At 70.1% G+C, this 56489-nt stretch carries 50 protein-coding genes and 1 pseudogene (1 of these 51 running past the window's edge); 21 read left to right on the forward strand and 30 right to left on the reverse strand.

The features are described 5' to 3' along the window. The 9 genes and pseudogenes from VQ03_RS19005 to VQ03_RS19045 all read right to left on the reverse strand — a co-directional run. Nucleotides 1–313 (reverse strand): annotated as a pseudogene (locus VQ03_RS19005) (nitrate reductase); the annotation flags it as partial. Nucleotides 314–602: 289 nt separating this feature from the next. Next, nucleotides 603–2216, reverse strand: coding sequence for a sulfite reductase subunit alpha (locus VQ03_RS19010; protein WP_048452468.1), 1614 nt, complete (start codon nt 2214–2216; stop codon nt 603–605). Nucleotides 2217–2362: 146 nt separating this feature from the next. Next, nucleotides 2363–4147: a NirA family protein gene (locus tag VQ03_RS19015; RefSeq protein WP_048452469.1), complete on the reverse strand. Its 1785-nt coding sequence runs from the start codon at nt 4145–4147 to the stop codon at nt 2363–2365. Between the two features lie 11 nt (nt 4148–4158). Further along, nucleotides 4159–5376: an NAD(P)/FAD-dependent oxidoreductase gene (locus VQ03_RS19020; RefSeq protein WP_053078659.1), complete on the reverse strand. Its 1218-nt coding sequence runs from the start codon at nt 5374–5376 to the stop codon at nt 4159–4161. Nucleotides 5377–5380: 4 nt separating this feature from the next. Continuing rightward, complete coding sequence (locus tag VQ03_RS19025; RefSeq protein WP_048452470.1) at nt 5381–6190, reverse strand: ABC transporter ATP-binding protein; 810 nt, start codon at nt 6188–6190, stop codon at nt 5381–5383. Nucleotides 6191–6203: 13 nt separating this feature from the next. Continuing rightward, a complete protein-coding gene (gene ntrB, locus VQ03_RS19030; RefSeq protein ID WP_048452471.1) occupies nt 6204–7064 on the reverse strand; it encodes a nitrate ABC transporter permease in 861 nt (286 codons plus the stop codon). Between the two features lies 1 nt (nt 7065). Then, nucleotides 7066–8352, reverse strand: a complete 1287-nt coding sequence (locus tag VQ03_RS19035) for a CmpA/NrtA family ABC transporter substrate-binding protein (protein ID WP_048452472.1) — start codon at nt 8350–8352, stop codon at nt 7066–7068. A gap of 470 nt (nt 8353–8822) precedes the next feature. Further along, a complete protein-coding gene (locus VQ03_RS19040) occupies nt 8823–9818 on the reverse strand; it encodes a CmpA/NrtA family ABC transporter substrate-binding protein (protein ID WP_048452473.1) in 996 nt (331 codons plus the stop codon). Beyond that, complete coding sequence (locus tag VQ03_RS19045) at nt 9815–10444, reverse strand: ANTAR domain-containing response regulator (RefSeq protein WP_048452474.1); 630 nt, start codon at nt 10442–10444, stop codon at nt 9815–9817. Before VQ03_RS19045 ends, VQ03_RS19040 begins: the two co-directional genes overlap by 4 nt. 256 nt (nt 10445–10700) lie before the next feature. On the opposite strand from VQ03_RS19045, the gene VQ03_RS19050 reads away from it, so the two are divergent. The 3 genes from VQ03_RS19050 (at nt 10701) to tkt (ending at nt 15472) form a co-directional block, all read left to right on the forward strand. Next, the gene (locus tag VQ03_RS19050) at nt 10701–11381 is read left to right on the forward strand and encodes a hypothetical protein (protein ID WP_048452475.1); all 681 of its coding nucleotides are present in this window, start codon (nt 10701–10703) and stop codon (nt 11379–11381) included. 80 nt (nt 11382–11461) lie between these two features. Further along, nucleotides 11462–13345 carry a glycoside hydrolase family 15 protein gene (locus VQ03_RS19055; RefSeq protein WP_048452476.1) on the forward strand — a complete coding sequence of 628 codons (1884 nt, stop codon included), beginning with the start codon at nt 11462–11464 and terminating at the stop codon, nt 13343–13345. Nucleotides 13346–13393: 48 nt separating this feature from the next. After that, nucleotides 13394–15472 carry a transketolase gene (gene tkt, locus VQ03_RS19060; RefSeq protein WP_048452477.1) on the forward strand — a complete coding sequence of 693 codons (2079 nt, stop codon included), beginning with the start codon at nt 13394–13396 and terminating at the stop codon, nt 15470–15472. A 432-nt stretch (nt 15473–15904) separates the two neighbouring features. On the opposite strand, the gene VQ03_RS19065 is transcribed toward tkt, so the two are convergent. Both VQ03_RS19065 and VQ03_RS19070 read right to left on the reverse strand, forming a co-directional pair. Next, on the reverse strand, nt 15905–16558 hold the full coding sequence (locus tag VQ03_RS19065; RefSeq protein WP_048452478.1) for a metallophosphoesterase family protein: 654 nt from the start codon (nt 16556–16558) through the stop codon (nt 15905–15907). 53 nt (nt 16559–16611) lie between these two features. After that, complete coding sequence (locus tag VQ03_RS19070; protein ID WP_053078660.1) at nt 16612–18561, reverse strand: putative bifunctional diguanylate cyclase/phosphodiesterase; 1950 nt, start codon at nt 18559–18561, stop codon at nt 16612–16614. Nucleotides 18562–19007: 446 nt separating this feature from the next. On the opposite strand from VQ03_RS19070, the gene otsB reads away from it, so the two are divergent. Beyond that, a complete protein-coding gene (gene otsB / locus VQ03_RS19075) occupies nt 19008–19760 on the forward strand; it encodes a trehalose-phosphatase (RefSeq protein WP_048452480.1) in 753 nt (250 codons plus the stop codon). A 97-nt stretch (nt 19761–19857) separates the two neighbouring features. Further along, entirely contained in the window at nt 19858–20280 is a 423-nt protein-coding gene (locus VQ03_RS19080) for an FKBP-type peptidyl-prolyl cis-trans isomerase (RefSeq protein ID WP_048452481.1), read from the forward strand. Nucleotides 20281–20368: 88 nt separating this feature from the next. On the opposite strand, the gene VQ03_RS19085 is transcribed toward VQ03_RS19080, so the two are convergent. The 5 genes from VQ03_RS19085 to VQ03_RS19105 form a co-directional block, all read right to left on the reverse strand. Then, nucleotides 20369–21097 (reverse strand): ABC transporter ATP-binding protein, encoded by a 729-nt coding sequence (locus VQ03_RS19085; RefSeq protein ID WP_048452520.1) that lies wholly within the window; start codon nt 21095–21097, stop codon nt 20369–20371. A gap of 14 nt (nt 21098–21111) precedes the next feature. Then, on the reverse strand, nt 21112–21876 hold the full coding sequence (locus tag VQ03_RS19090) for an ABC transporter ATP-binding protein (protein WP_048452482.1): 765 nt from the start codon (nt 21874–21876) through the stop codon (nt 21112–21114). Beyond that, a complete protein-coding gene (locus tag VQ03_RS19095; RefSeq protein ID WP_048452483.1) occupies nt 21873–23201 on the reverse strand; it encodes a branched-chain amino acid ABC transporter permease in 1329 nt (442 codons plus the stop codon). The genes VQ03_RS19090 and VQ03_RS19095 overlap by 4 nt, the downstream gene beginning before the upstream one ends. Further along, complete coding sequence (locus VQ03_RS19100) at nt 23198–24151, reverse strand: branched-chain amino acid ABC transporter permease (RefSeq protein WP_048452484.1); 954 nt, start codon at nt 24149–24151, stop codon at nt 23198–23200. The genes VQ03_RS19095 and VQ03_RS19100 overlap by 4 nt, the downstream gene beginning before the upstream one ends. Before the next feature lie 380 nt (nt 24152–24531). After that, complete coding sequence (locus VQ03_RS19105; protein WP_048452485.1) at nt 24532–25770, reverse strand: branched-chain amino acid ABC transporter substrate-binding protein; 1239 nt, start codon at nt 25768–25770, stop codon at nt 24532–24534. A 227-nt stretch (nt 25771–25997) separates the two neighbouring features. On the opposite strand from VQ03_RS19105, the gene VQ03_RS19110 reads away from it, so the two are divergent. Continuing rightward, nucleotides 25998–26822, forward strand: coding sequence for an IclR family transcriptional regulator (locus VQ03_RS19110; protein ID WP_048452486.1), 825 nt, complete (start codon nt 25998–26000; stop codon nt 26820–26822). 4 nt (nt 26823–26826) lie between these two features. Here the strand turns inward: VQ03_RS19110 and VQ03_RS19115 are convergent, their stop codons facing one another. After that, nucleotides 26827–27153, reverse strand: a complete 327-nt coding sequence (locus VQ03_RS19115; RefSeq protein ID WP_048452487.1) for a hypothetical protein — start codon at nt 27151–27153, stop codon at nt 26827–26829. 105 nt (nt 27154–27258) lie between these two features. On the opposite strand from VQ03_RS19115, the gene VQ03_RS19120 reads away from it, so the two are divergent. Together VQ03_RS19120 and VQ03_RS19125 are read left to right on the forward strand one after the other, a co-directional pair. Beyond that, on the forward strand, nt 27259–28161 hold the full coding sequence (locus tag VQ03_RS19120; protein WP_048452488.1) for a GGDEF domain-containing response regulator: 903 nt from the start codon (nt 27259–27261) through the stop codon (nt 28159–28161). 304 nt (nt 28162–28465) lie between these two features. After that, nucleotides 28466–29125, forward strand: coding sequence for a helix-turn-helix transcriptional regulator (locus VQ03_RS19125; RefSeq protein WP_048452489.1), 660 nt, complete (start codon nt 28466–28468; stop codon nt 29123–29125). Between the two features lie 56 nt (nt 29126–29181). Here the strand turns inward: VQ03_RS19125 and VQ03_RS19130 are convergent, their stop codons facing one another. Then, on the reverse strand, nt 29182–30432 hold the full coding sequence (locus tag VQ03_RS19130) for a DNA topoisomerase IB (RefSeq protein ID WP_048452490.1): 1251 nt from the start codon (nt 30430–30432) through the stop codon (nt 29182–29184). A gap of 142 nt (nt 30433–30574) precedes the next feature. Here VQ03_RS19130 and VQ03_RS19135 point away from each other — a divergent pair, with 142 nt between their 5' ends. Continuing rightward, complete coding sequence (locus tag VQ03_RS19135) at nt 30575–31726, forward strand: glycosyltransferase family 4 protein (protein WP_048452491.1); 1152 nt, start codon at nt 30575–30577, stop codon at nt 31724–31726. After that, nucleotides 31726–32373 carry a class I SAM-dependent methyltransferase gene (locus tag VQ03_RS19140; RefSeq protein ID WP_048452492.1) on the forward strand — a complete coding sequence of 216 codons (648 nt, stop codon included), beginning with the start codon at nt 31726–31728 and terminating at the stop codon, nt 32371–32373. The genes VQ03_RS19135 and VQ03_RS19140 overlap by 1 nt, the downstream gene beginning before the upstream one ends. Before the next feature lie 230 nt (nt 32374–32603). Here VQ03_RS19140 and VQ03_RS19145 read toward each other — a convergent pair whose 3' ends face one another. Then, complete coding sequence (locus VQ03_RS19145) at nt 32604–33494, reverse strand: outer membrane protein (protein WP_048452493.1); 891 nt, start codon at nt 33492–33494, stop codon at nt 32604–32606. Nucleotides 33495–34209: 715 nt separating this feature from the next. Here VQ03_RS19145 and VQ03_RS19150 point away from each other — a divergent pair. After that, entirely contained in the window at nt 34210–35709 is a 1500-nt protein-coding gene (locus VQ03_RS19150) for a DEAD/DEAH box helicase (RefSeq protein ID WP_048452494.1), read from the forward strand. Nucleotides 35710–35832: 123 nt separating this feature from the next. Further along, nucleotides 35833–36897 carry a GGDEF domain-containing protein gene (locus VQ03_RS19155; RefSeq protein ID WP_048452495.1) on the forward strand — a complete coding sequence of 355 codons (1065 nt, stop codon included), beginning with the start codon at nt 35833–35835 and terminating at the stop codon, nt 36895–36897. A gap of 54 nt (nt 36898–36951) precedes the next feature. On the opposite strand, the gene sufA is transcribed toward VQ03_RS19155, so the two are convergent. Beyond that, nucleotides 36952–37332: a Fe-S cluster assembly scaffold SufA gene (gene sufA / locus VQ03_RS19160; protein ID WP_048452496.1), complete on the reverse strand. Its 381-nt coding sequence runs from the start codon at nt 37330–37332 to the stop codon at nt 36952–36954. A gap of 125 nt (nt 37333–37457) precedes the next feature. Between sufA and VQ03_RS34685 the strand changes: the two genes are divergently transcribed. Next, complete coding sequence (locus tag VQ03_RS34685) at nt 37458–37649, forward strand: hypothetical protein (RefSeq protein ID WP_245292137.1); 192 nt, start codon at nt 37458–37460, stop codon at nt 37647–37649. Nucleotides 37650–37863: 214 nt separating this feature from the next. Beyond that, on the forward strand, nt 37864–38034 hold the full coding sequence (locus VQ03_RS34690; protein WP_245292138.1) for a hypothetical protein: 171 nt from the start codon (nt 37864–37866) through the stop codon (nt 38032–38034). Between the two features lie 6 nt (nt 38035–38040). On the opposite strand, the gene VQ03_RS19170 is transcribed toward VQ03_RS34690, so the two are convergent. The 6 genes from VQ03_RS19170 to VQ03_RS19195 form a co-directional block, all read right to left on the reverse strand. After that, entirely contained in the window at nt 38041–38421 is a 381-nt protein-coding gene (locus VQ03_RS19170; RefSeq protein ID WP_048452497.1) for an SUF system Fe-S cluster assembly protein, read from the reverse strand. Nucleotides 38422–38431: 10 nt separating this feature from the next. After that, entirely contained in the window at nt 38432–39676 is a 1245-nt protein-coding gene (locus tag VQ03_RS19175) for a cysteine desulfurase (protein ID WP_048452498.1), read from the reverse strand. A gap of 85 nt (nt 39677–39761) precedes the next feature. Continuing rightward, nucleotides 39762–41081, reverse strand: a complete 1320-nt coding sequence (gene sufD / locus VQ03_RS19180) for a Fe-S cluster assembly protein SufD (RefSeq protein ID WP_048452499.1) — start codon at nt 41079–41081, stop codon at nt 39762–39764. 2 nt (nt 41082–41083) lie between these two features. Further along, complete coding sequence (gene sufC / locus VQ03_RS19185) at nt 41084–41836, reverse strand: Fe-S cluster assembly ATPase SufC (RefSeq protein ID WP_048452500.1); 753 nt, start codon at nt 41834–41836, stop codon at nt 41084–41086. A gap of 106 nt (nt 41837–41942) precedes the next feature. Beyond that, entirely contained in the window at nt 41943–43412 is a 1470-nt protein-coding gene (gene sufB / locus VQ03_RS19190) for a Fe-S cluster assembly protein SufB (protein ID WP_048452501.1), read from the reverse strand. A 69-nt stretch (nt 43413–43481) separates the two neighbouring features. Then, on the reverse strand, nt 43482–44657 hold the full coding sequence (locus VQ03_RS19195; RefSeq protein WP_048452502.1) for a cysteine desulfurase family protein: 1176 nt from the start codon (nt 44655–44657) through the stop codon (nt 43482–43484). 255 nt (nt 44658–44912) lie between these two features. Here VQ03_RS19195 and VQ03_RS19200 point away from each other — a divergent pair, with 255 nt between their 5' ends. Then, a complete protein-coding gene (locus VQ03_RS19200) occupies nt 44913–45569 on the forward strand; it encodes an alpha/beta hydrolase (RefSeq protein ID WP_048436017.1) in 657 nt (218 codons plus the stop codon). A gap of 114 nt (nt 45570–45683) precedes the next feature. Here VQ03_RS19200 and msrB read toward each other — a convergent pair whose 3' ends face one another. The 3 genes from msrB to VQ03_RS19215 form a co-directional block, all read right to left on the reverse strand. After that, nucleotides 45684–46094: a peptide-methionine (R)-S-oxide reductase MsrB gene (msrB, locus tag VQ03_RS19205; protein WP_048452503.1), complete on the reverse strand. Its 411-nt coding sequence runs from the start codon at nt 46092–46094 to the stop codon at nt 45684–45686. 88 nt (nt 46095–46182) lie between these two features. Next, nucleotides 46183–47343 (reverse strand): YihY/virulence factor BrkB family protein, encoded by a 1161-nt coding sequence (locus VQ03_RS19210; RefSeq protein ID WP_048452504.1) that lies wholly within the window; start codon nt 47341–47343, stop codon nt 46183–46185. A 128-nt stretch (nt 47344–47471) separates the two neighbouring features. Beyond that, entirely contained in the window at nt 47472–48128 is a 657-nt protein-coding gene (locus VQ03_RS19215; protein WP_048452505.1) for a GntR family transcriptional regulator, read from the reverse strand. A gap of 188 nt (nt 48129–48316) precedes the next feature. Here VQ03_RS19215 and dctP point away from each other — a divergent pair, with 188 nt between their 5' ends. From dctP to VQ03_RS19245, 6 genes are all read left to right on the forward strand, one after another. Continuing rightward, on the forward strand, nt 48317–49336 hold the full coding sequence (dctP, locus tag VQ03_RS19220) for a TRAP transporter substrate-binding protein DctP (protein WP_048452506.1): 1020 nt from the start codon (nt 48317–48319) through the stop codon (nt 49334–49336). Next, the gene (locus VQ03_RS19225) at nt 49333–49983 is read left to right on the forward strand and encodes a TRAP transporter small permease (RefSeq protein ID WP_048452507.1); all 651 of its coding nucleotides are present in this window, start codon (nt 49333–49335) and stop codon (nt 49981–49983) included. Before dctP ends, VQ03_RS19225 begins: the two co-directional genes overlap by 4 nt. Beyond that, nucleotides 49980–51332: a TRAP transporter large permease gene (locus tag VQ03_RS19230; protein ID WP_048452508.1), complete on the forward strand. Its 1353-nt coding sequence runs from the start codon at nt 49980–49982 to the stop codon at nt 51330–51332. Before VQ03_RS19225 ends, VQ03_RS19230 begins: the two co-directional genes overlap by 4 nt. A gap of 145 nt (nt 51333–51477) precedes the next feature. Further along, nucleotides 51478–52884: a malonyl-CoA decarboxylase gene (locus tag VQ03_RS19235; protein WP_048452509.1), complete on the forward strand. Its 1407-nt coding sequence runs from the start codon at nt 51478–51480 to the stop codon at nt 52882–52884. Nucleotides 52885–53222: 338 nt separating this feature from the next. Beyond that, a complete protein-coding gene (locus VQ03_RS19240; protein ID WP_048452510.1) occupies nt 53223–54746 on the forward strand; it encodes a malonate--CoA ligase in 1524 nt (507 codons plus the stop codon). Between the two features lie 269 nt (nt 54747–55015). Beyond that, nucleotides 55016–55879, forward strand: a complete 864-nt coding sequence (locus tag VQ03_RS19245; protein WP_048452511.1) for a PhzF family phenazine biosynthesis protein — start codon at nt 55016–55018, stop codon at nt 55877–55879. Here VQ03_RS19245 and VQ03_RS19250 read toward each other — a convergent pair. Further along, a protein-coding gene (locus VQ03_RS19250) for a branched-chain amino acid ABC transporter substrate-binding protein (protein WP_048452512.1) crosses the window boundary here: on the reverse strand, nt 55867–56489 show its 3' portion. It continues 487 nt past the right edge of the window; only the last 623 of its 1110 coding nucleotides appear in the window; the start codon falls outside the window, past its right edge — the gene reads right to left on this strand; it ends in the stop codon at nt 55867–55869. The genes VQ03_RS19245 and VQ03_RS19250 overlap by 13 nt on opposite strands.

Below are 56489 nucleotides of genomic sequence, written 5' to 3' on the forward strand. Positions count from 1 at the left end.
CCGAGTCCGGCCCATGGGCCGCGATGGTGCGCCGGAAGCCCTCGGCCACGGCGTCGAGCGCCTCGCCCCAGCTGGCCCGCCGCCCGGCGATCTCGGGATGCAGCACCCGGTCGTCGAGGGAGAGGGTTTCACCCAGAGCCGAGCCCTTGGAGCACAGCCGGCCGAAATTCGCCGGGTGCTGCGGATCGCCCGCGACGCTGGCGCCGCCCTGCCCGTCCGGCCGGGCGAGCACGCCGCAGCCGACGCCGCAATACGGGCAGGTGGTCCGGACGGGAGCGGCCTCGGGAGTGAGGGCCGGCACGTGCAGGTTCATCGCAGGAGCCTTTCGCCGGGCGTGGGTGGGGGCCGGTAGGTTTGGGCAAGCAAGGGGTGGGCCGCCGAGGGCAGCCTGCTCGACGAACCTGACACCCTCCGCGTCATTCCGGGGCCGCGCAGCGGGGCCCGGAATCCAGACACTCAGGTCGTTTCGAACGAGGCGAATGGCGCCCCGCCTGATCCGGAACCCTCCGCGCTTCTGGATCCCGGGCTCCGCTGCGCGGCCCCGGGATGACGCGGAGGGTGTCAACGCCGTCGAGGGGAGATGAACAGGGTCGCGGACGCCCTCAGTACACGTCCGCCTGATAGCGGTTCGCCTTCTTGAGCGCCGCCAGATAGGCCACAGCCTCGTCCGGGTTCTTGCCGCCGTGGGTCGCCGCCACGTCGATGATCGCCCGCTCGACGTCCTTGGCCATGCGCTTGGCGTCGCCGCAGACGTAGAAATGCGCGCCCTCCTCGAACCAGCGCCACAGCTCGCGGCCGTTCTCGCGCATCCGGTCCTGGACGTAGGTCTTCTCGCCCCCGTCCCGCGACCAGGCCAGCGACAGGCGGGTGAGCACGCCCTGGTCCTTCAGGCCTTGCAGCTCGTCGCGGTAGAAGAAGTCCGAAGCCTGGCGCTGGTGGCCGAAGAAGAGCCAGTTCTTGCCCGGGGCCTTGATGGCGGCGCGCTCGCGCAGGAAGGCGCGGAACGGCGCGATGCCGGTGCCGGGCCCGACCATGACGACCGGGGTCTCGGGATTTTCCGGCAGGCCGAAGCCGTGGGCTTTCTGGAGGTAGACCTTCACCTTGGCGGTCTCGGAGAGGCGCTCGCCGAGATGGGTCGAGGCGACGCCGAGGCGCAGGCGCGAGCGGTGGCTGTAGCGCACAGCATCGACGGTGAGCGAGACCCGGCCCGGATCGGCCTTGGGCGAGGACGAGATCGAGTAGAGCCGCGGCTGCAGCTCGTCGAGGGCCTCCAGGAAGACCTCGGCGTCGGGCCGGGCGCCCGGGAACTTGTGGAGGGCGCCGAGCACGTCGAGCCAGGCCGAATCGCCGTCCGGGTCCTCGCCGGCGCTGAGCGCCTGGGCCTTCTTGCGCTGCGCGCCGGAGGTGAGGAGCGAGAGGAGCTGGAAGAGCCCGTCCGGCGCGGAGCCGAGGGAGTAGTTGGTGAGCAGGTGCTCGCGCAGGGTCTTCTCGCCGAGCTTGGTGGCGATGACCCGCTCCGGCCGGGCACCGAGCTCGGCAATGACCGCGTCCGCCAAGGCCGGGGCGTTGGCCGGGAAGAGACCGAGGGAATCGCCGACCACGTAGTCGATGCCGGTGCCGGCGAGGTCGATCTCGATGTGCCAGGTTTCCTTCTCGCCGCCGGGCGCGTTGAGGCGGCGCCGGGACAGGAAGACCGCCTCGGCCGGGTTCTCGCGGCACAGGCCGTAGGGGCCGACCGGGGCCTCCGCCTTCGGGGCGTCGTCGGACGCGGCGGAAGCGGCGCCCGCGGGCGCCGCCGTGCCGAACTCCGCCTCCAGCTTCTTCAGCATCCGGAGCGTCTCCTTGCCGCCCGGCTGGCAGAGGTTCAGGCGCTCCTCCTTCTTGAGGAAGAGGGCGTTGGCGTAGTCGGCGCAATTGTAGCCGCACTGGCCGCAATCCTGCTGGGCCATGGCGGCCATCAGCTTCTGCGGCTCGGACCGGTCCTTCGCCAGGGACATGCGGTCGTCGAGGGGCATCGACGGGTCGTGCCAGGGCGCGTCGCCATTGTCGGCGAGGGCCGGACCGCCGGGCGCCTCGCCGGCCCCGAGGGCCGTGGCGCCCTCGACCGCCGGCCCGAGCAGGGCCGCGAAGTATCCCGACAGCCAGGCGCGCTGGTCGGTGTTGAAGGGGGCGGATTCGGGGATCAGGACGAGCGGGGGAGCGACGTGCTGGGTCATCGGGGGTTACCGGAGAAGAGTGGCGTTCCGCCGGTGATGCACCGGCCTTATCCTCTCCCCACAGCTCCCGGGCTCGCCTGGGAGCTGCAGGTGAGGAGCGAAGTCGGGCTTGCCCGACTTCGTTGCGGGGAGAGGAGATTGGCGACCTACTCGGCCGCCTCCAGCAGCCGCTCGCCGGCGAGCCCCTTCAGGGCCTCCGGCCCGCGGCGGGCGGTGTAGGCCTGGAAGCTCTCCTCCGGGCCGGTGCGGTGGCTGAGATAGTCGTTGAGCAGGGCCTCGACCCGGCCGGGGCAATCCTCGGCCTTCACGGCCTTCCAGATCTCGGTGCCGATCTTGGCCGCCTCGCCGAAGCCGCCGCCGACCACGATGTCGTAGCCCTCGACGGTGTCGCCCTCCTCGCTCACCGTCACCTTGGCGCCGATGAGGCCGATATCGCCGATATAGTGCTGGGCGCAGGAATGGTGGCAGCCGGTGAGGTGGACGTTCACCGGCACGTCGAGCCCCGGCACCGCCGCCTCGACATGGTCGGCGATGAGGAGCGCGTGGCCCTTGGTGTCGGCGGCGGCGAACTTGCAGCCGCGGTTGCCCGTGCAGGCGACGAGGCCGGCGCGGATGCTCGACGCCTTGGTGGAGAGCCCGAGCGCCGCGACGCGGGACTCGACCTCCGCCACCCGGTCGTCGGGCACGCCCGAGAAGAGAAAATTCTGCCACACGGTCAGGCGTATCTGGCCGTCGCCGCATTCCTGCGCGATCTTGGCGAGTGCCCGCATCTGGTCGGTGGTCATCTTGCCGACCGGCAGCACCACGCCGATCCAGTTGAGGCCCGGCTGAACCTGCTTGTGGACGCCGACATGGGCGTAGCGGTCGAAACCGCCGCGAGGCTTCACATGGGCCGGGTCGACCCGCTCCAGCTTGCGGCCGAGCTTCTCTTCCACCGCGGCGAGATACTTGTCGTAGCCCCAGGCATCGAGGACGTACTTCATCCGCGCCTTGTTGCGGTTGGTGCGGTCGCCATTCTCGATGAAGACCCGCAGGATCGCGTCGGCGACCGCGTTGCACTCCTTCGGCCGAAGCACCACGCCGGTGTCGCGGGCGATGTCGCGGTGGCCGGTGATGCCGCCGAGCACGAGACGCATCCAGATCCCCGGCTCGACCGCAGCGCCCTCCGTCACCTCGACCGCCTGGAAGCCGATGTCGTTGGTCTCCTCCAGCACCGGCAGCACGCCGCCGCCGTCGAAGGCGACGTTGAACTTGCGCGGCAGGCCGTAGAGCGAGCGGTCGTTGAGGATGTAGTTGTGCCAGGACCGGGCGAGCGGCCGCGTGTCGAGGAGTTCCTGTGCGTCGATGCCGGCGGTCGGCGAGCCGGTGACGTTGCGGATGTTGTCGGCGCCGGTCCCGCGGGCGGTGAGGCCGAGATCGACGAGCCCATCGAGGAAGGGCTGTCCGTGCTCGGGAGCAATCTCCCGCACCTGGAGGTTGGCGCGGGTCGTGACGTGGCTGTAGCCGCCGCCATGGGCATCGGCGAGGTCGGCGATGCCGGCGAACTGCCAGTGGTGCAGGATGCCGTTCGGGATCCGCAGGCGGCACATGTAGGAGTTCTGCGCCGGGGCGACCCAGAACAGGCCGTGATAGCGCCAGCGGAAATTGTCCTCCGGCTTCGGGGCCCTGCCGGTCTCCGCCTCGGCGATCAGCCGGTTATGGCCGTCGAAGGGGTTCTCGGCCCGCTTCCACTTCTCCTGGTCGGCGAGCTTGCCGCCGTTCTTCACGGTGCGGTCCTGCGCCTTGATGTGGATCGCATCCGGCCCGGTCGGTTCGGCGGGCGCGGCGGCGGCTCCGCCGCCGGCGAGGCCGCCGGTCATGCGGATTGCGGCGATGCCGTGGGAGAAGCCTTCGAGGTAGCGCTTCTGCTCGGCGTTGAAGTCGTCGGCCATCGCGGGCTCCTTCACGCTGCGAGGGATTGGGGGGCGGGACGCCCGAACATGAGATCGTCCCGGTCATCCGGGCCGAGGGTGTCGCCGGTGCGGATCAGGGCCTTGCACCAGCCCTGCTCGGCGACGTCGCCGACGAAGACCGCACCGATCAGCCGGTCGCCGTCGATCACGAGCTTGCGGTAGAGGCCGGCCGCGGGGTCGTTCCAGGTCACGGCCTCGGCGCCCTCCGGCACGTCGACCGCGCCGGCGGAGAAGACCGGCAGGCCGGAGACCTTCAGGCTCGTGGCGAGCGAGGTGCCGGCATAGGCCGCCGGCTCGCCGCAGAGATGGCGGGCCAGCACCTCGGCCTGCTCGTAGGCCGGCTCGACGAGGCCGTAGGTCTGGCCGCGGTGCTCGGCGCATTCGCCGAGGGCGTAGATGCCGGGGGCCGAGGTCGCCATCGTGTCGTCGACGCGGATGCCGCGGCCGACATCGAGGCCGGCGCTCGCCGCCAGCGCCGTCGAGGGGCGCACGCCGACGGACATCACCACGAGATCGGCCGGCAGCACCGTGCCGTCGGCGAGAACCAGGCGCTCGACCTTGCCGTCGCCCTCGACCGCGGCAGTATCGGCATTCAGGATCACCCGGACGCCGCGGGCCTCCATCGCCTCGCGCACCAGTCCGGCGGCGGCGTGGTCGAGCTGACGCTCCATCAGCCGGTCCATGACGTGCAGCAGCGTCGTGTCGACGCCGAGCCGCGCGAGGCCCACCGCCGCCTCGAGCCCGAGGAGGCCGCCGCCGATCACGATCGCCCTGGCGCCCGCCACCGCCGCCCGGCGGATCGCCGCCACGTCGGCGAGATCCCGGAAGGTGATGACGCCCGGAAGATCCATGCCGGGCTTCGGCAGCCGGATCGGCACCGAGCCGACCGCCAGGACGAGCTTGTCGTAAGGAAGCACCAGCCCCTCGCCGACCCGGACGATGCGCTCGGCTGTATCGATCGCGGTGGCGGGCGCGCCGGTGACGAGGGTGATGCCGTGATCGGAGTACCAGTCGAGGCCGCGGAAGGTGCAGGCCGCCTCGTCGACCTCGCCGCCGAGGAGCGACGACAGCAGCACCCGGTTATAGGCCGCCACCGGCTCGGCGCCGACGCAGGTGACGGCGTAGCGGCCGGGGGCGGCCTCGGTCAGCCGCTCCAGGAAGCGGAGCGAGGCCATGCCGTTGCCGATGACGACGAGGCGTTCCGTCATGGGATCAGGCCGCGATCGCGGGTTTGGCGTGACGGGCATAGAGGAATGCCAGCACTTCGGCCCGGGCATGGGTGTAGGTCGGGTCCTCGACGAGCTCCAGGCGCTTGCGCGGCCGGGCGAGCGGCACGGACAAGACTTCGCCGATCGTGGCCGAGGGGCCGTTCGTCATCATCACGATCCGGTCGGAGAGCAGGACCGCCTCGTCAACGTCGTGGGTGATCATGATAACGGTGTTCTTCAGCCGCAGGTGGATCTCCATCAGCTGATCTTGCAGGTGGGCCCGGGTCAGGGCGTCGAGGGCGCCGAAGGGCTCGTCCATCAGCAGCACCTTCGGCTCCATGGCGAGCGCCCGGGCGATGCCAACGCGCTGCTTCATGCCGCCCGAGATCTCGTGCGGGCGCTTCTCGGCGGCGTGGGCCATGTTGACGAGCGCGAGGTTGTGCTCGATCCAGTCGCGGCGCTCGGCCCGGCTCTTCTTCGCCTTCAGCACCTTGTCGACGGCGAGCGCCACGTTCTCGCGCACGGTGAGCCAGGGCAGGAGCGAGTGGTTCTGGAACACCACCGCCCGCTCGGGGCCGGGGCTGTTCACTTCCTTGCCGTCGAGGAGGACGCCGCCGGTGGAGGCCTTGAGCAGGCCCGCCACGATGTTGAGCACGGTCGACTTGCCGCAACCGGAATGGCCGATCAGCGAGACGAACTCGCCCTTCTCGATCTTCAGGTTGACGTCGCGCAGCACCTCCGTGGTGCGCCCGCCCCGGGTGAAGCTGATGCCGACCTGTTCGAGGCTGAGATGGGTCGAGTTGAGAGTGGTCATCTTGGGGCCTCCCTCAGGCCGTGGCGGTGCCGCGGGTGACGAGATGGCCGAGGCCGGCGACGAGGCGGTCGAGCACGAAGCCGATCACCCCGACATAGACCAGGGCCACGATGATCTCGCTGATATGCGAGGAGTTCCAGGCATCCCAGATGAAGAAGCCGATGCCGACGCCGCCGATCAGCATCTCCGCCGCCACGATGGCGAGCCAGGACAGGCCGACGCCGATGCGCAGACCGGTGAAGATGTACGGCGCCGCGGACGGCAGCATCACCTTGGCGAAGAACTCGAAGGCGTTGAGGCGCAGGACTGCGGCGACGTTGCGGTAGTCCTGCGGAATGTTGCGGATGCCGACCGCGGTGTTGATGATGATCGGCCAGATCGAGGTGATGAAGATCACGAAGATCGCCGAGGGCTGGCCGTCCCGGAACGCGGCGAGCGACAGCGGCAGCCAGGCGAGCGGCGGGATGGTGCGCAAGACCTGGAAGATCGGGTCGAGCCCGCGCATCGCCCATTCGGACTGGCCGACCAGGGTGCCGAGCATCACGCCGGCGATGACCGCCAGGGTGAAGCCGAGCGCCACGCGCTGGAGGCTGGCGCTGATGTGCCAGAACAGCCCCTTGTCGGTGCCGCCATTGTCGTAGAACGGATGGGCGATGATCTCCCACGCCTCCGTGACCACCCGGGAGGGCGGCGGCAGGCCGGCGCCGGGGCGCTGGCATAGGACCTCCCAGACGAGCAGGAAGACCGCCAGCACGACGAGCGGCGGCACGATCCGCAGCGCCAGGCCCTTGAGGGCGGCGCGGGTGACGAGAGGGGATTTTGCCCTCTCCGCCTTGGCGGCGCCGAGGCGCCCGAGGCTTAATCCGAGAGCCATCTCACGCCACCTTCTTGATGCCGAGGCTGTTGAGGTAGGCGGCGGGATCCGCCGGATCGAAGACCTTGCCGTCGAAGAAGGTCTCCTTGCCGCGGGAGGTCGAGGCCGGCGCCGTGACGCCCATGCCCTTCGCCACCTCGCGCCAGATATCCTCGCGGTTCACCTTCTCGATCAGCGCCTTGGTGTCGGTCTGGGGATCGAACTTGCCCCAGCGGATGTCCTCGGTGAGGAACCAGAGGTCGTGCGACTTGTACGGATACGAGGCGTCGTCGGCCCAGTACTTCATGATGTGCGGGCTGTTCGCGACCTTGCGGCCGTCGCCGTAATCGAACTCGCCCTTCATCCGCTTGACGACGTCGCTCGCCGGGACGTTGATCCACTGGCGCTTGGCGACGATGCCGGCCAGCTCGTCACGGTTCTCCGGCTTGTCGCACCATTGTTGCGCCTCCATCACGGCCGCGAGCAGCGCCTTGGCGGCATTCGGGTACTTGTCGACCCAGGACGCGCGCATGCCGAGCGCCTTCTCCGGGTGGTCCTTCCACAATTCGCCGGTGGTCAGCGCGGTGTAGCCGATGCCCTGCGTGATCAGCTGCTCGTTCCACGGCTCGCAGACGCAGAAGCAATCCATCGTGCCGACCTTCATGTTCGCCACCATCTGGGGCGGCGGCACGACGATGGTCTCGATGTCCTTGTCGGGATCGATGCCGCCGGCGGCGAGCCAGTAGCGGATCCAGAGGTCGTGGGTGCCGCCCGGGAAGGTCATCGCCGCCTTCACCGACTTGCCGGCGGCCTTCTTGCGCTCGAGCGCCGCCTTGAAGGGCCTGGCGTCGAGGGCGACCTTGTCGCCCATATGCTCCTTGGCGACCGAGATGCACTGGCCGGCGAGGTTGAGCCGGGCCAGGATGTACATCGGGACGGGCACGTTGTTCTGCGTCACCCGGCCGGCGCTGATCAGGTAGGGCATCGGGGTCAGGATGTGGGCGCCGTCGATGCCGTTGCCCTCCGAGCCGAGCACGAGGTTGTCGCGGGTGGTGCCCCAGGAGGCCTGCTTCAGCACCTCGACGTCGGGCATCCCGTGACGCGCGAAGATGCCCTTCTCCTTGGCGACGAAGAGCGGCGCAGCGTCGGTGAGCGCGATGAAGCCGAGCTTGGCGCCCTTCACCTCGGGCCCGGCTCCTTGCGCGAAGGCGCCGCCCGGCAGGGCCACGCGGGCCGCCGCCGCCAGCGACAGGGCGCCGGCCGCCCCCTTGAGGATGCCGCGACGCGTGGTGTGCTCAACGCTGCTCATCGATGACCTGCCCTCAAGCCGCTGCGCCGGGATGGCGCGAAGTCCGGTTCCGAACGCAAAAAAACCGCTGCCCAAGGTCTTCCGCCGGCCGCGCGGATGCGGGCCCACAGGGGAACTCGGGTCAGCGGCTCTGCTGACGGTCGATGCCCGTCGACGCTGACGGACGGGAATGAGGAGAGCAGGTTCCGTGCCAACTGGCCCGGGGCCTGTTCAAGTGGTTGAAATTGAAACGATTCGCAGCTTGGCCGGAGAGGGGGCAATCCTGGCCTGGCGCTGTGGTGCGATGCACAAATGATAGGCTGGACAGACGGGGAAATGGGCAGCACGTGCGATACCCAAGGGTTGCTCAGATTGAGGGCAAGCTCTCCCGGTCCGGTCCATTCGGCGAATTTCGTTCCCTCTGCGTCATCCCGGGGCCGCGCAGCGGAGCCCCGCATGACGCGCCGGATGTCCGATGTGGCGCGCCGGCGCTATGCCGCCGCCAGCAGGTCCGCCCGGTATAGTCCCGCCGCGTCGGCCGGCGTCCCCTCGACCTGACCCGCAGCCGCCATCTCCTCGACCATCCACCCGAGGGCGGCCTGGTCGGGGGTGAGTTCCGGCTCACCCAGCACGAGATAATCGGCGGCCTCGACCAGTTGTCCGCCTGGCGCGAGGCGCAGCGCCCCGGCCAAGCCCCGCAGGATCAGCGCCGGATCGAGGCCGAGGTGGCGCGGGGCGCCGAGCAGGGCGGCCAAGTCCCGGTGATGGGCCGGATCGCCGCACCAGCGGGCGGCCTGCTTCAAGGCGCGCAGCAGCGGGGCGGCGCGGTCCTCCATCTCGACGGGGAGAGCCAGCACCTTTTCCGGGCAACCCGGCGCGATCGCCGCGCCGAAGGCCGCGATGCGCCCGACGCCGGCCTCGACCGCGACGCTGCTCCAGGGCGCGCCGACGCAGAACCCGTCGATCCGGCCGCTCTCCAGGGCCGCGACGGTGCGGGGCGGCGGCACCACGACGAGGCGGATTGCGGCGAGCGAGCTGCCGCCGAGCGCCAGCAGGCGCCGCCACTGATAGGTGTGACTGGAATAGGGATGGACGGTGGCGAGCGTCAGCGGCCGCCCTTCCGCCGCCCGCGCCTCGGCGACGCGGGCGAGCGCCCGGGCGACATCGGCCAAGGCGTCGGATTCGGCATCGAGTGCCTGCCAGAGCGGCAGCGACAGAGTCACGGCGTTGCCGTTGCGGGCGAGCGCCGCCGGCGCGATCAGGCGGGCCTGCGGTCCGCTGAGCCCTAAATGGCAGGCGAGGGCCAATGGCGCCAGCATGTGGGCGCCGTCGAGGAGGCCGAGGGCGAGGCGGTCGCGCAAGGTCGCCCAGGAGGGCTCGGCCACCAGGTCCACCTCGAGCCCCTCCCCCGCCGTGAAGCCGCGCTCCACCGCCGCGATCAGCACCGCGGCGTCGGTGAGCGGGACGTAGCCGAGTTGCAGCCTCATCCGAGCAGGTCCGCGGCGGTGACGATGGCGCGGGCGATGTCGACGATCTTGCGCTTCTCGTTCATGGCCTTGCGCCGGAGCTGCTTGTAGGCCTCGTCCTCGGTCAGGCCCTTGGCGCTCATCAGGATGCCCTTGGCGCGCTCGATCAGCTTGCGGTCGGCCAGCTCGCTCTTCGCCTCGGTCAGCTCGCGCTGGAGCCGCGCGAAGGCGTTGAAGCGCAGGATCGCGATCTCGATGATCGGCTTGATCCGCTCGGCCCGCAGCCCGTCGACGATGTAGGCCGAGATGCCGGCATCCACCGCCGCCTGCATCATCGGCGCGTCGGTGCGGTCGACGAACATCGCCACCGGCCGTTCGACCAGGCGCGAGACGCCGAACATCTGCTCCAGGAGGTCGCGGCTCGGGCTCTCGAGGTGGATCACCACCACGTCGGGCGAGAGGGCGGAGAGGCGGTCGAGGAGGTCGGCGGTGTCGGGGATGACCACCACCCGGGCGCCCTCGACGGCGCGCAGGCCCTCCTCCAGGATCGCGGCCCGGGCGCGGCTCGGATCGACGACGGCGATCGTCAGGGGCTCGCCCGGGGACGGGGCGGGAGCGGCCGGGGAAGAAGTCGCGCGGTCGGGCATGTCGGCGGCGGATCACGCAAGTTTTGGGCCTCGCGGGCGGCGGTCCCGCCCGGCTCGCGCCGGAGACCGGCGCGGCTGCCCTTACCCCAGGGAGAGCCCCGTGGGGAGGGGCCCAGATGGGGAGTATGGGCGCCCGAAAGCCGTCCGGAGGGCTGCCGCCCCGCCATCGCCCCCCGACACGAAAGCGCAAAGAAACGGCCCCGCTTCGGCCCGAATGCCACGCTTCATTCCGGCATCGATCGGCGGGGAGGTTCGGATGCGGCAGAACGGGCGGATGCGCAAGCCGGCGGAGACGAGCGCCATCGGAAGCCTGCCCGGGGCCTCGCGGGGCTACCTGCCGCTCCTGCCCACCGCCTGCGTCGCGGTCTGCCTGGCGGCGGGCTCGCTCTACTGGCGCGGGGCGCCGCCGCGGGCGCCGGAGGGTCACGTCGCGGCGATGCAGCCGTTGCCTCCCGGCGCGGACCTGTTCCGCATCGTCCCGGACGGCGAGGGACGGATGCGGGCGCCCTACCCGCTCGAATTCGAGCAGCAATTCCCCCTGATCGCCAGCCTGCCGGCCGAGGCCGCCGCACCGTTCCTGCCGACCGCCGAGGCCAAGGACGAGGGCAAGTTCGACGGCAAGCCCGAGGGCAAGGCGCCCCGCCGTGCGGCGGCGCATCGTCCCCGGACGGTCCCGTCCCTCGCCGGCCTGCGCCCGCCGGCGCGGCCCGAGGCGCTCAAGGCCGCCAGGGTCGTGGCTGACAAGGCCCCGGCGGAGAGGAACACCGCCGAGCCGGCGACCCGCACGGCGAGCACCGGGGCCGAGCCGGAGCGTCCCCTGCCCTGGCTGCCCTTCGCGCCGACCGGCCGGCTGGTGACCCAGACCATGGCGGCCCTCGGCACTGGCGTCACCGATGCCGGCGCGGCGATGATCGACCTCATCGACCGCCGGCGCTGAACACGGATCCATAAGGCTCGGGTTGGACCGAAGGGGAGGTCGCTCTAGCTAAGGCGTCACGGCTCTGTTCGGGACGCATCATGGCGTTGCTCATCGAGGATTACGCGCTCGTCGGCGACGGGCGCAGTGCGGCATTGATCGGGCGCGACGGCAGCGTGGATTGGCTGTGCTGGCCGCGGTTCGATGCGTCCGCCTGCTTCGCGGCCCTGCTCGGCACCCGCGAGGATCACGGCCACTGGCGCATCGCGCCGGCCGGCGAAGCGACGAGCACCCGCCGCTACCGCGAGAACACGCTGGTGCTGGAGACCACGCACGAGACCGCCGAGGGCGCGGTGCGGGTGATCGACTACATGCCGGTCGAGGACGGCACGCACCTCGTGCGCCTCGTCGAGGGCTTGCGCGGCCGGGTGGCGATGCGCATGAACCTGGTGGTGCGCTTCGATTACGGCTCGGCCGTCCCCTGGGTGTCGCGCAGCGAGAACGACGACCTCAGGGCCATTGCCGGGCCGAACAAGCTGGTCCTGCGCACCCGCGCCCCGCTCAAGGGCGTCGGCCAGACCACGGTGTCGGACTTCACGGTCGAGGCCGGGCAGAGCGTCGCCTTCGTGCTGAGCTACGGGCTCTCGCACGAGGAGGATCCGCCGCCGATCGAGCCGCGCAAGATGCTGGCCTCCACCACCGCCTGGTGGCGCTCCTGGTGCCGGCGCTGCCAGGGCGGCACGCCCTGGGACGACGTGCTGACCCGCTCGCTCCTGACGCTCAAGGCGCTGATCTACCGGCCGACCGGCGGCATCGTGGCGGCGCCCACGACCTCGCTGCCCGAGGAGATCGGCGGCGTGCGCAACTGGGATTACCGGTTCTGCTGGCTGCGCGATTCCACCTTCACGCTGCTGGCGCTGATGGATGCGGGCTACATCGACGAGGCCCGGGCCTGGCGCGACTGGCTCACCCGGGCGGTGGCGGGCAGCCCGGAGCAGGCCCACATCCTCTACGGCATCGCCGGCGAGCGCCTGCTGCCCGAAATCGAAGTCGACTGGCTGCCCGGCTACGAGGGCTCGCGGCCGGTGCGGATCGGCAACGCCGCCTCCCAGCAATTCCAGCTCGACGTCTACGGCGAGTTGTTCGACGCCCTGTTCCAGGCCCACCAGCGCGGCATGCTGGCCGACGAATCCGGCGTGCGGGTCGGCCGCGCCCTGCTCGATCACCTGGAGCGGGTCTGGCGCGAGCCCGACGAGGGCATCTGGGAGGTGCGCGGCGGGCGCAAGCACTTCGTCCACTCGAAGGTGATGGCCTGGGTCGCCTTCGACCGGGCGATCCGGTTCTACGAGGACCATGCCGCGAACGAGCCGACCGCCGGCGACCTCGAGGCCGTCCGGCGCTGGCGCGGCGTGCGCGACGAGATCCACCGCGAGGTGTGCGAGAAGGGCTTCGACCCCGAGCTCAACAGCTTCGTGCAGTATTACGGCGCCAAGGACCTCGACGCGAGCCTGCTGCTCATCGCCCATATGGGCTTCCTGCCCCAGAACGACCCGCGGGTCGTCGGCACCGTCGCGGCGATCGGCCGCGACCTGATGCACGAGGGCTTCATCCTCCGCTACGACACGCACGGCCAGACGACGGACGGCCTGCCCGCCGGCGAGGGTGCCTTCCTGCCGTGCAGCTTCTGGTACGCGGACAACCTGATCGGCCTCGGCCGGCGCGAGGAGGCCCGCGCCCTGATCGAGCGGCTGCTCGCCCTGTGCAACGATGTCGGGCTGCTCGCCGAGGAGTACGATCCGGTGCGCAAGCGCCAGGTCGGCAACTTTCCGCAGGCGTTCAGCCATGTCGCGCTCGTCAACACGCTTCTGAACTTCAGTCGGGCGATCGGACCCGCTAAGGAGCGCGGCGGAGACCCGGACGCCTCGGGTCATCCGGGCGAGCGGCCCGTGATGCCCCCGCAGGCGGCCGAGAGCCCCGCGACCTGAACCGGTCGCGAGGCCCCGACCCTTCATCGAGACGACGAGGCCCCGAAGATGAGCGCAGCCGACACCAAGCCGAAGGCCGGCACCAGCGAGATCGACCAGCGCAGCATCGACACGATCCGCACGCTGACGATCGATGCCGTGCAGAAGGCCAATTCCGGCCATGCCGGCGCGCCGCTGGGCCTCGCCCCGGTCGCCTTCACCCTGTGGAACCACTATCTCCGCTACGACCCGGCGAACCCGCACTGGCCCAACCGCGACCGCTTCGTGCTCTCGGTCGGCCACGCCTCGATGCTGCTCTACAGCCTGCTCCACCTCGCCGAGGTCGCGGAGAAGGACGGAGGCAATGCCCCGGCGGTGAGCCTGGAGGACATCAAGAAGTTCCGCCAGCTCGACAGCCGCACCCCGGGCCACCCGGAATACCACTTCACCACCGGCGTCGAGGTCACGACCGGGCCGCTCGGCCAGGGCGTCGCCAACTCCGTCGGCATGGCGATGGGCGCGCGCTTCCTCGGCGAGCGGCTGGCCCATGGCGACCGGCCGCTCTTCGACTTCAACGTCTACGCCCTGTGCAGCGACGGCGACCTGATGGAGGGCGTCTCGGCCGAGGCGGCCTCGCTCGCCGGGCACCTGCGCCTGTCGAACCTGTGCTGGATCTACGACAACAACACCATCACCATCGAGGGCCATACCGACCTCGCCTTCAGCGAGGAGGTCGCCGCCCGCTTCCTGGCCTATGGCTGGCAGGTGCTGCGCGTCGCCGATGCCAACGACACGGTGGCGGTGTCCCACGCCATCGAGACCTTCCTGCAATCGGGCGACCGGCCGACGCTGATCATCGTCAACTCGGTGATCGGCTACGGCGCGCCGACCAAGCAGGGTACCCCGAAGGCCCATTCGGACGCGCTCGGCGTCGACGAGGTCAAGGGCGCCAAGCGCGCCTATGGCTGGCCGGAGGATTCCCAGTTCCTGGTGCCGGACGGCGTCTACGACAATTTCCGCAACGGCATCGGCGCCCGCGGCAAGGCCCTGCGCGAGGAGTGGCTGGCGCTGGTCGAAGAGGTGAAGGCGGAGGATGCCGCCCTCGCCAAGGACCTCGCCACCTATCTCGACGGCGGCCTGCCGGAGGGCTGGGATGCCGACATCCCGGTCTTCCCGGCCGACGCCAAGGGCCTCGCGACCCGTGAATCCTCCGGCAAGGTGCTCAACGCCATCGCGAACCGGGTGCCGTGGCTGCTCGGCGGCTCGGCCGACCTCGCGCCGTCGAACAAGACCAAGCTCGAGAGCGAAGAGGCCGGCACCCTCGGGCCGTTCACCCCGGGCGGGCGCAACATCCATTTCGGCGTGCGCGAGCACGCGATGGGGTCGATCGTCAACGGCCTCGGCCTCGTGGGCTTACGCGCCTACGGCGCGACCTTCCTGGTCTTCTCCGACTACATGCGGCCGCCGATCCGGCTCGCCGCCCTGATGGAGCTGCCGGTCTTCCACGTCTTCACGCACGATTCGATCGGCGTGGGCGAGGACGGGCCGACCCACCAGCCGGTGGAGCACCTGCTGGCGCTCCGCGCGATTCCCGGCCTCGTGACCTTCCGGCCGGCCGACGCCAACGAGGTGGCGGAAGCCTATCGCGTCATCATGCAGCTGAAGCACCAGCCGGCGGTGCTGGCGCTCAGCCGCCAGCCGCTGCCGACCGTCGACCGCCAGACGTACGCGCCGGCCTCCGGCACCGCCAAGGGCGCCTACGTGCTGGCCGGGGCCGACGAGGCGAAGCCGGACCTGATCCTGATCGGTACCGGCTCCGAGGTGCAGCTCTGCCTCGGCGCCTACGAGACCCTGAAGGCCGAGGGCGTGAAGGCCCGCGTGGTGTCGATGCCGTCCTGGGACCTGTTCGAGCAGCAGGACGAGGCTTACCGCAACAGCGTGCTGCCGCCCGAGGTGACGGCACGCGTCGCGGTCGAGCAGGGCTCGGTGATCGGCTGGGACCGCTATACCGGCAGCGCCGGCACGATCCTGGGCATGCACACCTTCGGCTCCTCGGCGCCGATCAAGGACCTGCAGACCAAGTTCGGCTTCACGCCGGAGAAGGTGCTGGAGGCCGCCCGCGCCCAGCTGGCGAAGACGAAGGGCTGAGAAACGTGTGAAGCCCGCCGGCGATGTCCGGCGGGCTTCACACCCTCCATGATCATCCCGGCCCTCACTGGCGGCGAGAACCCAGGATCCGTAGCCGCCGACGACGCCGGATGAAGCGGGATGAAGCGGGATGCGCTTCTCTTGCTATCGGGGCTTCGTACCATCGGCCCAGGATGCTGATGCATCGATTCGATCTCGGGCAGGCCCGAGCATCAACCTCGATCTCGGGCAGGCCCGAGATCGACGGGGCCGATGACCCCTCTCGAATGTTCGACGCCAAGCCCAGACGTCCGAGACCTTGGGCTTGGCGAAAATTCGAGAACGGAACCAAAGGTCGTTGTCTTTCGACCGTTGGTATGAGGCCCGAAATCCCATCGACTTGACGGTGAGGATTCCAGCACCGTCGTGAGCAGCAATGCCGCCCTCGACCCTCTACCGCACCGCCAGCACCTCCACCGGTGGCCCCTGCTCGTCGGTGAACACCCCGGCGGTGAGCGGCCCTCCGAACACCGCGCCGGTATCGAGGTTGGTGCGAGAGGCGCGCAGCTCCGGCCGGCCGTCCCGGGTCGGGGTATGGCCGTGCACGACGTGGCGACCGAAATCGTGGTCCGAGGACAGGAACGGCTCGCGCATCCACAGCCGGGTCTCGCGGTCGCTCGCCTCCGCTCCCCGATCCGGGTCGAGGCCGCCATGGACGTACCAGCGCTGCCCGTCGCCGTGCAAGGTCGGCAGGGCGGCGATCCAGGCGACGATGTCGGCCGGCAGGTCGCGCGGGCGGGTCACGCCGTAGGAGGCGAGCGTCGGGCCGCCGCCGTTGATCCGCCACAGGTCGAGGTTGGATCCGGAAGCCGCGTCGAGCAGCATCGCCTCGTGGTTGCCCATCAGGCAGGTCACCGCCTCCGGCTCGCGGGCCTGGAGGTCGCGTAAGGTGGCCACCGACCCGGCGCTGTCGGGCCCGCGATCGATGGCATCGCCGAGGAAGACCAGGCGGCGCGGCCGTCCGGCGCGGTGTTCCTCGATCCGGCCAAGCAGGCGGACGAGGAGATCCGTGCGGCCGTGGACGTCGCCGATCGCGTAGGTGAGCATGGCCGACCCTCCCTGACGGGCGGCCGCTCCCCGGTCACGCGACCGCGTGCCGATCAGGCGACCGCCTGGACCGGCCGGACAGACCGCACCGCCTCGCCATCGAGGTAGCGCAGGGTGTCGGGGAAACCCATCGGCCGGTGGAAGTGATAGCCCTGCATCAGCTCGAAGCCGAGCCCTTCGAGCAGCCGGGACTGCTCGGCGGTCTCGATCCCCTCCACCACGCAGGCGAGCTTCAGGTTGCGGGCGAGCGCGGCGATCGACGTGACGATGTCGCGGCTGGCCGGATCGGTGGTGATCTCGCTGATGAAGCTGCGGTCGATCTTGAGCTTGTCGAGGGGCAGGCGGTGGACGTAGCTGAGCGACGAGTAGCCGGTGCCGAAATCGTCGAGCGCGATGGAGATGCCGGTGGCCTTCAGGGTCTCAAGCACGGTCTGGGCCTGCGCCACGTCCTGGATCAGCGCGGTCTCGGTCACTTCCAGGATCACCCGCTGGGGCTTCAGGCCGCTCGTCCGGATGGCCGAGACGATGCCGGCGGCGGCCTGCGGCGAGGCGATGTCGGCCATCGACAGGTTGAAGGACAGGGCGACCCGGTCGGGCCATGCCTTCGCGGCGGCGAGCGCCTGGCTGAACAGCACCGCGGTGACGCGGGTGATGAGGCCCGAGCGCTCGGCGATCGGCACGAACACGGAAGGGGAGATCGGGCCGAGCTCCGGGCTCGACCACCGCGCCAGCGCCTCGAAGGCCACGGTGCAGCCGCGCCGCACATCGACGATCGGCTGGAAGACGAGGCTCATCTCCCGGGGCAGGTCGGCATGGCGCAGGGCCTGCTCGATCACGCTCTGGGTGCGCAGCAGCCGCTCGTGCTCCTCGGTGAACAGCACCGCGGCGCCGCGGCTCTGCGCCTTGGCGTAGTACAGGGCGTAATCCGCCCGCTCGACCAGCTGGGCCGCCTTGTGGCCCGCCTCCGGATAGGCGGCGAAGCCGACCGAGGCGCCGATCTGGGCGGTGCCGCCATGCGGCAGCCGGAACGGCGCCGCCAGGGCGCCGCAGATCGTCTCGCCCATCGTCGCGAGGGCGGTCGCACCGCGCAGGACGAGGCCGAACTCGTCGCCGCCGAGGCGCGCCACCACGCCGGCCTCGCCCACCACGTCCTGCAGGCGCCGGGCAGCCTCCTGCAGCACCGCATCGCCGGCGCCGTGCCCGTGGGCGTCGTTCACAGGCTTGAACCCGTCGAGATCGACCAGGCCGACGACGAACGGCTCCGCCCCGGTCTCCGCCTCGCCCGCGGCCCGGTCCAGGGAGGCGAAGAAGCTGCGGCGGTTCGGCAGCTCGGTCAGCGTATCGAGATTGGCGAGGCGCAGGTTCTCCCGGCTCAGGAGCTCGAGCTCGGCCTGCTGTCCGATCAGGCGGGTGAAATCGCGGTCATAGGTGACGATCACGAATGTCAGGGCAGCGCTGACGATCACCAGGGTGAAGCCGATCGCATGCATTGCCTGGTTGTCGAGGCGGCTGACATGCAGGCAGAGGAGACAGGTGACGATCGCCAGTACCAGCAAAGCCGCCGCCCGCAGGTGCCGGAGGCAGAACACGCAGGCGATCGTGGTGGTGCCGACATAGAACAGCGTGTGGGCCTTGGCGTCGGCGCCGCCGTGCTCGAAGAGCGCGCAACCCCAGACCATGGATGCGACCGACAACGCGCCGGCGAGCACGACCGTGAGCCTCAGCTTGGCGGCGGTCCGGGTCTCGTCGACGGGGTGCCCGCGCCGGCGCAGCCGCAGCCCGAGGGAGAGGCCGCACAGGACCAGGATGCTGCCGAGCGGGTAGAGGACGAGCTGATCCGGCGCGACGCCGAGATGGGTGAGCCCCATTGTCGTCGAGTTGATCGCCAAGATGACGTGCAGGAGAGGCACGTGGTTGTGCAGCGCCCGCGCCTGTGCCCGCATCAGGTCCGGTCCTGCGGCCTCGATCCGGAACAGATCGACAATGGTCTGCGTCCTGCGCACTGCGCGTCCACCCTGTCCGGCCCATCCGATCATGGCACCGCACTCTCAGTCAAACATCACGGACGGTTGAATCAAAGGTTACCTAGATGCCCTCGATTAGCGGATGACGGTCAGTGCGAGGCGGAAATCGTCCGCCCCGTATGCCGCCGGACTGGTCGGCCGATGTCACGGGACAAGCGAAACCGCCGATTGGGAATATCCCGGACGAACATGGCGGCGAATCTGTCCTGGACGCGCCGGGACGCAGCGGAAGCCGCGACGCAGACAGGAATGATGTCTTATGACCGGAGGCGGGCTGGCCCGACGGTGCGGTTCCCCTGCGACACGATGTCGTCACGCTCGCTCCGTTTTGCCTCGCGCACCCGGTTGCGGTTTAACCCCGGATGCGGACCGGCCGCGGCACACTCTCCACGGTGGTCCCCGGCAGCGACGGGAGACGCGATCCCTTGACCGACACCGCCTACGCCCTCTTCCTCGACTTCGACGGGACCCTGGTCGAGATTGCCCCCCGCCCCGACGGCGTCGTGGTCCCGCCCGCCCTGCCGCCGGGTCTGGCGCGGCTGCGCGGCCGCCTCGGCGGGGCGCTGGCGCTGGTGACCGGGCGACCGATCGCCACCATCGACGGCTTCCTGGCGCCGGAGCGCTTCGACGTCGCGGGCCTGCACGGGGTCGAGCAGCGCCTGGCCGGCCGTGTCGCCGGCGGCGATCCGGCGGCGCATCCCGCCCTGCGGGCGGGCGTCGACACCCTGCAGCAGGCGGTCGCCGACCTCGACGGCGTGCTGATCGAGGACAAGGGCTGCTCGGTCGCGGTGCATTGGCGCCTCGCGAACGCGGCCGATGCCGCGCGGGCGCAGTCGGCCGCCGCCTCCGTCGCCGGCATCCTCGGCGAGGCCTACCGCCTGCAACAGGGCAAGGCGGTGGCCGAGATCCTGCCCGCCAGCGCCACCAAGGGCCACGCCATCCGGGCCTTCCTGCGCGAGGCGCCCTATGCGGGCCGCCGGGCGATCTTCATCGGCGACGACCTCACCGACGAGAAGGCCTTCGTCCCGGTGAACGAGGATGGCGGGATCACCGTCCGCGTCGGGCCCGGCGACACGGTCGCCCGCCACCGCCTCGCCGATCCGGCGGCGGTGCGGGCGCTGCTCCTCGGCTGGGCCGAGGGCGGCGCCATCGATCCGGCGGCGCTGCCGGCGGCGTGAGGAGAGGTGCCGGCGCGACGGAGAGGACCGACCTATCCGCCGGGCCGGCAATGCTCTAACCCAGGTCCCGACGTCACGCACAGGAACGATCCCGTCGATGCGCCGTTCGCCCTTCTACCTTGTCGGAGCCCTCACGATCGCCATGACCGCCTCAGCCTCCGCCGATTCGTTCGTCACCGCCCCGTCCGGCCTCAAGTACAAGGACGAGGTCGTCGGGACCGGCCCGCAGCCGAAGACCGGGCAGACCGTCAGCGTCCACTATACCGGCTGGCTCTACCAGGACGGCAAGAAGGGCGCGAAGTTCGACAGCTCGCTCGACCGCAAGCAGCCGCTGAACTTCGCGGTCGGCACCGGCCAGGTCATCAAGGGCTGGGACGAGGGCCTGTCGACCATGAAGGTCGGCGGCAAGCGCACCCTGGTGATCCCGCCCGAGCTCGGCTACGGCGCCCGCGGCGCCGGCGGCGTGATCCCGCCGAACGCCACGCTGATGTTCGACGTCGAACTGCTCGGCGTGCGCTGACACCATCCCTCGTCATTCCGGGACCGCGAAAGCGGGACCCGGGATGACACGGAGTGTTTCAGCTCCGTCGATCCGTTGTCGATGTTCCTCAGACCTCCAGCCACTCCCGCCGCACCGCCTCGTTGGCGGAGAGCGCGGCGGGCGTGCCCTCGAACACGACGTGGCCGTGGCCCATCACGTAGAGGCGCTGCGACAGCTTGAGGGCGATGGTCAGCTTCTGCTCGACCAGCAGCACCGCGACGCCGCGGGCGGCGATCTCCCCGATCATCTCGGCGACGCGGGCGACCATCTGGGGCGACAGGCCCTCCGTCGGCTCGTCGATCATGATCAGATCGGGATCGCCCATCAGGGTGCGGCAGATCGTGAGCATCTGCTGCTCGCCACCCGAGAGCACGCCGCCGGGCGTGTCGATCCGCTCCTCCAGCCGCGGAAACAGCCGGAAGATGTCGGCATAGGACCAGCGCCCGCCACGCTTCCCGCTCTTCTCGCCGAGAGCCAGGTTCTGCCGCACCGTGAGCTTGGGGAAGATCGCCCGCTCCTCCGGCACGTAGCCCAAGCCCCGGCGGGCGACGGCGTAGGGTTTGAGGCCGGCGATCGGCTGGCCCTTGAAGCGGATCTGCCCGCGGGGCGGCACGTCGCCCATGATCGCCTTGAGCGTCGTCGAACGCCCGACGCCGTTGCGGCCGAGGATCGACACGATCTCGCCGGCCCCGACCCGGAAGCTCACCCCCTGGAGGATGTGGCTCTTGCCGTAATAGGCGTGCAAATCCTCGACCTCGAGGAGGGCGGGTGCGGTGGCGGCAGCCACCGCCGGCATCGCGAGGGCGGCGCTCACGCGGCCTGCTCCCCGGTGGCGACGCCCAGATAGGCTTCCTGCACGGCGCGGTTCTCCCGGATGCGGGCTGGCGTGTCGGTGGCGATGATCCGGCCGTAGACCAGCACCGAGATGCGGTCGGCGAGCCCGAACACCACCGCCATGTCGTGCTCGACCATCACCAGCGTGCGGCCCGTGGTGACCTCGCGGATGAGCTGGGTCGCGTGCTCGCTCTCGCTGTGGCTCATCCCGGCCATCGGCTCGTCGAGGAGGATGACCTTGGCATCGCTGGCGATGGCGATGCCGATCTCCAGCGCCCGCTGGTCGGCATAGGCCAGCAATCCGGCCGCCACGGATGCGCGGTGGCCGAGGCGGATGCGAGAGAGAATCTCTTCCGTGCGCTCGGCGACGCCGGGCAGATTCTCGACCCCGCGCCAGAAGGACGGGCCGTGCCCCATCGCCCGCAGCACCGCGCAGCGCACGTTCTCCCACACGCTGAGCTTGGGGAAGATGTTGGTGACCTGGAAGCTGCGGGCGAGGCCGGCCCGGTTGATCGCCGCCGGGCGCCAGCCGGTGATGTCCCGGCCTTCCAGCTTGATCGTGCCGCTCGTCGGCGCGAAGCGGCCGCTGATCAAGTGGAACAGGGTCGACTTGCCGGCACCGTTCGGTCCGATGATGGCGTGGCGCTCGCCCACCGGCACCGAGAGATCGACGCCGTTGATGATCTTGGCCGGGCCGAAGCTCTTGTGGACGCCGGACAATTCGATCGCGGGGGCACTCATGCCAGCTTCTCCTTGGCGGCGTCGGAGGCCTCGTGCCAGGCCGCGGCGACCCGCGGCAGCACGGCTCTCAAGGCGAGCCCGCCCCCGACCGCCATCGCGCCGGCCACGATCCAGGGCAGGATGTGGGCGGCATCGAAGGGGACGCCGATCAGGCTCATCTCGGTGCCGTCGCTCGCCTTGACCAGCACCCGGAACGCCATCTCGATCAGCGCGATCACGCCGGCCAGCAGGAGGAGGAACGGCCCGAGCGCCAGGAGGTAGGCCGGCAGGAGCCGGTGAGCGGTGCCGGCCCGGACGAGCGGCCCGTGCATGAGGGCGAGGCCCGCAATGCCGCCGGGGGCGAACATCACGATGGCGATGAACAGGAGCCCGAAATAGAGCTGCCAGACTTCCGTTAGGTCGCTGAGCGAGACCTGGAGCAGCGTCACCACCACGGCGCCGACGACCGGGCCGACGAAGGTGCCGATGCCGCCGATGAAGGTCGCGAGCAGCACGACGCCGGATTGGTGCACCCCGAGATAGGCCGAGTTGGCGATCTCGAAGTTGATGCCCGCGAGCGCGCCGGCGACGCCCGCGAACATCGCCGAGAGGCAGAAGGCGGTGATGCGGATCGCCTGCGGCTCGTAGCCCAGGAACTCGACCCGCTCCGGGTTCTCGCGCACGGCGTTGCACAGGCGCCCGAGCGGCGTGCGGGTGATCGCGTACATTGCCACCGCACAGATCAGGCACCAGGCGGCGATCAGGTAGTAGACCTGGATCTGCGGTCCGAAGTTGAGGTCGAACATCCGCAGCATCTTGGTGCGGTTGGCGGTGATGCCCTCCTCGCCGCCGAAGAAGCTGTGCAGGATGTGCGAGCCCGACGAGACCAGCTCGGCGATGCCGAGCGAGATCATGGCGAAGACGGTGCCGGCGCGCCGGGTCGAGATCGCCCCGAACAGGATGCCGAAGGCGAGGCCGGCGAGACCGCCGACCACGGGCATCAGCGGCAAGGGCACGGGCAGGCGCAACGACGCCACGAGGTTCATCGCGTGGACGGTGAAGAAGGCGCCCAGGCCGTAATAGACCGCATGGCCGAAGGACAGGAGCCCGGTCTGGCCGAGCAGCATGTTGTAGGACAGGGAGAACACCACCATGATGCCCATCAGGCTCATCATGGTCAGCGCCGTGCCGCTGGTGAAGACCAGCGGCGCCGCGACCAGGATTCCGGCGGCGAGGATCCAGGGCAGCACCTGCGCGGCCAGCCCCGCTCCCCGCGGGCGGATCGACGGGCGGGCGCCGGCCTTCGCCCACTCCCCGGACGGCGCGATGTCGGCGAGGTCGCTCATGCTTCGCGGTTCCCGAGCAGGCCGGTCGGCCGCGCGATCAGCACGAGGACCAGCAGGAGATAGGGGATGATCGGCCCGACCTGGGCGATCGTCACGTTCCACAGGTCGCCCAGCACACCGCCCGAGGGCGCCGCCTCGATGCCGATGGCCTGGAAGACGCTGGCGACCGACACGTCGAGCGAGATCGCAAAGGTCTGCACCAGCCCGATCAGCAGGGAGGCCGCGAAGGCACCGGTGAGCGAGCCGAGGCCACCGACCACCACGACCACGAACAGGATCGGCCCGAGCAGGCCCGCCATATTGGCCTGGGTCACGAGCGCCGGCCCGGCGATGACGCCCGCCACGGCGGCGAGACCCGTACCGACGCCGAAGACCAGCATGAAGACCTTGGGCACGTCGTGGCCGAGCATCGCCACCATGTTGGGATGGGTCAGCGCCGCCTGGATGATCAGCCCGACCCGGGTGCGGGTCAGGGCGGCCAGGAGGGCGATGAAGATCGCCACCGAGATCACCAGCATGAACAGCTTGTAGGCCGGGTAGTTGGTGCCGAAGACCGTGAAGGCCGGGAAGTCGAGCACCGCCGGCACGCGGTAATCGACCGGCAGCTTGCCCCACACCATCTGCACCACCTCCTCGATCACGTAGGCGAGGCCGAAGGTGAAGAGCAGTTCCGGCACGTGGCCGTGGCGGTGGACGTTGCGCAGGCCGTAGCGCTCGACGAGGGCCCCGAGGCCCCCGACCACCAGCGGAGCGGCGACGAGACCGACCCAGAAGCCGGTGAAGCGGCTGATCTGGTAGCCGAAGAACGCGCCCAGCATGTAGAAGCTGGCATGGGCGAAGTTGAGCACGCCCATCATGCTGAAGATGAGGGTCAGGCCGCTCGCCATCAGGAAGAGCAGCATCCCGTAGAGCACGCCGTTCAGCGTCGAGACGATCACGAGTTCGAGCACGCGGGGTCTCCTGCCGGTGCGAGGCGCCGAGATGGCGGGTGCGTGGTGGGAAGCGCCCACCGGGTTCACGGGAAACCGACTCCAAGCGCTTGATGTTACAGTCGGAGCTTTCAGCGCGGGATCCCCTTCCCCGCGTGGAGAAGGGACCCGCGCCAATGCGAACACCGTCTTCGACGGCTGCAACGGCTCAAGACAATCGCCGCCTCGTTTCATCCGCATCGGACGGCGAAGCCGGTGAAGACTCCGAGATTCCCGGAGCCCTCCTTCAAGGCTGCTGCAAGCAGCGGCACCTCAGGATGAGGGTGTGGAGTGGGAAAGCTTGACCCAGAAGCTTGACCTATGTGCGGCCCCCGCCGGATCGGGGTGCCGGCCTCCCCGCCTCAGCTCGGCCGGTCCATCTTGCAGGTGGTGGGCAGCAGGGTGTCCTTGGCCTCGACCACGCCGTCACCGGTCCAGCCCCAGCCGGTATTCTCGCTGTCGAGGACCTTCGACGTATCGACCGGGCCGAAGCGCGAGATGTAGATGGGCTGGAAGATCTGGTGGTCGTCCGGCCGGATGAAGCTGTCCTTGCCGTAGAGCGTGTCGTTGTGGATCGCATCCATCGCCTTGGCGATGGCCTTCGGATCGGTGGACTTGGCGGCAAGCGTCGCCTTCGCCAGGACGTTCATCAGGTTGACGACGCGCGGATAGGTCAGTTCCTGGCCGGTCTTGGCGCGGAACGCGGTCTCGAAGTCGTGGCCGGCCTTGTAGTCGATGTTGGCGTAGCCCTCGGAGATCTGGAACACCCGATCGGGGAGGTTGGCCTGCTTGATCGCCGTCGGCCCGCCGCTGCCGCCGCCGTAATAGGTGTAGAAATGCGCCTGGAGCCCCGCATCGCCGGCGGCCTTCAGCAGCAGCGCCATGTCCTGCGCCCAGTTGCCGGTGATCACCGTATCGGCGCCGGAGGCCTTGATCTTGGCGATGTAGGGCGAGAAGTCGTTGACCTTCTGCAGCGGCGCCACCTCGTCGCCGACGATCTGGATATCGGGCCGCTTCTCCTTCAGCATCGCCCGGGCCGCCGCGCGCACCGCCTGGCCGTGCGAGTAGTCCTGGTTGATCAGGTAGACCTTTTTGATCTCCGGCTTGCCCTTGATGTAGTTGGTCAAGGCCGCCATCTTGATGTCGGAATTGGCGTCGAACCGGAAGTGCCAGTAATTGCACTTGGCGTTGGTCAGCGCCGGATCGACTGCAGCATAGTTGAGGTACAGGATCTCCTTGCCGGGATTGCGGTCGTTGTACTTGCCGACGAAATCGATCAGCGCGGCGCCGACCGAGGAGCCGTTGCCCTGCACCACCACGCGGGCGCCGGAATCGATCGCCTTCTGAAGCTGGACCAGGCTCTCCTGCGGGTTGAGCTTGTTGTCGTAGCCCGTCACCTCGAGCTTCAGGTCCGGGTTCTTGGCGTTGAGCTGCTCGGCCATGAACTGGAAGGTCTTCAGCCCGGCTTCGCCGGTGCTGGCCCCGCCGCCGGAGAGGGGATCGACGAAGGCGATCTTCAGGCTCATCGGCGCGGCGAGCGCGGTCGAGGCGGCCAAAGCCACGAGGCCGGCAGCCGTGATGCGCGCGAGGGTCTTGACCAAGGCGTCCTCCTGGGATGGCGTTCCCGAATTCTTGCTGGCGCGCCGCGTTCGGCGTCGCCGGGGGTCCTGGCCCCGTTGACCTGACACTGCCTCCCCGTCCGGGACCGGTCAAGACGCGAAATGACGATCCGCATCGCGAAACATGTTGCCGAGCCGGCGCCGGATCGTCACCTTATGGCGGCCTGGGACAAGCGCCGGAAACAGAGGCGCTGGGGGGAGGCGGCAGCATGGCACAGGCGATGGCGGCGCATGCCGGCGCGATCAGGCAGGATCCCGCGGAAGCGGAGGACGGCGACCGTCAATTCGTCACCGCGCTCGCCCGCGGCCTCCAGGTCCTGCGCGCCTTCCGGGACGCGGCGGAGATGCTGGGCAACCGCGAGATCGCATCCCGCACCGGCCTGCCCAAGCCCACCGTCTCACGCCTGACCCATACGCTCCTCTCCCTCGGCTACCTGGTGCACGACCCGGAGGGCGAGCGCTACGGCCTCGGTCCCGCGGTGCTGGCCCTGAGCGCCGCCTTCCTGCGCCAGAACTCCTTCCCGCAGATGGTGAAGCCCTTCCTGCAGGACCTCGCCACGGCGGTGCAGGCGCATGTGGCGCTCGGCCTCCTCGACGGGCTGTCGAGCGTCTACGTCCAGCTCTGGCGCGGCCAGGGCCAGCGCATCGTGCTGTCGAGCGAGGTGGGCTATCGCCTGCCCCTCGCCCGCAGCGCCATGGGCATGGCGACGCTGTCGAGCCTCGACGAGGCGGAGCGGACCGCGCTCATGGCCCGGCTGCGCCGCGACGGCGCCGATGCGGGGCGGCTGGAGCAGACCTATCGCCGCTGCGCCGCCGAAATCGCCGAGCACGGCTTCTGCGTCGGCATCGGAATCTGGCACCAGGACATCAACGCCGTCGCGGCCCCGATCCAGGCCCCCGGCGGGCGGGGCCAGTTCGCCCTCAACATCAGCGGCCCGGCCTTCCTGCTCACCGAGGAGGTCCTGCGCCAGGAAACCGGCCCGAAGCTGATGGAGACGATCGAGCGCATGCGGGCGCTCGGGATCGTCGACTGACGGATCATCCCTCGTCCAGGCCCGCGAACCACGCCGCGTAGGGCGTGTTGCGGGCGAGGTGCCGGGTATAGTCCGGCGCCCCGTCCGTCCACCAGGGCGGGCCGCGCTCGCCGAGGCCGTGCTTGGCCGCATCGACCGCCGCGCGCGCCCTCGCCAGGGCCGCGCCGCCCTCCCCTTTCGCGTCGCGCACCGCGCGGCGGGCCCGCATCAACTCCCGCACCAGGGCTTCGCGCCGCTCCGCCGGCAGGCCCGGATCGGAGCGGCGCCACAGCCGCCCGCGCACCACGATGTAGCGCCCGTCCGGCGTGGTCGGGACAGTCTTTCCCGGCATCACCGTCAGCCCGGCACTTGTGCCCGATGTCTTGAGAGGACGTTAAACCTTCGCGCGCAACCTCGTCGCGGGAAGCGGGAGTGGGTCCTCCCGCCTGAGGGCGCCATGCACATCGTCGTCGTCGATCCGAGCCGGGTGGTGCTCAAGGTCATCAGCGGGCTCCTGACGCCCCGCGGCCATACCGTGGATACGTTCACGGATTCGCGCGAAGCGCTCGATTTCATCACCGACAACGCGTCGGTGACCGCCCTGATCACCAGCCTCGAGGTCCGCCCCCTCGGAGGCCTGGAGCTGTGCTGGTCGGCCCGGCTGCTCGCGGACGCGCACCGGCCGCTCTACATCATCACCATGTCCTCGGCCCGCAACGCCCGCAATCTCGCGGAGGCGCTGGACAGCGGCTCGGACGACTTCATCGACAAGCCGCCGGGCCCGGAAGAGCTCTACGCCCGCCTGCGGGCGGCCGAGCGCATGACCGGGATGCAGCGCGAGCTGATCCGGCTGGCCGAGGCCGACGCGCTGACCGGGCTCCTCAACCGCCGCGCCTTCCTGCAGCGGGTCGGCGATGTCGCCGGCCGGGCCGGCGCCCATGGCCGGCTGTCGATGATCCTGGTCGACATCGACCACTTCAAGGCCATCAACGACCAGCACGGCCACGATGTCGGCGACACGGCGATCCGGGGCGTCGCCGCGGAGCTGCTGACGGAGGCCGGCGGCATCGCCGGGCGCCTCGGCGGCGAGGAATTCGCCCTCGCGCTTCCCGGACGCACCCTGGAGGAGGCCGAGGCCGCCGCCGGCCGCCTGCGGCTGCGCTGCACCCAGCTGCGCTTCAAGGGCCAGCGCGGCCCGGTGCAGCTCACCGCGAGCTTCGGTGTCAGCGCCTGGTCGGAAGGCGAGACCGTGGGCGGCCTGCTCAAGCGCGCCGACATCGCCCTCTACGAGGCCAAGAGCACCGGGCGCAACCGGGTCGTGTCGGCGGCCACCGACCTGATCCTGGCGCGGGCGGGGTGAGCCCCACGCGTCCCGCTCCGCCGGTCCGGCCTGACCCAATGCGGGAAAATACCGAGGCCCGCGTTCCAAAGTGATGCGGAAGGGCGGGGCCGGTCTCCTCCCGTCCCGGCCCCGCCCGGATCCCGATGCTGCGACATCCCGCCGCGGAGTCGGTCTACCTAGGCATTCCTCCCCTTCGGACGTGCCGTTCCGCCGCCGCGGGATCGCGCCGGGGCGGCTCTCCCTCCGCCGATGTGGAACGGGGCTTGATCAGTCTTCTCCGTAGGCACCGCGCCTGTATCGCGCTGGGACGGAGGGAAGCCGCATGAGTGACGCCGTCAGGGTTCTGATCATCAACGAGCCGTCCGATCTGGGCGCCGCCTTCCGGGCGACGCTGGAACACAGCCCGGCCTTGCGGACGGTGGACGAGGACGACCTGCAGGAACCGGGCACGGCTTGCGTCGTCCTGGCCTTCGCACCCGAATACGGGCCGGAGGCGGTGGCCGCCCTGCGCGAGCGGGCGCCGGAAGCCCGGATCCTGGTGGCGTTCCAGGCCGCCGGCGCGGCGGAGATCGGCCGGTTCGCGGCGGCCGGAGCCGACGCCTTCGTGGCGCGCTGCGCTGCTCCGCACGACATCTGCGCGACGATCCTGGCGCTCGCCCACGACTTGCCGCTGCACGACGACGAGACGGAGGTTGCGGCCCCCGAGGCGGTGGCCGAGAGCCTGGGGCTCACCCCGCGGGAGGCGGAGGTGCTGCGCTTCCTCAGCGCCGGCTTCAGCAACAAGGAGGTGGCGCGCCGCCTCACGGTGAGCGTGCGCACCGTCGAGACCCACCGGCTCAACCTGCGCCGCAAGACCAAGACCGGCCGGCTCAAGGACCTGGTGCAGCTCGCCCGGCAGATCGGCCTGGCGCCGGTGCTGGAAGGCGAAGCCCGGCCCCTGCGGCGCATCGACCACGAGGCGCACCGCGCCGCCTCCCATTGAGGGGCGGCGCGGGATCGGGCGGTCCTGAAGCGACCGCCATCACCGTGCCGGCCGGATCAGGCGGCCTTGCGAGACGCTGCCTTGCCGGACCGTGACGGGCCGCCCTTGACCGAGCGTCCCTTGCCCGGCTCCGTGACCGTCTTGGAAGGGCTCTTCGAAGAACCCTTGGAACGGCCCTTCGGGCGCGCCTTCCCCGCTCCGGTCTTCGCCTCCCGCTCCGCCCGGGCGAGGCGGCCCTGGAGCAGGCCGAGCACCGCCGTCTCCTCGGGCCGCAGGGACCCGATCTCGTCGCGGAGCGCCGCCTGGACCTCGTCCTTGACCTGGAGCAGCAGCTCGCCTTCGAGGTAGCAGCCCAGGATCTCCGGGTGGACGTAGCACTTGCGGCAGATCGTCGGCGTGTTGCCGAGCCGCTCGGCCACCCGCTCGATCGCCGCGCGCACGTTGCGCTTGGCCACCGCCTGGGTGTCGAAGGATTCGAACTCGCGCAGGGCCATGGCGGCCAGCACCGTGCCGGACCAGGTCCGAAAATCCTTGGCGGTGATGTCGCGCCCGGTGATCTCGCGGAGATACGCGTTCACGTCGGCCGAGGTCACGTCCCGCTGCACCCCGTCCTCGTCGAGGTACTGGAACAGCTCCTGTCCCGGCAGGTCCTGGCAGGCCTTGACGATCTTGGCCACCCGCCGGTCGTGGACCGCCAGCTCCCAGACCTTGTTGCTCTTACCCTTGAAACGAAACTTGAGTTCCCTCCCCTCGACCTTGACATGCGGGTCGCGCAGGGTGGTGAGGCCGTAGCTCTTGTTCTGCTTGGCGTAGTCGTCGTTGCCGACCCGGATCAGGGTGGTCTCGAGCAGGTGAACCACCGTGGCGAGCACCTTCTCGCGGGGCAAGCCGCGCCGGCCCATATGCTCCTGCACCGTCCTGCGGATGCCCGGCAGCACCTCCGCGAAGGTCATCATGTGGGCGAACTTGGTGCTCTCCCGGGCCTGGCGGAAATCCGGGTGGTAGCGGTACTGCTTGCGGCCGCGGGCGTCGCGCCCCGTAGCCTGGATATGGCCGTTGGCGTGGCGGCAGATCCAGACGTCGGTATAGGCCGGCGGGATCGCCAGGGCCTTGATCCGCGCCAGCGCCGCCGCGTCCCGCACCCGTGCGCCCTCGGGATCGACATAGGCGAAGCCGCGCCCGTTGCGCTTGCGGCGATAGCCGGGCTCCTCGTCGCTGACGTAAGCAAGGCCCGCCTCGCGGGCGGCGTCGCGGGTGTCGACGCGATCCTCGGCGGGAGAGGCCGCCATCTCGGGATCCGACAGCATGGGCTTCACGACCTCACGGTGCTCAGGTCGGACTCAACCGGCGCGCGGCCCCGCCGGTTCCTACCGGCATGGGGTATGGCGGCGCCGTTTCCCCGCGCGGCGGCAGGCTGTAGGGAGGGCTCTCGACGAGCGGGAGAGACCGGTGCAGCCACGGGACGACGGCGGAGCGGAGAAGGGGGCGCATGTCGCCTTCGTGGTCACCGAGGATTGGTTCTTCGCCTCGCATTTCCTGCCGATGGCGCGCGCCGCCGTGGCGGCCGGCCACACCGTCTCGGTCGTCACCCGCGTGCGGGCGCATCGGGACGTCATCGTGGCGACCGGCGCCCGGGTGGTGGCGCTGGAAGCCGAGCGGTCGAGCCTCAACCCGATGGCGGCGGGCTATGCCGCCGGCCAGCTCGCGGCGATCCTGAAGGCCTTGAGGGCCGACATCGTCCATTGCGTCGCGCTGCGCGGCATCCTGGTCGGCGGAGCGGCGGCGATGCTCGCCGGCATCCCGTCGCGGGTCTACGCGCTGACCGGCCTCGGGCTGATCGGCGCCCGGCAGGACCGGGCCGGGCGCCTCGCCCGCACCGGCCTCCGCCTCCTGATCCGCGGCCCGCTCGAGACCGCCCGCACCCGCTACCTGTTCGAGAACCCGGACGACGTCAGGCTGCTCGGCCTCGACCCGGAGAGCCCTCGCGTCGCGATCGTCGGCGGCGCCGGCATCGACCCGGAGGCGTGGGTGCCCTCCCCCCTGCCACCGCAGCCCCCCCTGAGGATCGCGCTGACCGCCCGGATGCTGTGGTCGAAAGGGATCGATACCGCGGTGGCGGCGGCCCGCCTCGCGCAGAATGACGGTGTCGACCTGGACCTGGCGCTCCACGGTGCCCCCGACCCCTCGAACCGCCGCGCAATTCCCGAGGCCACCCTGCGGGACTGGTCGCGGGACGGCGTCACCTGGCACGGTCCCACCGACGACGTCGCCGGGGCGCTGGCCCGGGCCCACGTCGCCTGCCTGCCCTCGCGGGGGGGCGAGGGGCTGCCGCGGGCCTTGCTCGAAGCCGCCGCCAGCGGCCGGGCGATCCTCACCACCGACGTTCCGGGCTGCCGGACCCTGGTGCGGGACGGGATCGAGGGGCTGGTCGTGCCGCCGGACGATCCCAAGGCGCTGGCCGCCGCGATGGTGCGGCTCGCCGCCGACCCCGCCCTCGTCGCCCGGATGGGGGCGGCGGCCCGCGCCCGGGTGCGGGAGGGCGGCTTCACCGAGGCGGCGGTGACCGACCGCGTCCTGCGGCTCTACGCGGAGCTTGCCTGATGGACGCGATCGCCTTCATTCGCGCCCATACGGCGCTCCGGCCGGTGCCGCATGCCCCGGCGATCCGCCTGCACGTCGCCGACGAGGCGACGGAATTGTGGGGCCGCACCGAGGAGGAACTGGGCGAGATCGGCCTGCCGCCGCCCTTCTGGGCCTTCGCCTGGGCCGGCGGCCAGGCGCTCGCGGCCTACGTGACGAACCATCCCGAGACGGTCGCCGGTGCGCGGGTGCTCGATTTCGCCTCCGGCTCCGGCCTCGTCGCCATCGCGGCGGCGATGGCGGGCGCGCGATCCGTCGAGGCGAGCGACCTCGATCCCTTCGCGCTGGCGGCGATCGGCCTCAACGCCGCCGAGAACGGCGTCGCCGATCGCATCGTCGCGCAAGCCGCCGACCTGATCGGCCGCGACGAGGGCTGGGATTGCGTGCTCGCCGCGGACATCTTCTACGAACGCGACCTCGCCGGACGGGTCGGCGACTGGCTCGCCGGCCTCCACGCCCGCGGCGCCCGGGTGCTGCTCGGCGATCCCGGCCGGGCCTACCTGCCGAAGGACCGGCTGGAGACCCTCGCAACCTATGAGGTGCCGGTGACCCGGGCGCTGGAGGATGCCGAGATCAAGCGGACGGGGGTGTGGCGGTTCCGGGGGTGAGCACATCGACCTCGCGGGTCTCAGCCAACGGTCGAACGACAACGCCCCTCGGTTCCGGTCTTGAATTTTCGCCGGGCCCCGAATGTCCAGGGCCTGGAGGTCTGGGCTTGGCATCGACGATCGAGATGGATCGGCGTCGATGGTTCAGCGTCTTAAGCTGTCGGTGTTCAACGCAAAAAGCCCGGCCGTGAGGCCGGGCTCCGCTCCGCCGTAAGGGCGGATGGTCGAGACTAGAAGCCGTTGAACTTATAGTTCAGGCCGGCGCGGACCACCGCGAACTCGCTCTCGCGACGGCTCTGGGCGCCGCTGACCACGACCACGCCCGGCGACGCCGTGGTGATCAGGGTGCCGGCGTTGTTGACGGCGAAGGCGCCGCCCAGACCACCGCGGTCCATGTTCACGTAGAGGCCCTCGACCTTCACGGTCACGGCGTTCGAACGGAAGAAGTTCAGGAACGAGTCGGTGGGCAGGGCGTACTCGACGCCGCCGCCGACGGTCCAGCCGGTCTGGAAGTCGTCGGAAGAGCGGTTCGGCAGGCCGAAATCGCGACCGCCGCCGGCGCCGTAGGCGAAACCGCCGGTGGCGTACACGAGGGTGCGGTCCCAGGCGTAGCCGAGACGGCCACGGACGGTGCCGAAGAAGTCGAGGCCCGAGACGCCGGTCGGGTTGAACACCGACTGGGCAGCGCAGCACGGCACGGTGCCGACATACGAGAACCGGTTCCGGTCACGGCCGAAATCGGCGTACTGGGCGTCGGCCTCGATGCCGACGACGATGCCCGAGCCCGGGGTGAACTGGTAGTTGTAGCCGATCTGGCCGCCGCCGACGAAGCCGTCGGTGCTGTTGCGGTTGCCGAAGGCGAGGACGCCCGTGCCCGGGACGCCGCCCGGACCGGCGCCGATCAGGCCGGTGCGGTTGTCGATGCCGACGACGGTCGCGCCGCGGTTCTCAGCGGTGTTGAAGCCGTAGCCAGCGTTGAAACCGGCGTAGAAGCCCGTCCAGGTGAAGACCGGAACCGGCGTGAACACCGGCGGCGGGGCCACGCGGCGCGGCAGGTCGGCGGCCGAGGCAGCCGCGGACAGGCCGACGAGGGCCACGGAGGCGAGGAGGATCTTCTTCATTGTCTTGCTGGTCCTGATTGGCGAGAGCCGGCGCGCTTCTATCCCCGGTCGGTCACCCGGTCTGTCGCATTCCTGCAACGAGGACAGGGTTTACCCCCCCACCCGTCAACGAAACGTGAATCACCGGCGACCACGGACGCGAAAAATCGAGCGAGGATGGCGACCTGGCATTAACCATGATGCGCCGGCCTCCCTCCGGGACGACTCCGCTGAGGAACCGCAATGGAGGCTTTCGTGGATGGGCCCGCGCCACTTTCTCCGCTCCGGTGCACCTCGTTCCTGATCCGGCACAGCGGGAGAATGGCGCCGGGCGTCGTTGCGGCAGGCCTGGCTGCGACGCACTCCCTCGACTCGCGCAAGCCCGAGACGGGCCCCTCCCCCGAGGCGGTCGCCTCACAGCGGCGCACGGCCTCGGCCGCGACGACCGGATCGATCGCCGGCCCGGCCTCAGACCGCGGAGGAGCGGCCCCGCCCGACCGGGACGCGCGCCCCCTTGCTCACCGACAAATCACGGTCAGCCCTTGACAAATGGACCCGCATCGGGCGTGTCCTGCGGGCGGTCGCGTGCCCGACGCGACGGAGCAATGGCGTGAACGTCCCACCTCGGCGCTTCCGGCGCGGGACAGGCTACGAAGCGACTTTGCATCCCGGCCGTTGCCGCGACGGTGTCTTACGCGCCGGCCCGATCCGCCCGCGCGCAACGGTTCTCTTCAGGATGTCATTCGCCGAACTGGGTTTAAGCGAGAAGGTCCAGCAGGCCGTCGAGGCTGCGGGCTACACCACGCCGACCCCGATCCAAGCCCAAGCCATTCCACACGTGCTCGCGCGCCGCGACGTCCTGGGCGTCGCCCAGACCGGCACCGGCAAGACGGCGGCGTTCACGCTGCCGATGCTCACGATGCTCGAACAGGGCCGAGCCCGGGCGCGGATGCCGCGCACGCTCGTGCTCGAACCAACTCGCGAGCTCGCCGCGCAGGTCGTCGAGAACTTCGAGCGCTACGGCACCAACCACAAGCTCAACGTGGCGCTTCTGATCGGCGGCGTCTCGTTCGCCGACCAGGACCTCAAGATCACCCGCGGCGTCGACGTGCTGATCGCGACCCCCGGGCGGCTCCTCGACCATTTCGAGCGCGGCAAGCTGCTGCTCAACGGCGTCGAGCTGCTGGTCATCGACGAGGCCGACCGGATGCTCGACATGGGGTTCATCCCCGATATCGAGCGGATCGTGAAGCTGGTGCCGTTCACGCGCCAGACGCTGTTCTTCTCGGCGACGATGCCGCCGGAGATCCAGCGCCTCGCCGACGACTTCCTGCACAATCCGGTCCGCATCGAGGTGGCCCGCCCGGCCTCGACGGCCAGCACCATCACCCAGCGCCTGGTCGCGACGGGCCCCGAGGGGCACCAGAAGCGCAAGGTCCTGCGCAAGCTGATCCGCGCCGCCGAGGAGCTGAACAACGGCATCATCTTCTGCAACCGCAAGCGCGACGTCGCGCAGCTGCAGAAGTCGCTGTCGAACCACGGCTTCAACGTCGCGGCCCTGCACGGCGACATGGACCAGCGCGCCCGCATGGCGGCGCTCGACGCGTTCCGCTCCGGCGAGGTGCCGCTGCTCGTGGCCAGCGACGTGGCCGCCCGCGGCCTCGACATCCCGGCGGTGAGCCACGTCTTCAATTTCGACGTACCGCACCACGCCGAGGATTACGTCCACCGGATCGGCCGCACCGGCCGGGCGGGCCGTGCCGGCGCCGCCTTCACCCTGGTCGGCCGGGGCGACGAGAAGTCGCTCGCCGCGATCGAGACGCTGATCGGCCAGCCGATCGCCTGGGCGGAGGGCGATCTCGCCAGCCTGCCCGAGGACGAGGCCGGTGAACCGGGCGAGCGTCGTAGCCGGGGCGGCCGCGGCCGTCGCGACGAGGGACGCCGCGAGGAACCGCGCCGGGATGACGGACGCCGGGACGAGACCCGCCGCCGCCGCGCCCGCGGTCCCCGGCCCGACGAGGCCGCGGCCCCGCCGCGCCGCAACGGCGAGGCGCCCCGGCCTCAGGAGGAGCGGCGCCCTGTGCAGGACGAGCGGGCTTCGCCCGGCCGGCGCAACGACCGGGGCCGCCATCGCGACGACGACGCGATGCCCGAGGCCGAGATCGGCATGGGCGCTCACGTTCCCGCGTTCCTGCTACGGCCGGTTGTACTGAAAAAGCGCAAAGAGAGCGAGTAGACGCTATATTTCTCACGTGCCCGGGACTCTTGCGCGCACGCTTTAACTGCTTCTCCACGGACCGACCCTACAAGTCGGGGGGAGGCGCCGGCACGAAGCCGGCGCCCAGCGCGGAGACGTTCGATGCCTGACCTGAGCAGCGCCGAGCTTGATCGGAGCTTCCTGTTCGGTCAGCGGGCGATGGAGCTGATGAAGGCGTACAGCTCGCCGGCGACGCCGCGCAGCTACGCCGTCTGGTACACCTACGTCGCCGGCTTGAACCCGCAGCTCAACGAGGCCGTGAAGCGGGTCACCGCCGAGCGCGGGGTGCTCGCCGACAAGACCATCGACCAGCTCTTCGAGACCTATCTCGACGGCCGCCGGCTCTCGACCGAGACCGAGCGGGCGAGCACCGGGGTGCTGGCCGAGATCGAGCAGATCATGGAGATGCTCGACGCGGCACTCGGCTCCACGGCGCGCTACGGCGCCTCGCTGCAGGCCTTCAGCCAGGACCTCGCCGCCCCGGCCGTGAACCGGGCCCGGGTGCGGGAGATCGTCTCCTCGCTCGTCGTCACCACCCGGGACGTCGCCGCCAACAACCGCACCCTCGAGGCGCGGATGCGCGAGAGCCGCAACGAGATCGAGACCCTGCGCGAGACCCTCGAGGCGGTGCGCGTCGAGTCCCTGACCGATCCGCTCACCGGCATCGGCAACCGCAAGCATTTCGAGGAGATGCTGCGCAAGGCCGTCGACCACGCCGCGGTGCAGGGCCAGCCGGTCTGCCTGATCGTGCTCGACATCGACCACTTCAAGCGCTTCAACGACCTCTACGGCCACCTCACCGGCGACCAGGTGCTGCGCCTGGTGGCGATGACCATGCGCGAGTGCGTCGAGACGCGGACCACCATCGCGCGGTTCGGCGGCGAAGAATTCGGGATCATCCTGCCGGACAGCGACCGGCTCGATGCGCGGGAGGTGGCCGAGAAGGTTCGCACCAGCGTGATGGGCCGCGAGCTGGTCAAGCGCTCGACCGGCGAGAGCCTCGGGCGGATCACCATCTCGGTCGGCGTCGCGGTCTACCGGCGCGGCGACACCGCGGTGTCGCTGCTGGAGCGGGCCGATCACTGCATGTTCACGGCCAAGAGGTCGGGCCGCAACCGGGTGATCGACGACGCCGTTCCGGTCGAGACCATGAACGACGTCGCCTGATCCCCCTCCCCGCGGGGGCCGCGCTCCGGCGCCCGCCGGAGTGCCGACCTGTCCTCAGGCGTGGGCGGCGGCCAGGGCGTTCGGGTCGGCGGGCGTGATCGCGACCGATTCGCCGCAGCCGCAGGCCGAGGTCTGGTTGGGATTGTTGAACACGAATTGCGACGCGAGCTTCGTGGTCTGGAAGTCCATCTCGGTACCGAGTAGGAACAGCACCGCCTTCGGATCGATGAAGACGCGGACGCCCTTGTCCTCGATCATGTCCTCGCCGGGCTTGCGCTCCTCGGCATATTCCATCGTGTAGCTCATCCCGGCGCAGCCGCCGTTCTTGACCCCGACGCGCAGGCCCGCGATGGGGCGCTCGGCGTCGGCCATGATGCCCTTGATCCGCTCGGCGGCGGCGTCCGTCAGCGACATCACCTTGAAGCTCGGTGCCATTGTCAAAACTCTCTCCGACGGCCGGGTTCAAGGCCCGGGCGGTTGAGGCGTGAGGTTACGTCTCGGAAGATAAGCATCCCATGGCCCGCGGTCCACCGCAGGCCGTGATGGGATGGGAGGCGACGATGGCGGATGCAGCGCGCCGGCGAATGACGCCGGAGGAGTTCTTTCGCTGGCAGGAGGGACAGGAGGAGCCGTCCGCACGCGTCGACGGCATTCCGGTTCCGCAGCACCGGATGATGACCGGGGTCAGCGTGCAGCATGACCGGGTGACGGTGAACGTCATCATCACGTCGGGCGATCAGCTTCGCGGCTAGCGCTGCCGGCCGACGACCGGCGACGTGTCGCTGCGGACCAGCATCACCACGATCCGCCGGCCCCACGTCACGGTCGAGTACGGCGAGATGGTCTACGACACCCACGAGGCCAGCGAACCGCGCCTCGTCGTCGAGGTCGCCGCCCCCTCCACGACCGCCGTCGACCGGACGGTGAAGCTGGAGGAGTACAAGCGCCATCCTGCTCCTCGAGACCGTGGCGCCGGTCGCCCTCCTCTACCGCCGCGAGGCGGAGGGCTGGCAGCCGGAGCTGTTCGAGGGCCTGGACGCAGTGATTGATCTGCCGGAGCTCGGCGCGCGGCCGGGGCTCGCCGAAACCTACGACGGTCTCACCGTCCCAACCCGCATCACCGACGCGATGCGTTGATCCGGATCACCACATGTCGAGGGCGATGCGGGCCTCGTCGGACATCCGGCTCTGGTCCCACGGCGGGTCGAACACCATGGTGACGCTGCACCCGGCGACGCCCGGCACCGCCGAGACGGCGTTCTCGACCCAGCCGGGCATCTCGCCGGCCACCGGGCAGCCCGGCGCGGTCAGGGTCATGTCGATGGCGACGGTGCGGTCGTCGGCGATGTCGACGCGGTAGATCAGGCCGAGCTCGTAGATATCGGCCGGGATCTCGGGATCGTAGACGGATTTCAGCGCCGCCACGATGCCGTCGGTCAGCCGGTCCAGTTCCTCCGGCGGGATCGCCGAGGCGCTCACCTGCGGGGAATTCGCGCCGCTCACGGCGGCTGGTGTGTCAGTCATGCGCGGTTCCTCACGCGAACATCCGCTCGGCCCGGGTCAGGGCCGCGACAAGGGCGTCGATCTCCGCCGTCGTATTATACAGGCCGAACGAGGCGCGACAGGTGGAAGTGGTGCCGAAGCGCTTGAGCAGCGGCATGGCGCAGTGGGTGCCGGCCCGCACCGCGACGCCCTGGCGGTCGATCACCGTCGCGACGTCGTGGGCATGCGCGCCCTTCATCTCGAAGGAGATCACCGCGCCCTTGTCCTTCGCGGTGCCGATGATCCGCAGGCTGTTCATGCCGCGCAGCCGCTCCTGCGCGTAAGTCAGCAGGTGCGCCTCGTGGGCGGCGATGCGCTCGCGACCGAGGCTCATCATGAATTCGAGCGCCGCGCCGAGCCCGATCGCCTCAATGATCGCCGGGGTGCCGGCCTCGAAGCGGTGCGGGGGCGCGTTGTAGGTGATGCGCTCCTCCTCGACGATCTCGATCATCTCGCCGCCGCCCTGGTAGGGGGGCAGGCGCTCCAGCCACTCCTTCTTGCCGTAGAGCACGCCGATCCCGGTCGGCCCGTAGACCTTGTGGCCGGTGAAAACGAAGAAGTCGCAATCGAGGGCCTGGACGTCGATCGCCTGGTGCACCGCGCTCTGGGCGCCGTCGAGCAGCACCGGCACGCCGCGCTCGTGGGCGATGCGGACGATCTCCTCGGCCGGCGTGATCGTGCCGAGCACGTTCGACATGTGGCTGATCGCCACCATCTTGGTCCTGGGCGAGAACAGCTTCTCGAACTCCTCGACCAGGAAGTTGCCCTCGTCGTCGACGGGGGCGAATTTCAGCACGGCGCCGCGGCGCTCGCGCAGGAAGTGCCAGGGCACGATGTTGGAATGGTGCTCCATGATCGACAGGATGATCTCGTCACCCTCGCCGATCAGCCCGGCCCAGCCCATGCAGGTCGCCACGAGATTGTAGGCCTCGGTGGCGTTGCGGGTGAAGATGATCTCGTCGGTGGAGCGGGCGTTGAGGAATTGGCGCGTCGTCTCGCGGGCGCCCTCGAAGCCTTCCGTTGCCGCATTCGCCATGAAGTGCAGGCCGCGATGCACGTTGGCGTAGGCCGTCTCCATCGCCCCCGACATGGCGTCGATCACCGCCCGCGGCTTCTGCGCCGAGGCGGCGTTGTCGAGATAGACCAGCGGCTTGCCGTAGACCTGCTGCGACAGGATCGGGAATTGCGCCCGGATCGCCTCGACGTCGTAGGGGGTCTGAAGGACGGGTGCGTTCATGTCGGGCTCTCTTGGCAGGCTCTCTTGCATGGCGTGAGAGGGGCCGGCCCGTAGGCCGGCCCGGTCGTTTCTGAGCCGCGCGATATCAGCCGCGACGGGCGAGCCAGGCCTCGATCTCGGCGATCATCGCCTCGCGGGCGCCCTCGTGGGTGACCGCCTCGATCGCCTCGCCGAGGAAGGCCTGGACCAGCAGGCTCTCGGCTTCGGCACGCGGCAGGCCGCGGGCCATCAGGTAGAACAGCAGGTCCTCGTCCGGCGCGCCGCAGGTGGCGCCGTGGCCGCAGGCCACGTCGTCGGCGAAGATCTCCAGCTCCGGCTTGTTCATCATCTGCCCCTCGTCCTTGAGGAGGAGACAGTCGGACTTCATCTTGCCGTCGGTCTTCTGGGCGACCTGACGGACGATGATCTTGCCCTGGAACACGCCGGTGGCGTCGCCGTCGATCACCGTCTTGAACTGCTCGCGGCTGATGCCGCCGAGGGCCGCGTGGTCGGCCAGCAGGGTCGAGTCGGCGAGCTGTCCGTCGCGGATCATCGCGGCGCCGTTGACGGTGGCGGTCGCGTCGTCGCCCGCGAAGTGCAGGTAGAGCTGGTGGCGCGACAGCACCGCCCCGGTCACCACGTTGACGGTCTCGATGTGAGAGCCGGCGCCGAGGCGGGCCGAGACGGTCGAGAGCGCGATGGCCGCATCGCCCTCGAGGTTGAGCCGGCTGTGGAGCACGCGGGCACGGTCGCCGACCACGACGTCGAGGACGTCGTTGGGCTGGTAGGCGACACCGTCCGGACCCTCGTGGCTCTCCAGCAGCGTCACCTCGGAGTCGTCGCCGGCCACGACCAGCACGCGGGTCGCGGTCGAGAATGCGGCGTCGCCGGTGCCGATGAAGCGCAGGTGCAGGGCCCGCTCGATCTTGGCGCCGGCCTCGACCCGGATCACCGCGCCGTCCGCCATGAAGGCGGCGTTGAGCTGGTAGATCGGGTTCTCGCGGGTTTGCTCAACCGGGGCGAGATGGTCGAGAAGCGGGTGGCCCTCGGCCATGGCCTTGGCGAAGGTCACCACCTCCAGGCCCTCGGGCAGGCCCGAGAGGTCGGAGAGCGCCGCGACCAGGTGGCCGTTGACGAAGGTCAGGCGCGCGGCCTCGATCCCGGCGAAGCCCCGGGCGGTCTTGACCGCGTTGCGGGCGGTCTCAGGCTCGGGCACCTCGGCCGGCGGCGCCGCTTCACGGACGGCGGCGCGCAGGTCGGTGTATTTGAACGCCTCGACGCGGCGATGCGGCAGGCCTGCCGCCTCGAAATAGCGGAACGCCTCCTCGCGAGCGATGGCCGCCCCCGGGAGCTTGAGCCGCTGGACCTCGAAGAGCTTCGACAGCCCGGTCTCGGCGGCGGTGCGGAGGGTCGTGACGTCGGCCATGGTTACGCGGCCTCGCTCGCCCGGTACTCGGCGTAGCCGGAGGCCTCGAGCTCGAGGGCGAGCTCCTTGCCGCCGGACTTCACCACCCGGCCCTGCGCCATCACGTGCACGGTGTCGGGCACGATGTGGTTGAGCAGGCGCTGGTAGTGGGTGATGACCAGGAAGCTGCGGTTCTCGGCGCGAAGCGCGTTCACGCCCTCCGAGACGATGCGCAGCGCATCGATGTCGAGGCCGGAATCGGTCTCGTCGAGGACGCAGAAGCGCGGCGACAGCAGCGCCATCTGCAGGATCTCCATGCGCTTCTTCTCGCCGCCGGAGAACCCGACATTGAGGGCGCGCTTGAGCATCTCGCGGTTGATCTCGAGCTTGTCGGCCGCCGCGAAGACCTGGCGCATGAAGTCGGGGGTGGTCAGCTCCTCCTCGCCGCGGGTCTTGCGCTGGGCGTTCATCGCCGCCTTGAGGAAGGTCATCGTGCCGACGCCCGGGATCTCCAGCGGGTACTGGAAGGCCAGGAAGATGCCGGCGGCGGCGCGGGCATCGGCCTCCATCTCCAGGATGTTCTCGCCGTCGAGCAGGATCTCGCCGTCGAGGACCTCGTAATCCTCCTTGCCGGCGATGACGTAGGACAGGGTCGACTTGCCGGAGCCGTTCGGGCCCATGATGGCGGCGACCTCGCCGTCGTTGACGGTCAGGCTCAGGCCGTTGAGGATGCGCTTGTCCTCGATGTTGACGACCAGGTTCTTGATTTCGAGCATGGTAAAGCAGTCCTGACGGGAGCGGCCGCCCGGGCGGCACGGCATCCGTTGCAATGAATCCAGAGCGTGGACGGCTTCCGGCGCCGAGCCGGAAGCCGGGAAGCGATCAGCCCACCGAGCCTTCCAGGCTGATCGAGATCAGCTTCTGGGCCTCGACGGCGAATTCCATCGGGAGCTGCTGCAGCACGTCGCGGACGAAGCCGTTGACGATGAGCGCGGTCGCCTCCTCCTCGGAAAGGCCGCGCTGCTGGCAGTAGAACTTCTGGTCCTCGGAGATCTTCGAGGTGGTGGCCTCGTGCTCGAACACCGCCGAGGCGTTCTTCGACTCGATGTAGGGCACGGTATGCGCCCCGCACTGGTCGCCGATCAGCAGAGAGTCGCAATTGGTGAAGTTGCGCGCGCCCTTGGCCTTCTTATGCGCCGAGACGAGACCACGATAGGTGTTCTGCGACCGGCCGGCCGAGATGCCCTTCGAGATGATCCGGCTCGTCGTGTTCTTGCCGAGATGGATCATCTTGGTGCCGGAATCGACCTGCTGCATGCCGTTCGACACCGCGATCGAGTAGAACTCGCCACGGGAATTGTCGCCGCGCAGGATGCAGGACGGGTACTTCCAGGTGATCGCCGAGCCGGTCTCGACCTGCGTCCACGAGATCTTCGAGTTCACGCCGCGGCAATCGCCGCGCTTGGTCACGAAGTTGTAGATGCCGCCGCGGCCTTCCGAGTCGCCCGGGTACCAGTTCTGCACCGTCGAGTACTTGATCTCGGCGTCGTCGAGGGCGACGAGCTCGACCACCGCGGCGTGGAGCTGGTTGTCGTCGCGCCGCGGGGCGGTGCAGCCCTCGAGATACGAGACGTAGGAGCCCTTGTCGGCGATGATCAGCGTGCGCTCGAACTGGCCGGTGTCACGCTCGTTGATGCGGAAGTAGGTCGACAGCTCCATCGGGCAGCGCACGCCCGGCGGGATGTAGACGAACGAGCCGTCGGAAAAGACCGCCGAGTTCAGGGTCGCAAAGTAGTTGTCGGTGACCGGAACCACCGAGCCGAGGTACTTCCGCACCAGCTCGGGATGCTCGCGCAGAGCCTCCGAGATCGGCATGAAGATGACGCCGGCCTTGGCGAGTTCCGCCTTGAAGGTGGTGGCGACCGACACCGAATCGAACACGGCGTCCACGGCGACGCGGCGCTCGGGGGCGATGCCCTCCAGTACCTCGACCTCGCGCAGCGGGATGCCGAGCTTCTCGTAGGTCTTCAGGATCTCGGGATCGATCTCGTCGAGCGACTGCGCCGCCTTGCGCTTCGGCGCGGCGTAATAGTACAGCTCGTCATAGTTGATCTTGTCGTACTCGACCCGTGCCCAGTTCGGCTCCTTCATCGTGAGCCAGCGGCGATAGGCGTCGAGGCGCCATTCGAGCATCCACTCCGGCTCGTCCTTCTTGGCCGAAATGAAGCGGATCACGTCCTCGGAGAGGCCCTTCTCGGACTTCTCCATCTCGATCGTGGTCTCGAACCCGTACTTGTACTGATCGACATCGATGGCGCGGACGCGATCGACCGTCTCCTGCACTGCAGGCATACCCGTCTCCTACCGCTTACGGCTTCAAGGGCCGCGAGGTGATGACACGGCCGGGGATGGGCCACATGCTCATGCGGCCCGCTCCCGGCGCTTATATAGGGACGAAATCAGCCGATCGAAGGCCGCGAGGAACCTTTCCCCGTCCTCTTCCCGGCTGTTCCAACCCAAGCTCACGCGCAACGCCCCCGCGGAGAGGGCCGGATCGACCCCCATCGCCGCGAGAACGCCGGAGCGCGAAACCTTCCCCGAGGCGCAGGCCGCCCCGGACGAGACCGCCACACCGTCGAGGTCGAGGGCGATCAGGGCCGTCTCGGCCTTGAGCCCCAGCACCGCGACGCACAGGGTGTTGGGCAGGCGCTCCGCGCCCTCCCCGAACACGACCGCCTCCGGCGCCCGCTCCCGGATGCCCGCCGCGATCGCGTCACGCAGGCTCCCGAGGCGGACGGCCTCCGCCGCCATGGCCGCCAGGGCCCGTTCCGCCGCGACACCGAACCCGACGATGCCCGGGACATTCTCGGTCCCGGCCCGCAGGCGCCCTTCCTGCCCGCCGCCGCGGAGGAAGGCCGGCTCCAGGGCCGCGCCCTCCCCGAGCACGATCGCCCCCACGCCCTTCGGCGCTCCAAGCTTGTGGCCCGACAGGGTCACGGCGTCGGCGCTGAATATATTGCGCCCAATTGAAATTCGTCCAGCGGCCTGGACCGCGTCGCTGTGGAACAGGGCGCCGTGCTGGCATGCCAGCGCCGCAACCCTCGCCAGGGGCTGGACCACCCCGGTCTCGTTGTTGGCCGCCTGGACCGACACGAGGGCGGTGACGCCACGATCGGCCAGCGCCGCCAGCCGCGCCTCCAGCACGTCGAGCCGCAGGCTCCCGTCGGCATCGACCGGCAGGATCTCGGCGGCCTCCGCCGCGAAGCGATGGCCTTGCAGGCAGCACGGATGCTCGGTCGCACCGATCAGGAGCCGGACCGGCGCCGGAAGGCCGCGCCGCGTCAGCGCGCCCGACAGGACCGCGTTCGCCGCCTCGGTGCCGCCGCTGGTGAACACCACCCGCGAGGGCGCCGCCCCGACGAGGGACGCGACCTTGGCCCGCGCCGCCTCGACGGCGGAGCGGGCAGCCCTGCCCTCGCGATGGACAGAGGAGGGATTGCCGGGCAATTCGACGAGCGCGCGCGCGACCGCCTCCGCCACCTCGGGCCGCACCGGCGAGGTCGCGTTGTGGTCGAGATAGGCGCGCGCGCGCTCCATGCGCTGAATTCCTTTGCCTTTCCCCCCGGGGGCCGTGCTAAGGCCCGCCCCGGATACGCGTAATCAGACGGTACGTGCTCGCCGGCGCGAGGCCCGATGCTGCGGCACCCGGTTCTTTAGAACGATTCTAGTCATCTAGAACAGTTCTAAGGGTGCTTTTATGGGAGACGGGACCCGAGTCAAGCTTCGGCCCCGGGCTCACCATCCGTTCCTGCGCCGCGCTCACGCACCGTTGAAGCTCGAAAGAGGTCGTTCATGCCCGAGGTCATCTTCGCCGGTCCCGCCGGTCGGCTGGAGGGGCGCTACCAGGCGCCGAAGCAGAAGGGCGCCCCGATCGCCATCGTGCTGCACCCGCACCCGCAATTCGGCGGCACGATGAACAACCAGATCGTCTACAACCTGTTCTACACGTTCGCGAATCGCGGCTTTGCGGCCCTGCGCTTCAACTTCCGGGGCGTGGGCCGCAGCCAGGGTTCGTTCGACCACGGCGTCGGCGAGCTGTCGGACGCGGCCGCCGCCCTCGACTGGGTCCAGGCGGTCAACCCGGAGGCCCGGGCCTGCTGGATCGCCGGCGTGTCGTTCGGCTCCTGGATCGGCATGCAGCTCCTGATGCGCCGCCCGGAGATCGAGGGCTTCATCTCGATCGCCGCGATGGCGAACCGCTACGATTTCAGCTTCCTCGCCCCCTGCCCGTCCTCGGGCCTGTTCGTGCACGGCTCCGAGGACCGGGTCGCGCCGGCCCGCGAGGTGATGCCGGTGATCGAGAAGGTGAAGACCCAGAAGGGCGTCATCATCGAGCACCAGATCGTCGAGGGCGCCAACCACTTCTTCGACGGCAAGGTCGACGAGCTGACCCAGACGGTCGACACCTACCTCGACAAGCGCCTCGGCAAGCGGGACGAGGCGGCCTGACCCCACGGCGCGCCGGCCCCGCGCCCCGCGCGGGCCGTCCGTGCCCTCGGAACGGGGCCGCGGGCGAGGCGGACACCACCGGAGGACAGCCGGGCGCCCGACTCCTCGGGCGCCTCATTCCTGCGGCTCGAACGTCATCGCCACCCCGTTCATGCAATAGCGCAAGCCGGTCGGGGCCGGGCCGTCATCGAAGACGTGGCCGAGATGGCCCTGGCACCGGGCGCAATGCACCTCCGTCCGGGTCATGAAGAACGAGCGGTCGGTCTGGGTCTCCACCGCCCCGTCGAGCGGCGCGTAGAAGCTCGGCCAGCCGGTGCCGGATTCGAACTTGGTGGCGGAGTCGAACAGCGGCTGGCCGCAACCGGCGCAGGCGAAGGTCCCGGTTCGTTTCTCGTGGTCGAGCGGGCTGGTGCCGGCCCGCTCGGTGCCGTGCTCGCGCAGCACGCGGTATTGCCGGGGCGTCAGGCTCCGGCGCCACTCCGCCTCGGTGCGGGTCTCGGCGGTGCCGGTGTCGTTCGCGGCCATCGGAGCCTCTCCTCGTCACGTCCGTGATCGTCGAGGCCCCAAGATGGTGGCGCACACCGCATCTCGCGAGACGCTGCGGCGGCGCTGCTCAGGCCGGCGCCCCGACCGTATCGGCCATCCGGGCGCGGCGCGCGCCCATCGGCACCTCCGGCCCGACGGTGGTGTCGCGGGCGGTCTGGTGCTCCAGCTCGGCATTGATCTCGCCGCCGAGCAGCACGATCGTGGACGAGATCCAGATCCAGGTCATGAAGCCGATCGCGGCGCCGAGCGAGCCGTAGGTCTCGTTGTAGCTGCCGAAATGGGCGACGTACCAGGAGAAGCCGATCGAGGCGACGAGCCAGACCACCCCGGCGGTGAGGCTGCCGGGCGTGACCCAGCGCCAGCGCGGCAGGTCGCGGCTCGGGCCGTAGCGGTAGAGGAGCGCCAGGGCGAGGAGCAGCACGGCGAGCAGCGCCGGCCAGCGCAGCAGCGCGATGTACCAGGCCGTCGGGCTGATCCGGATGCCGAAATATCCCAGGAAGTTCAGCGCCACCGGCAGCACCACGATGCAGCCGAGCGCCACGACGACGAAGACCAGGGCTCCCAGGGTGAAGGTGAGCGAGCGCAGGTTGAGCTGAAAGAAGCTGCGCTTCTCCTCCTCCTCGTAGACGATGTTGAGGGCGTCGAACATCGCCTTCATGCCGGCATTGGCGCTCCACAGCGAGATGGCGAGGCTGGTGAAGAAGGTGATGCCGAGCGTGGTGCCGCCCTTGGCGGTGATGCGCTTGACCTGGTCGCCGATGATCTCCAGCGCGCCGGAGGGCATCACGCCCTGGAGCAGGGAGAGGTGATCGTTGATGGTGCTCGGATCGGTGAACAGCCCGTAGAGCGAGACGAGCGCCGCCACCGCCGGGAAGAGGGCGAGCAGGGTATAGAAGGTGACGCCCGCGGCCACCGACAGCACCCGGTCCTTCTGGAATTCGAGGTAGACGCGGTAGAGCACGTCCTTCCAGCCCTTGGCCGGGATCTCGGTCGGCGTCTCGGCCTTGCGGCCGCGCTCGACCTCGGTGTCGGCGACCCACTGGGCCGGACGCCCGGAATACGACTTGGCGCCGCCGCCGAGGTGCCGGTTCGGATCGGGTGCGGCATCCATGACGCCGTCCGGCCGCCGCGCCGTGACGAGGCGGACCAGGGCGAGACCGAGGAAGACGGTCCACAGGGTCGAGGTCACGCCGGACGGGGCGGGACCGGAGCGGGGTTCGGGCGGCATCACGGCACCGGATCAGGAGGATCGCATCGGACCCACAAGCGTGGGCGCTCGGGATCACAACGTCGCGTCGCAGGGGACGTTCCAGCTTCGGTAAAATGCCGGCAGGTCAATGGGTTGACCCAACGCGATCAGGCCGCCGCGCTGCCGCCCGGCAGGCTGCGGATCAGCTCGGCGAAGCGGTCGCCCTGCACCAGCACGTGGGCGTGCAGGCGCGCGCCCGCCAGCGCCTCGTCCCCGGCCAGGATCGCCTCCACCGCGCCCTCGTGCTCGGCGAGCGACTGGCGCAGCCGGTTGCGGGCCCGGAGCTGGACGCGCCGGAACGGCGCCAGGCGGCGGCTCAGGCCCTGGGCCTGCTCGCACAGGAAGCCGTTGCGCGAAGCCCGGTAGATCACCGCGTGGAAGACGGCGTTCTCGGCGTAATAGGCCTCGGTATCGCCCGCCGCCGCCGCCGCCCGGCAGGCCGCCAGGGCGGTGACGAGATCGCCCTGGTGCTCGTCGGTCAGCCGGCGGGCGGCGAGGCGGCCGCAGGCGGCCTCCAGCTCCGCCATGGTCTCGAACATCTCGATCAGCCGGGCCGGCTCCGGGGTGCTCACCACCGCGCCGCGGCGCGGCTTGACCTCGATCAGGCCGGTGACGGCGAGTTGCAGCAGCGCCTCGCGGATCGGCGTGCGCGACACTCCGAACCGGGCGGCGAGCTGGACCTCGTCGAGCCGGTCGCCGGGGCGCAGCACGCCGTCCACGATCTCGTCCTCGATCGTCTGTCGCAGCCGCTGGGCGTGACTCATGGCGCGTGACTCATGGCGCGTGGCTCATGGCGTATCCCGGCTTCCACCGAGAAGAGTATGCACCTTGGTTGACAAAATATACAAGATCGGGGTCTTCTGAGTGCAGAATGCGGCAGGCTTCAACCTGCCCGGGCGTCAAGCCGACCCGCACCATCCGGAGCCGACGGGCTCCCCCCAGAGGAAACGCCATGGCCCTCACTCGCCGCTCCCTCGTGGCCGCCGGCCTCGCCGCCCCCGCCCTGGTCGGCCTCGGTCGCGCCGCGCAGGCCGCCACGACCCTGAAGCTCTCGCACCAGTTCCCGGGCGGCACGATCGACGAGGGCGACTTCCGCGACCGGATGTGCCGGAAGTTCGCGGCCGCGGTGAAGGAGCGCTCCAAAGGCGCGCTGGAGGTCCAGGTCTATCCCGGCTCGTCGCTGATGAAGACGAACGCGCAGTTCAGCGCGATGCGCAAGGGCGCGCTCGACATGAGCCTCTACCCGCTGCCCTATGCGGGCGGCGAGGTGCCGGAGACCAATATCGGGCTGATGCCGGCTTTGGTGACCTCCTACCAGCAGGCGATGGCCTGGAAGGCGGCGCCGGTCGGCCGCAAGCTCACCGAGATCCTGCTGTCGAAGAACATCGTCATGGTCTCCTGGGTCTGGCAGGCGGGGGGCGTGGCCAGCCGCGACCGCCCGCTGGTGCGGCCGGAGGATGCCAAGGGCCTGAAGGTCCGCGGCGGCTCGCGCGAGATGGACCTGATGATGAAGGCGGCCGGTGCGGCCACCCTCAGCCTGCCCTCCAACGAATCCTACGCCGCGATGCAGACCGGCGCCTGCGACGCGGTCATCACCTCCTCCACCAGCCTGATCTCGTTCCGGCTGGAGGAATTGTCGAAATCCCTCACCTCGGGCCGGGGCCGCTCGTACTGGTTCATGCTCGAGCCGATCATGATGTCGAAGACGATCTTCGACGGCCTGCCGAAGGACCACCGCGACCTGATCATGGCGGTCGGCGCCGAGCTCGAATCCTTCGGCCAGGAGGGCGCGCAAGCCGACGACACCCGGGTCGAGCAGATCTTCGGGAAGGCCGGCGCCAAGGTCGAGAACCTCGACGAGGCGACGCTCAACCGCTGGCGCGACATCGCCCGCGACTCGGCCTGGAAGGATTATGCGGCGAAGTCGTCCACCTGCGCCGAGATGCTGAAGCTCGCGGAGGCGGTCGCGTGAGCCACGCCTTCGATGCGGCCTCCGCCGCCGCCGAACCGGAGCGCGCGACCGCGCGGCCCCGGCTGCCCGGCCCCCTCGCGGCGATCGACGCCGCGATGGGCGGCCTCAACCGGCTGATCCTGCTCCTCGGCGGCGTCGCGCTCGTGGCCGCCTGCCTGGTGCTGAGCTACAGCGTCGTCGTCCGCTACTTCCTGAAGATCCCGACCGAGTGGCAGGACGAGACGGCGGTGTTCCTCATCGTCGGCGCCACCTTCCTGTCGGCGGCGGGCGTCCAGGCAAGGCGCGGCCACGTCGCCATCGAGGCGCTGACCGGCCTGCTGCCGCCGCGGGCGAACCGCCTGCGCCTGCTCTTCGCCGACGTGGTCAGCCTCGCCTTCGTGGCCTTCTTCGCCTGGAAGAGCTGGACCCTGCTGCACGAGGCCTGGGTCGACGGCCAGATCTCGCAATCGACCTGGGGCCCGCCGCTCTGGATCCCCTACTCGCTGATGGCCGTCGGCATGACGCTGCTTTCCTTGCAGTTCATGCTCCAGATCGCCGAGGCGGTGGCCCGCGGACCGGACGCCGCCGGCTTCGCCGATCCGAAGATCGGGCTCGGCGCCGACCTCGAGCGCGCCAAGAAGCACGACAGGAAGGGATCCTCCCGATGAGCACCGCGATCATCGGCACCCTCTATGCGGGGGCCACCCTGGGCGCGATGCTCGCCGGCATCCCGATCGCCTTCGCGCTCGGCGCGGTGGCCCTCGTCTTCATGCTGGCCTTCATGCCCGGCGCCTCCCTCGATACGGTGGCGCAGAACGTCTACGAGGAGATGGCCTCGATCACGCTGCTGTCGATCCCGCTCTTCATCCTGAAGGGCGCGGCGATCGGCCGGTCGAAGGCGGGCCAGGACCTCTACTCGGCGATGCATGCCTGGATGCACAAGATCCCCGGGGGTCTCGGCATCGCCAACGTCTTCGCCTGCGCGCTCTTCGCCGCCATGGCGGGGTCGAGCCCGGCGACCTGCTCGGCGATCGGCTCGGCCGGCATCCCGGAAATGCGCCGGCGCGGCTATTCGGGCGGGTTCGCCGCCGGCATCATCGCGGCGGGCGGCACGCTCGGCATCCTGCTGCCGCCCTCGATCACCATGATCCTCTACGCGGTGGCGGCCGAGCAGTCGCTCGGGCGGCTCTTCCTCGCCGGCATCGGCCCGGGGCTGCTCCTGGTCCTGCTCTTCGCGGCCTACGCCGCCTGGCGCTTCCGGCGCGAATTCGCCATGGCGCGGGCGGCCTACGTCACCGGCGGCGCCGAGCACCCGATCCTGGCCGAGGACCGCTACTCGATGGCGGAGCGCTTCTCGACCCTGCCGCGGGTGCTGCCCTTCGTGGTGCTGCTCACCGGCGTGATGGTGGCGCTCTACGGCGGCTACGCCACGCCCTCCGAAACGGCGGGCCTCGGCGGCCTTCTGGCCCTCGCGTTGATCGCGGCGATCTACGGCGTCTGGCGGGCCCGGGACGTGAGCCCGATCCTGATCGCGACCTTGCGCGAATCCACCATGCTGATGCTGATCATCGGCATGTCGCTGCTCTACGCCTACGTGATGAGCTACCTCCACATCTCGCAGGCCGCCGCGGCCGCGATCGTGGCGATGCATCTCTCGCCCTGGCTGCTGCTGCTCACCATCCTGCTCCTGGTGGTGGGCCTCGGCTTCTTCCTGCCGCCGGTCTCGATCATCCTGATGACCGCGCCGATCATCCTGCCGCCTTTGCGCGAGGCAGGATTCGACCTGGTCTGGTTCGGCGTCGTGATGACGATCACCATGGAGATGGGGCTGATCCACCCGCCGGTCGGCCTCAACATCTTCGTCATCAAGAACATCGCCCCGGACATCCCGCTCTCCGAGATCATCTGGGGCACCCTGCCCTTCGTGATCCTGATGGGGATCGCGATCCTGGTCCTCTGCGTCGCCCCCGGCATCGCCCTTTGGCTGCCGGATCTCCTCTTGCCCTCGACCAAGTAGAGGCGCCACCATGCGAGAGGCAACACGCGGCGCCGCGCGGATGCGGCGCCTCTCCCTCCTCTCCGCGTCCCCCGCGGAGCCCGATCCTCCCAAGAGCGGCGCCGGCCCCGACCGACGGGGACGGCCCGGACGTGATGAGAGCGAAATGGCGGCGATCTCGTTCCTCGGCGACCTCCTCCAGAGCATCTCGGACCGGGGCCGCGGGCTGATCGCCTTCGGTCGCGGCGACCTCGCCAAGGCGAGCGTCGCCGACGTGGTCAAGCTCTGCGAGGACCTGATCTCGCGGCGCGGCGAGGCCTCGGGCGTGGCGCTGGCCCGCATCATCCTCGACCGCTACGAGAGCTTCGGCCGCGACGACCGCCACGACTTCCTGCGCCGCATCGCCCTCGATTTCGGGGCCGACCACGCGGCGGTGGAGGGCGCCATCGCGGCCTACGCCAAGACGCCGTCGCGCGCCGCCCTCGGCCGCTTGCACGAGGCGGCCGAGCCCCGCTCGCAGGAGTTGATCCGCCGCCTCAACCTCGCCCGCGACGGCACGATCGCCCTGGTGCGGATGCGCGAGGACCTGTTTTCGTTGCGCGACGCCGCCCGCAAGGCCGACAAGCCGGATCCGGCCCTGGCGGAAGCCGTCGAGAGCCTCGATTCCGATTTCGAGCACCTGTTCGCGTCGTGGTTCAACCGCGGCTTCCTGGTGCTGCGCCGGATCGACTGGACCACCCCGGCCCACATCCTCGAAAAGATCATCCGCTACGAGGCGGTGCACGCGATCTCGGGATGGGACGACCTGCGCCGGCGCATCGAGCCGCCGGACCGGCGCTGCTTCGCCTTCTTCCACCCGGCGCTCCTCGACGAGCCCTTGATCTTCGTCGAGGTGGCGCTGACCACCGGCATCGCCGCGGCGATCGCCCCGATCCTGGCCCATGACCGCCAGCCGACCGCGACCCGCGAGGCGACGACCGCCATCTTCTACTCGATCTCGAACTGCCAGAAGGGCCTGGCCGGCATCACCTTCGGCAATTTCCTGATCAAGCAGGTGGTCGAGGACCTCTGCCGCGAGATGCCGGCGCTGAAGACCTTCGTGACCCTGTCGCCGGTGCCGGGCTTCCGCACCTGGCTCGACCGCGAGCGCCGGTCCGATGCGCCGCAGGGCCTGACCCGCGAGGACGTCGAGACCCTGCGCCTCCTCGACCAGCCCGACTGGCATGCCGACAAGACCAAGGCCGAGGCGGTGAAGAAGGCCCTGTTGCCGGCCGCCGCCTACTACTTCCTGCGGGCGAAGACCGCCCGCGGCAAGCCGGTCGACCCGGTGGCGCGCTTCCACCTCGGCAACGGTGCCCGGCTCGAGCGCCTGAACTTCCTCGGCGACGTCTCGCCGAAGGGTCTGTCCCAGGGCTACGGGCTGATGGTGAACTACCTCTACGACCTCGGCGCGATCGAGAAGAACCACGAGACCTACGCCAATCTCGGCACCGTCTCGGCCTCGCTCGCGGTCAACCGCGAGTTGCGCCAGAACCTGCCGCCGGCGCGCGCGGTGGCGCTGGCGGAGGCGTGAGTATCCACCTCTCCCCGCGGGCGGGGAGAGGGCCGTGTCGCCGTTCAGGGGACACGGCGAGGCGGCGCATCGATCCCGCAGGGATCGACCCGAGGGTGAGGGGGAGTTGCCGGATGTGGCTCCTCCGGAAACATCCCCTCAACCCTCGCCCTTCGGGCTTGCTGCATCCCCTGGACGGGGACGCAGCCCTCTCCCCGCCCGCGGGGAGAGGAGACCTGGCTTGGTGTTTGCCCGCACCGGCTACACCGCCTCTCCCCGCCCGCGGGGAGAGGAGACACCCGCATTCTTCGAGTGGACGGCGTGGCCGTCATCTCGCCGATGACTGAAGAGTCTCCCCCATGTCCAACCACTTCTTCGACATCGTCCGCTCCCGCCTCCCCGCCGATCCTTCGGCGAAGCCGTTCCTCGAAACCCCCGAGGGCCTGCGCTGGAGCTATGCCGACCTGATCGCCGAATCCGGCCGCTACGCCGCCGCCCTCGTCGGCCTCGGGGTCGCGCCCGGCGACCGCGTGGCGGTGCAGGTCGAGAAGAGCCCGGCGGTGATCGCGCTCTATCTCGGCTGCGTGCGGGCGGGCGCGGTCTTCCTGCCGCTCAATACCGGCTACACGCCCGCCGAGATCGCCTACTTCCTCGGCGATGCCGAGCCGGCCCTGTTCGTCTGCGATCCGGGGAAGCTCGACGCGCTCAAGCCCGTGGCGGAGGCGGCGAGCGTCAAACAGGTCGGCACCCTCGACGCGAAGGGCGAGGGCACGATGGCGGCGGAGGCCGCGGGCCAGACCGGCGACTTCGCCGACATGCCCCGCAGCGCCGACGACCTCGCGGCCATCCTCTACACCTCGGGCACCACCGGGCGCTCGAAGGGCGCGATGCTCACCCACGACAACCTGTCGTCGAACGCCCTCACCCTGGTCGAGTACTGGCGCTTCACCGACCAGGACGTGCTGATCCACGCCCTGCCGGTGTTCCACACCCACGGCCTGTTCGTCGCCACCAACACGGTGCTGATGTCGGGTGCGGCGATGATCTTCCTGCCGAAGCTCGATCCGCCGCTGATCCTGTCGCTGATGGGCCGGGCCACCGCGCTGATGGGCGTGCCGACCTTCTACACCCGCCTGCTCAAGGAGCCGGGCCTGACCCGCGAGGCGACCGCCGGCATGCGCCTGTTCGTCTCCGGCTCGGCGCCCTTGCTCGCCGAGACCCATCGCGAATGGCACGAGAGGACCGGCCACCCGATCCTCGAGCGGTACGGCATGACCGAGACCAACATGAGCACGTCGAACCCCTATGACGGCGACCGGGTCGCCGGCACGGTCGGGTTCCCGCTGCCCGGGGTCTCGCTGCGGGTGGTCGATCCGGAGACCGGCCGGGCGATGGCCACCGACCAGGTCGGGATGATCGAGGTGCGCGGCCCCAACGTGTTCAAGGGCTACTGGCGCATGCCGGAGAAGACCGCCGCCGAGTTCAAGGCCGACGGCTTCTTCATCACCGGCGACCTCGGCAAGGTCGACGAGCGCGGCTACGTCCACATCGTCGGCCGCGGCAAGGACCTGATCATCACCGGCGGCTTCAACGTCTATCCGAAGGAAGTCGAGACCGAGATCGACGGGCTGCCCGGCGTGCTCGAATCGGCGGTGATCGGTGTGCCGCACCCGGATTTCGGCGAGGGCGTCACCGCCGTGGTGGTGCCCCGCGGATCGGAGGCGCCGAGCGAGGCGGCGATCCTGTCGGCCCTCGAAGGGCGGCTCGCCAAGTTCAAGCTGCCCAAGCGCGTCATCATCGCGGACGAACTGCCCCGCAACACCATGGGCAAGGTGCAGAAGAACCTGCTGCGCGAGACGCATAAGGGGTTGTACGGGGGCTGAGCAGAGCCCCCTGATTCACCGGAGACCTGAACCCCTCCGTGTCATCCCGGGGCCGCGCAGCGGAGCCCGGGATCCATAACCGCTGACGATACCGAATGATACGGGACGGTCTCCGCCTCGTACTTCGACATCAGCGGTTATGGATCCCGGGCTCTCGCCAGGGCTCGCTCCGGGATGACGGAGAGGTTCGATGACGTCCCGGGTGGGAAGAGCCGGAGGAATCAGGCAGACAGGTGTGGGCGGCACCGGCCGCCGCCCGGAGGACTGCCATGACCGCCCGCTTCGCCCTGGTCGACGTGTTCCACGACGGTCCGTTCACCGGCAACCCGCTCGCCGTGGTGAGCGGCGCCGACCTCGACACGGCCACGATGCAGGCGATGGCCCGCTGGTTCAACCTGTCGGAGACGGCGTTCCTGCTCCCGCCGACGCATCCGGAGGCCGATTACCGGGTGCGCATCTTCACCCTGGCGCACGAACTGCCCTTCGCCGGCCATCCGACGCTCGGGGCCTGCCACGCCTGGCTCGCGCTCGGCGGCACGCCGCGCCAGGCGGGACGCATCGTGCAGGAATGCGGCGCCGGCCTCGTGCCGATCCGGCAGAACGGGGACCGCCTCGCCTTCGCGGCACCGCCGCTCCTGCGCGAGGGGCCGGTGGAGGAGGCGACGCTGCGCGACCTCCTGGCGGTGCTGCGGGTCGACCGCGAGAGGATCGTCGAGGCGCGCTGGGCCGATAACGGCCCCGGCTGGGTCGGGGTGATGCTGGCTTCGGCCGACGAGGTGCTGGCGGTCGAGCCGATCCGACGGCACGAGGGCCGGATCGATATCGGCCTCGTCGGGGCCCACGCCCCGGGCGGCGACGTGGCCTGGGAGATCCGCACCCTGTTCAGCGACGGCGCAGGCGCCCTCGTCGAGGATCCGGTGACCGGCAGCTTCAACGCGGCGGTCGCCGGCTGGCTGCGCGAGACCGGCCGCGCCACCGGCCCTTACGTCGCCGCGCAAGGAACACGGCTCGGCCGCCGCGGCCAGATCTTCGTCGATTACGACGGCGCCGACTGGATCGGCGGGCGCACCCTCACGGTGGCGGAGGGCACACTCCCCGTCGATCTCGCGTCACGACAGGCTCAATTCGCGTAGGTGAAGACGCCGTCGCGCCAGACGTAGAGCACGTAGCCGGGGGCGGTCACGTCGCCCTTCTGGTCGAAGCCCACATTGCCGAGCACCAGGTTGAAGCGCTCCGCATGCAAAGTCTCGGCGATGGGCTTCGGGTCGGTGGACTTGGCGAAGTTGCCGGCCTCGACCAGCGCCTGGAGCGCGGCGTAGCCGTAGAGGGTGAAGCCGGCGGGGTCGATCCCGTCGGCCTGCAGCGCCTTCACGGCGGCGGCGGCCTCGGGCTTGCGGCGCAGGTCCGGGTTGAAGGTCATCAGCACGCCGTCGCTCGCCGGGCCGGCCAGCACGCCGAATTCCCGGGTGGCGATGCCGGAGGTGCCGAACCATTGCGGGCGGTAGCCGGCTTCCGCCGCCTTGCGCACCAGCTTGCCCATCTCCTGGTAGTGGCCGCCGTAATAGACCACCTCGATCCCCGCCCCCTGCAGGCGCTTGATGAGGGCCGCGTCGTCGGTCTGGCCCGGCACGATGGCGGCGAACAGGGTCTCGTTCTGACCGATCTTGTTCAGGTTGGCCTTGGTCGATTCGGCGAGGTTCCGCGACAGGGGCGTGTCGTCGTAGAGGATCGCGATCTTCTTGT

Source organism: Methylobacterium tarhaniae, from assembly GCF_001043955.1.
GTDB lineage: Bacteria > Pseudomonadota > Alphaproteobacteria > Rhizobiales > Beijerinckiaceae > Methylobacterium > Methylobacterium tarhaniae.

What these genes read in the sequence shown, in the direction of transcription:
- VQ03_RS19150 (WP_048452494.1), top strand. Translation starts at nt 34,210, where the DNA reads ATGTCATTCGCCGAACTGGGTTTAAGCGAGAAGGTCCAGCAGGCCGTC.
- VQ03_RS19065 (WP_048452478.1), bottom strand. Translation starts at nt 16,558, where the DNA reads ATGCTCACCTACGCGATCGGCGACGTCCACGGCCGCACGGATCTCCTC.
- VQ03_RS19055 (WP_048452476.1), top strand. Translation starts at nt 11,462, where the DNA reads ATGGCGTTGCTCATCGAGGATTACGCGCTCGTCGGCGACGGGCGCAGT.
- VQ03_RS19210 (WP_048452504.1), bottom strand. Translation starts at nt 47,343, where the DNA reads ATGCCGCCCGAACCCCGCTCCGGTCCCGCCCCGTCCGGCGTGACCTCG.
- tkt (WP_048452477.1), top strand. Translation starts at nt 13,394, where the DNA reads ATGAGCGCAGCCGACACCAAGCCGAAGGCCGGCACCAGCGAGATCGAC.
- ntrB (WP_048452471.1), bottom strand. Translation starts at nt 7,064, where the DNA reads ATGGCTCTCGGATTAAGCCTCGGGCGCCTCGGCGCCGCCAAGGCGGAG.
- VQ03_RS19215 (WP_048452505.1), bottom strand. Translation starts at nt 48,128, where the DNA reads ATGAGTCACGCCCAGCGGCTGCGACAGACGATCGAGGACGAGATCGTG.
- VQ03_RS19025 (WP_048452470.1), bottom strand. Translation starts at nt 6,190, where the DNA reads ATGACCACTCTCAACTCGACCCATCTCAGCCTCGAACAGGTCGGCATC.
- VQ03_RS19120 (WP_048452488.1), top strand. Translation starts at nt 27,259, where the DNA reads ATGCACATCGTCGTCGTCGATCCGAGCCGGGTGGTGCTCAAGGTCATC.
- sufB (WP_048452501.1), bottom strand. Translation starts at nt 43,412, where the DNA reads ATGCCTGCAGTGCAGGAGACGGTCGATCGCGTCCGCGCCATCGATGTC.
- dctP (WP_048452506.1), top strand. Translation starts at nt 48,317, where the DNA reads ATGGCCCTCACTCGCCGCTCCCTCGTGGCCGCCGGCCTCGCCGCCCCC.
- VQ03_RS19130 (WP_048452490.1), bottom strand. Translation starts at nt 30,432, where the DNA reads ATGCTGTCGGATCCCGAGATGGCGGCCTCTCCCGCCGAGGATCGCGTC.
- sufC (WP_048452500.1), bottom strand. Translation starts at nt 41,836, where the DNA reads ATGCTCGAAATCAAGAACCTGGTCGTCAACATCGAGGACAAGCGCATC.
- VQ03_RS19200 (WP_048436017.1), top strand. Translation starts at nt 44,913, where the DNA reads ATGCCCGAGGTCATCTTCGCCGGTCCCGCCGGTCGGCTGGAGGGGCGC.
- VQ03_RS19175 (WP_048452498.1), bottom strand. Translation starts at nt 39,676, where the DNA reads ATGAACGCACCCGTCCTTCAGACCCCCTACGACGTCGAGGCGATCCGG.
- VQ03_RS19170 (WP_048452497.1), bottom strand. Translation starts at nt 38,421, where the DNA reads ATGACTGACACACCAGCCGCCGTGAGCGGCGCGAATTCCCCGCAGGTG.
- VQ03_RS19140 (WP_048452492.1), top strand. Translation starts at nt 31,726, where the DNA reads ATGGACGCGATCGCCTTCATTCGCGCCCATACGGCGCTCCGGCCGGTG.
- VQ03_RS19045 (WP_048452474.1), bottom strand. Translation starts at nt 10,444, where the DNA reads ATGCCCGACCGCGCGACTTCTTCCCCGGCCGCTCCCGCCCCGTCCCCG.
- VQ03_RS19050 (WP_048452475.1), top strand. Translation starts at nt 10,701, where the DNA reads ATGCGGCAGAACGGGCGGATGCGCAAGCCGGCGGAGACGAGCGCCATC.
- VQ03_RS19235 (WP_048452509.1), top strand. Translation starts at nt 51,478, where the DNA reads ATGGCGGCGATCTCGTTCCTCGGCGACCTCCTCCAGAGCATCTCGGAC.
- msrB (WP_048452503.1), bottom strand. Translation starts at nt 46,094, where the DNA reads ATGGCCGCGAACGACACCGGCACCGCCGAGACCCGCACCGAGGCGGAG.
- VQ03_RS19020 (WP_053078659.1), bottom strand. Translation starts at nt 5,376, where the DNA reads ATGACGGAACGCCTCGTCGTCATCGGCAACGGCATGGCCTCGCTCCGC.
- VQ03_RS19125 (WP_048452489.1), top strand. Translation starts at nt 28,466, where the DNA reads ATGAGTGACGCCGTCAGGGTTCTGATCATCAACGAGCCGTCCGATCTG.
- VQ03_RS19115 (WP_048452487.1), bottom strand. Translation starts at nt 27,153, where the DNA reads ATGCCGGGAAAGACTGTCCCGACCACGCCGGACGGGCGCTACATCGTG.
- VQ03_RS19110 (WP_048452486.1), top strand. Translation starts at nt 25,998, where the DNA reads ATGGCACAGGCGATGGCGGCGCATGCCGGCGCGATCAGGCAGGATCCC.
- VQ03_RS19080 (WP_048452481.1), top strand. Translation starts at nt 19,858, where the DNA reads ATGCGCCGTTCGCCCTTCTACCTTGTCGGAGCCCTCACGATCGCCATG.
- VQ03_RS19195 (WP_048452502.1), bottom strand. Translation starts at nt 44,657, where the DNA reads ATGGAGCGCGCGCGCGCCTATCTCGACCACAACGCGACCTCGCCGGTG.
- sufA (WP_048452496.1), bottom strand. Translation starts at nt 37,332, where the DNA reads ATGGCACCGAGCTTCAAGGTGATGTCGCTGACGGACGCCGCCGCCGAG.
- VQ03_RS19240 (WP_048452510.1), top strand. Translation starts at nt 53,223, where the DNA reads ATGTCCAACCACTTCTTCGACATCGTCCGCTCCCGCCTCCCCGCCGAT.
- VQ03_RS19010 (WP_048452468.1), bottom strand. Translation starts at nt 2,216, where the DNA reads ATGACCCAGCACGTCGCTCCCCCGCTCGTCCTGATCCCCGAATCCGCC.
- VQ03_RS19245 (WP_048452511.1), top strand. Translation starts at nt 55,016, where the DNA reads ATGACCGCCCGCTTCGCCCTGGTCGACGTGTTCCACGACGGTCCGTTC.
- VQ03_RS19040 (WP_048452473.1), bottom strand. Translation starts at nt 9,818, where the DNA reads ATGAGGCTGCAACTCGGCTACGTCCCGCTCACCGACGCCGCGGTGCTG.
- VQ03_RS19015 (WP_048452469.1), bottom strand. Translation starts at nt 4,147, where the DNA reads ATGGCCGACGACTTCAACGCCGAGCAGAAGCGCTACCTCGAAGGCTTC.
- VQ03_RS19035 (WP_048452472.1), bottom strand. Translation starts at nt 8,352, where the DNA reads ATGAGCAGCGTTGAGCACACCACGCGTCGCGGCATCCTCAAGGGGGCG.
- VQ03_RS34685 (WP_245292137.1), top strand. Translation starts at nt 37,458, where the DNA reads ATGGCGGATGCAGCGCGCCGGCGAATGACGCCGGAGGAGTTCTTTCGC.
- VQ03_RS19230 (WP_048452508.1), top strand. Translation starts at nt 49,980, where the DNA reads ATGAGCACCGCGATCATCGGCACCCTCTATGCGGGGGCCACCCTGGGC.
- VQ03_RS19145 (WP_048452493.1), bottom strand. Translation starts at nt 33,494, where the DNA reads ATGAAGAAGATCCTCCTCGCCTCCGTGGCCCTCGTCGGCCTGTCCGCG.
- VQ03_RS19090 (WP_048452482.1), bottom strand. Translation starts at nt 21,876, where the DNA reads ATGAGTGCCCCCGCGATCGAATTGTCCGGCGTCCACAAGAGCTTCGGC.
- VQ03_RS19095 (WP_048452483.1), bottom strand. Translation starts at nt 23,201, where the DNA reads ATGAGCGACCTCGCCGACATCGCGCCGTCCGGGGAGTGGGCGAAGGCC.
- VQ03_RS19155 (WP_048452495.1), top strand. Translation starts at nt 35,833, where the DNA reads ATGCCTGACCTGAGCAGCGCCGAGCTTGATCGGAGCTTCCTGTTCGGT.
- VQ03_RS19085 (WP_048452520.1), bottom strand. Translation starts at nt 21,097, where the DNA reads ATGCCGGCGGTGGCTGCCGCCACCGCACCCGCCCTCCTCGAGGTCGAG.
- sufD (WP_048452499.1), bottom strand. Translation starts at nt 41,081, where the DNA reads ATGGCCGACGTCACGACCCTCCGCACCGCCGCCGAGACCGGGCTGTCG.